This is a genomic window from Actinomadura sp. KC06 (genome assembly GCF_004348735.1).
Classification (GTDB): domain Bacteria; phylum Actinomycetota; class Actinomycetes; order Streptosporangiales; family Streptosporangiaceae; genus Spirillospora.
This window is the reverse complement of sequence record NZ_SMKT01000072.1, coordinates 1-42,202: the sequence shown is the minus strand read 5'-3', so window position 1 is coordinate 42,202 and position 42,202 is coordinate 1. Positions and strand designations below refer to the sequence as shown.

Below are 42,202 nucleotides of genomic sequence, written 5' to 3'. Positions count from 1 at the left end.
GGGGGAAGGAGGGCGGGACGCGCGGACACGACCAGGGAGCCGTTCCTGTCGGCGTAGACGGGAACGGCGAGGCGGAGCCACTGGTCGGCGGTGCGGGCGAGCAGCGTGACGGTCGCGTTGCTGGCGTCGCGGGCGTCCACTCCGGCGACCTGGACGGACTGAACCTGCATCTTGCCGGCGCCGTTCCAGCCGAATTGGGGGTCGGCGCCGTCGGGCAGGAACGTCCGCAATTGCGCCTCGCGGGCGGGGGCGGTCTTCTGGTCGTAGTTGAGATAGACGTTGGCGAACTGGAGGGCGAAGGCCCCGGCGGCGCTGCTGGGGAACCCGGTGCCCCTCGCGGGTTTGGGACCGGTGGCCGGGGCGGCCGGGTCGTCGTCGGCGGTGAAGCGCTCGAACGGGGCGCGGACGCCGTTGACGAGGATGACGAGGATGAGGGCCCAGAGCACGGCGCGTCCGGCCCACACCCACCAGCGTCCGCCGGATCCGCCCCAGCGGCCGCCGCGCGGGCCGTCGCCGCCGCGTCCGCGTCCGCCGCGCCGGCGGTCGGCCGGGTCGCCGGCGGGCAGGCCCCACGGGTCGGCGGACGAGGCGAGCGCCCGGCCGGGCGCCGCCGTCTCGTCGACGACGGTGGTGTCACGGCCGCGTCCCACGGCCGACCTGCGAGCCATCCTGCCTCCGCTCGCGCCTCGCCCCCGGTCGGCGCGGTCCTGTGTGCCTGGTCGTGTTGCCCGGTGGCCTTTCTGAACCCACCCGGGGCCCAGCGTAACCACGAGCGTCAATTGTTCCAGCGCATCGCAGCGAAGCACAGCCCCGGCACGCGGTTGTGGATAATGCAATCCACCTCAGCAGGAACGGGGAAGATTGCCAAACGGTGACGATCCCCTATCCAAGGCTCCGAACGGTGCGCAGGTCCAGGATCCGGACAAGCACCGCGAGTCGGGAGTTGCTTGGTTACCTGGTGACGTCCCCGACCGCAATTCGTTCCCAAAAGAACCCGGCAAAGTGTCTGTTTCGGGACGTCTATCGTCAAAACGCCCAGCTCATGCGACGCTCACACCGCACCGGCCTCATGGGCCTCAGGAGGAGTCGCAGGGCCCTGCTGTTGTCAAAATCACACAGGTCACGGCCCTGTTCAGATACGCACGGCGGCTGAACGCGCGACCGCCTCGCGCGCACCGGCTAGACGTTGAAGCGGAACTCCACGACGTCGCCGTCCTGCATGACGTAGTCCTTGCCCTCCATGCGGACCTTGCCCGCGGTGCGCGCGGCGGCCATGGACCCGGCGGCGGTGAGATCGTCGTACGAGACGATCTCCGCCTTGATGAAGCCGCGCTGGAAGTCGGTGTGGATGACGCCGGCCGCCTCCGGCGCGGTGGCGCCCTTGCGGATCGTCCAGGCCCGCGACTCCTTGGGGCCCGCCGTCAGGTACGTCTGCAGGCCGAGCGTGGCGAACCCGATCCGGACGAGCTGCGACAACCCCGACTCCTCCTGGCCCATGCCCTGCAGCAGTTCGAGCGCCTCGTCGTCCGGCAGCTCGATCAGCTCGGCCTCGATCTTGGCGTCCAGGAAGATCGCCTCGGCGGGGGCGACCAGGGAGCGCAGGCGCGCGCGCAGAGCCTCGTCGGTCAGCTCGCCCTCGTCGAGGTTGAAGACGTAGAGGAACGGCTTGGCGGTGAGCAGGTGCAGCTCGCGCAGCAGCGCCAGGTCGATGCCGGCGGCCGCGGCGCCCGCGAACAGCGTGACGCCGTCGTCCAGGAGCTTCTGCGCGGCGTTGACGGCGTCGACGACGGCGAGCTTCTCCTTGTCCTTCTTGGTGCGCGCCTCCTTGTCGAGGCGCGGCAGCGCCTTCTCGATCGTCTGGAGGTCGGCCAGGATCAGCTCGGTGTTGATCGTCTCGATGTCGCGGGACGGGGCGACGTCGCCGTCCACATGGGTGACGTCCGGGTCCTCGAACGCGCGGATGACCTGGCAGATCGCGTTGGTCTCCCGGATGTTGGCGAGGAACTTGTTGCCGAGCCCCTGCCCCTCGGACGCGCCCTTGACGATGCCGGCGATGTCCACGAACTCCATCGTCGCCGGGATGATCTTCTGCGAGCCGAAGATCTCCGCCAGCACGGCCAGGCGCGGGTCGGGCACGCCGACCACGCCGACGTTCGGCTCGATGGTCGCGAACGGGTAGTTGGCGGCCAGCGCGTCGTTCTTGGTCAGCGCGTTGAACAGGGTGGACTTGCCGACGTTGGGCAGCCCGGCGATTCCGATGGAGAGGCTCACGGCGGTCAAGTTTATGGGCGTCCGGCCACCCCTTGGGCTGCCCAGATGATCCGATGGGCCGCGGGTTGGTGAACAGTGGGCCAAATGTCCGGGGACGGCAGGAGTCACGGCGCGTCGTGGTCGTCGATCGCGGGCGCGCTGTCACGATGAGGTGATGGACCTCGCGCTGTTCGCCGGACTCCTCGTCGGCGCCGTGTTCGGCGTCGTCGCGGGGTACGCGCTCGCGACGGGCCGGCAGGGCGCGCTGATCGCGCGGGCGCGGGCGGCCGAGGAGAAGCTCGCCTACGCCGAGGAGCGGATGGCCGAGCACTTCGAGAGCCTGTCCGCGAAGGCGCTGGACGCGAGCAACCAGCGGTTCCTGGAGCTGGCGGACGCGCGGCTCAAGGCGGCGGGCGTCGAGGCGGCCGGTGAGCTGCAGCGGCGGCAGCAGGCCGTCGAGCACCTGGTCGCGCCGCTGAAGGAGACGCTCGCGAAGGTGGAGGAGCAGCTCCGCGAGGTCGAGACGGGCCGCCGCGAGTCGCACGCGATGCTGGCCAAGCAGGTCGACTTCGTCCGGCAGAGCTCCGACCAGCTGCGCCGCGAGACGCAGTCGCTCGTCCGGGCGCTGCAGCGGCCCGAGGCGCGCGGGCGGTGGGGCGAGCTCCAGCTCCGCCGCGTCGTGGAGCTGGCCGGGATGACGCACCACTGCGATTTCGACGAGCAGGCCACCGCCGTGACCGTCGACGGGACGGTTCGTCCCGACATGGTGGTGCGGCTGGTCGGCGGCAAGAGCATCGTGGTCGATTCCAAGGTCTCCCTGGCGGCGTACCTGCAGGCCGCCGAGAGCGGTGATGCGGTACGGCTGGACGCGCACGCCCGGCACCTGCGCGACCATGTCGACCGTCTGGCGGCGAAGTCGTACTGGCAGGCGTTCAGCCCGGCGCCGGAGTTCGTCGTCCTGTTCATTCCGGGCGAGGCGTTCCTGGCGCCCGCGCTCGACCGCGATCCCAGCCTGCTGGAGTACGCGATGCGGCGGCGCGTGCACATCGCCACGCCGACGACCCTCATCACCATGCTGCGGACGGCGTCCTACGCATGGCAGCAGGCCGCTCTCTCCAGGAATGCCCGCGCGGTCTTCGATCTCGGCAAGGAGCTGTACGAGCGCCTGGGGACGATGGGGCAGCACGTAGACGAACTGGGCCGCGCGCTGACCGGTGCCATCAAGTCCTACAACCGGACGATCGGAACGCTGGAAACGCGCGTGCTGGTCAGTGCGCGCAAGCTGAACGAGCTGGGCGTGGTCGACGACGACCTGGACGGCGCCCGTCCCGTCGAGGAGAGCCCGCGCGCGCTCTCCGCCGCGGAACTCACCGCACACGACGAACCGTTCGACGCCATGGAGCCCCCAGACGCTTGCGAGGACGCGGACATTAAGGACGACCACATGCCTGAAGAGGATTGGTCCCCGCCTGGATCGGCCGCGGAACCGATAGGTTTCGGCGGACGGGCCATCCCCGAGCAGACTGATCGGCGAAACACCCATGAGCGAAGCGGACCGGGGGGTACGGGAGGTCGTCCCACCCCCGGTGAGGGGTGGCGATGAGTTCATCGACGGTACGCGGCGCGCCGGGCGGCGCCTCGCCGGCCCTGGAGGGTCCAGTGGGACGTGAGCGCGGCGACTCCCCCGCACGGGCGCGCCCGGCGGCCTCGTCCGGCGGCCCGATCAGCCTCACCGGACGCGGCGGCATCGTCGTCATGTTCGCGGCCGGGGTGGTGTGCGGGCTTCTGTCGCGCTGGTTCGGCGTGCCGCTGCTCGCGGGCGGCGGCTTCGCGGTCGGCTGCGCCCTCGCCGCGTTCGCCACGCGTCCCGCCGATCTGCTCACGCTGGTCGTCAGCCCGCCGCTGGTGTTCTTCGCCGCGACGTTCACGGTCGTCTTCGCCACCGCGCTCGGCGACGGGTCGCTGCTGCGCGCCGTGACCGTCGGCGTCATCACCGCGCTCGCGTCCACCGCGCCGTGGCTGTTCTTCGGCACCGTGCTGGTGGTGGTCATCTGCCTGGCCCGCGGGCTCAGGACGAACGTCAGGGAGCTGCGCGACAAGCTCGCCGGGGTCAGGCTCTTCGAGAAGGAGGAGAACGAGAACCCCGTCCGGTGGGACGAGTCCCCCACCACGACCCAGGAACGCCGCCGCCTGCACCACGGCGAGGTGGACTAGAGCACCGGACCCGAACTCAGACGGGCGTGATGGGCAGGGGCTTGCGAAGGTCCTTCCGGAGTTCCTTCGGGAGCGAGAACCGCATGTGCTCCTCCACGGACTCGATCTCCTCCGCCTCGCCGAAGCCGCGCTCGTACAGCCAGGCCAGGACCTCCTGGACCAGCTCGTCCGGGACGGACGCGCCGCTGGTGACACCGACCGTGGCGACGCCGTCCAGCCAGGCCGGGTCGATGTGCTCGGCGTAGTCGACGAGATGGGCGTCGTCGGCGCCGTGCTCCTTGGCGACCTCGACCAGCCGGACGGAGTTGGACGAGTTCACCGAGCCGACCACGATGACGAGCTGGGCCTGCGCCGCCATCTCCTTCACCGCGACCTGCCGGTTCTGCGTGGCGTAGCAGATGTCGTCGGACGGCGGGTCCATCAGGTTGGGGAACCGCTCGCGCAGCTTCTCGACGGTGGCGACCGTCTCGTCCACCGACAGGGTCGTCTGCGACAGCCACGCGACCTTCTCCGGGTCGCGGACGGTGACGTTGGCGACGTCGTCGGGGCCGTCCACGAGATGGACGTGGTCGGGCGCCTCGCCGGTGGTGCCGATGACCTCCTCGTGGCCTTCGTGCCCGATCAGCAGGATGTCGTAGTCGTCGGCGGCGAACCGCACGGCCTCCTTGTGGACCTTGGTGACCAGCGGGCACGTGGCGTCGATGGTGCGCAGGCTCAGGCCCCTGGCCTCCTCGTGGACGGCGGGCGCGACGCCGTGCGCGGAGAACACCACGATGGAGCCCTCGGGGACCTCCTCGGTCTCGTCCACGAAGATCGCGCCCCGTTCCTCCAGCGTCTTGACGACGTGGACGTTGTGGACGATCTGCTTCCGGACGTAGATCGGGGCCCCGTACTTCTCCAGCGCGATCTCGACCGTCTCCACGGCGCGGTCGACGCCCGCGCAGTAACCACGCGGCTTGGCGAGCAGGACACGGCGCTTCGTGTTCGCGGTCATGCGTCTATCGTACGAGTGACGGCTTAGGGCCAGTACAGCGGCGGACGGGGTCCGCCGGGCGGGTGAACACCTCCCGGCGGCGGGACGAAGCCCTGGTGAAGCCCGCGTTGTGATCCACCGCACGCCGCTTTTGGACAGAAATCCATTAACCCGGGGTGACCACGATCGCACCCATGGGGCAGAGTGACATTCGACAAGCCAGTGCCGTACGACCCGATTCGGTGTTCACGTCGGCAGGGAAGAGGAAAGACGATGACGAGATCGCCGCGCCGCCTCAGACAGCAGGTGCAGGACACGGTGGGCGAACAGGTCCGCGACCTTCCGCTGCACGCCGTCCGGCTGGCCATGTTCGGCGTCGGGCGCGCGCTGCTGCTCGGCGACCGGGTGACCCGCGACTACAAGGAGATCACCGAGGGCGGCGGCGTGAAGCCGGTGCTCGGACGGCTGCGCGACGACGTCCAGACCACGGCCGGGAAGGTCGTCGGACGGGTGGCGGAGCGCGTCCGCGGCGAGGCGCCGGCCGGCGGCGAGGAGCGCGCGGACGAGCCCGTCCGCCGCACCCGCGTGGCCGAGCCTCCGGCCCGCCCGAAGCCCGCCGCCGCGGGGAACGCCGCGGGGAACGGTGCCGCCGCCAAGGCCGGCGAGGAGATCTCGATCGGCAAGCCGGGCGCAGGGACGCGGCACACGCCGAAGCACGCCCGCCCGGGGGCGCCGCCGAAGCCCGCGCGGCCCGGCGCGCTGGGCAGGCACCACAAGGCGGCGGAGAAGGAGGGGCCGGTCGCCGAGCCCGCGCCGGACCCGAAGCCGGCCGAGCCTAAGCCGGAGCCCGCGCCGCAGGCCAAGCCCGCGCCGAGCCCGAAGCCCGCCAAACCCGCACCGAGCCCGAAGGCCGCAAAGCCCGCCAAGGCGGCGAAGCCCGACACCGCCAAATCGGCGAAGCCCACCAAGAAGCCCGAGGACGAGGCGGCGTTCGAGCCGAAGCCGGAGACCAAGCCCGCCGCGCAGGCCGAGGCCCAGCGCATCGCGAAGGATCTGCCGGTCCCCGACTACGACAACGCCACGCTGCCTCAGCTCCGCGCGCGCTTGCGCGGCCTGACCGTCGACCAGGTGAAGCTGCTGCGCGAGTACGAGCGCAAGCACGCCGCCCGTGAGGACGTCATAGGCATGTACGAGCGCCGCATAGCCAAGCTCAACGGCACGGGCTGAGCACCAGCTAGGCACAGGCCGAGTCCACTGTTCGTCCGGGGCGGGTGGGGTGCACCGTAGGCTTCCGGCATGGCTATGGAGACCACGGCCGAATCCCCCGTCCCGGTGCGGACGGTCCTGCAGGCGGTGAGCGGCTGGATCGGCAGGCTCGGCCGGATCTGGGTCGAGGGTCAGATCACCGACCTCAACGCCCGCGGCGGGACGGTCTACATGACGCTCCGCGACCCCGTGGCGAACATGTCGGTGCGGGTGGTCGGGCCGCGCGCCGTGTTCGAGGCGGCGGGGCCCGCGGTGACGGACGGGGCGCGCGTCGTCGTCCACGCCAAGCCCGACTTCTGGATCAACCGCGGGACGTTCTCGCTCAGCGTCCTGGAGATCCGGCCGGTCGGCGTCGGCGAGCTGCTCGCCCGGCTGGAGCGGCTCAAGCGGGTGCTGGCCGCCGAGGGCCTGTTCCGGCCGGAGCGCAAGCGCCCGCTCCCGTTCCTGCCCGGCAAGATCGGGCTGATCTGCGGGCGCGACTCCGACGCCGAGCACGACGTCCTGCAGAACGCGCGGCGGCGGTGGCCGGCGGTGGCGTTCCGGGTGGAGAACACCGCGGTGCAGGGGCCGTACGCGGTCGGCGAGGTGATGGAGGCGCTGCGCGCGCTCGACGCCGATCCCGGCATCGATGTGATCATCATCGCGCGGGGCGGCGGCGCGATGGAGGACCTGCTGCCGTTCTCGGACGAGGCGCTCGTCCGCGCGGTCTCCGCGGCCCGCACGCCCGTGGTCAGCGCGATCGGGCACGAGCAGGACGCCCCGATCCTCGACCTGGTCGCGGACGTGCGCGCCTCGACCCCGACGGACGCGGCGAAGAAGGCCGTCCCGGACGTGCGGGAGCAGCTCCAGCTCGTCCGGCAGCTCCGCGACCGGGGGCGGCGCTGCCTGGCGGGCGGCGTGGAGCGGGAGCTGGCGTGGCTGCGGTCGATCAGGTCGCGGCCCGCGCTGGCCGACCCGGTGCGGGAGATCGAACGGCAGTCCGAGCAGGTCATGGCGCTGCGCGACCGGTCGCGGCGGTGCCTGTCCGGTGCGCTGGACCGGGCCGGGGACGAGCTGTCGCACACCCGTGCCCGGCTGCTGGCCCTCTCCCCCGCCGCGACGCTGGAGCGCGGGTACGCGATCGTCCAGCGGGAGGACGGGGCGGTGGTGCGGGAGTCGGCGGCGGTCAAGGACGGCGAGCGGCTTCAGGTCCGGCTGGCCGAAGGCCGCCTCGGCGTGACCGTTTCGGAGCGGGGAGAGTCCTAGGGTGGGGCAGATGGCGGACGAGAAGGGGACGGCCGAGAAGCCGTCGTACGAGCAGGCGCGCGACGAACTGGCGGACGTCGTCAAGCGGCTGGAGGCCGGCGGGCTGACGCTGGAGGAGTCGCTGGCCCTGTGGGAGCGGGGCGAGAAGCTCGCCGCGATCTGCGAGGAGTGGCTCGAAGGCGCCCGTGCCCGGCTGGCGGCCGCGCTGGACAGGCCCGAGAACGGCGAACCCGCCGCGCCCTTCTGAGATCGCCGCGCCCTTCTGAGGATCAGGGGCCGGTGGCGGGGGTCGCCGAGGGGGTCAGGCCGGCGCCGTTCTTGCTCTGCGGTTTGAGCGACGCGGCCAGGATCGTCAGCTCCTCGTAGGACGCCGTGCCGGTCACGACGAGGCTCACGCCGTCCGGGAGGGTCCGGGCGAGGGAGTTCGCCTTCTTGTCCTTGCGGTGGTACTTCGTCCAGACGACGCCGTTGATCTGCTGCGTCCCGACGACCTTGCTGCTGTTGGTCATGCGCGGGACGTACTCGGACGCCTTCTCGTTGCTCTGCTCCAGCGCCGCGTACTCGTCGTTGGGCGTCACGAACCCGAGATGCCAGGCGACGGGCTTCTTTCCGTCGGAGTCCATGCCGTGCAGCCGGGAGCTGGTCGGACGCCACCGCGCCGGCAGCCCTTCCGGCGAGTAGGAGGTGAACGGCGCCTCGTTGCGCATCGCCCACAGCTGCGAGCCGTAGTCGACGGTCGGCAGGAGCTCCTCGTTGCTGCGGGGCGTGATGGCGTAGATCGCCAGGACGACCAGCAGGCACGCGGCCATCGCCATCGTGAAGCCGCCGAGCCCCGTCGTCAGCCGCTTGTGGACGGCCGGGCTCACCTCGACCACGGGCCGCCCGCCCGGAGCCTTCTCGGCGGGGCTCTCGGCGGCGCTTCCGGAGGGGCTTTCGGCGGCGCTTCCGGCGCGGCTCTCGGATACGTCCTCTTCGGTCACCCCTCCAGGATCCCGCACGGTCAGCGCTGCCCCGTACCGGGGTTGGAGATGGTGCCGACGATGGCCATGATCTCGTCGGCGAGCCTGCGGGCGGCGTCCTCGTCGTCCATGAGGGAGATCTCCGACACCGCGCCCGCCATCGCGCCGGTCAGCACCACGACCAGGGCCTCGTCCACGCCCCCGTCGCCGGTGTGGAACAGCGCGGCGCTGCGGCGCGCCCACTTGCCGAGCCGCTGCCGCATGACGCGGTCGAAGCCGGGCGGGCCGTCGCCGGAGATGAACAGCCGGGAGACGTCGCGCTCCGCCAGGCAGCCGTCGAGGTAGGCGCGCGCCCCGGCGAGGAACTGGCGCATCGGGTCGGTCTCGCCCGCCTCGCGGACGGCGTTGATCGCCTTGCGGGTGCGTTCCTGCTGCCCGACCTGGAACTCCTCGAACAGCGTCAGGTACAGGTCGGCCTTGCCGCTGAAGTGGTGGTACAGGCTGCCGACGCTCGCGCCGGCCTTGGCGACGATGTCGGTCACCGCGGCCTGGGCGAAGCCCGACTCGCAGAAGACGTCCCGTGCGGCGGCCAGCAGGGCGCCGCGGGTCGCGGCCCCGCGGTCGGACGTGCGCGCGGGGGCGCCGGCGGTCCCCGTCTCGCCGTTCGGGGTCACCTCGCCGGACGGGACGTCGATGTGGCTGCTCATGTCGCCTGAGATTACGCCCTCTCCCAAGGGGAAACGATCCCTTGCCAGTGCGACCGCGGAATCCGGCACCCCGCCGGAGGCGCCGCGCCGGACGCGCCGCCGTGCCGGTACGCGCGCCGGTACGACCCGTGACCCCGGCTGGTCTGGTCCAATTTGTGGCCGGGCGTCCGGTCCACGGAGAATCCGGGTCAAACACCGACGCCGGGCCGACACCGACCGCCGGGTCGCCACCGACCGAAGGGCTGGGCCGCCATGTCCGATGAGACCGCCGTTTCCTCTCCGCTCACGACCGAGCCCGAGGCCCCGGACCGCAACCTGGCGATGGAACTGGTCCGGGTGACCGAGGCCGCCGCGATGGCCGCCGCCCGCTGGGTCGGCCGCGGCGACAAGAACGGCGCCGACGGGGCCGCCGTGAACGCCATGCGCCAGCTGATCAACACCGTGTCCATGCAGGGCGTCGTGGTGATCGGCGAGGGCGAGAAGGACAACGCGCCGATGCTGTTCAACGGCGAGGAGGTCGGGGACGGCTCCGGCGCCGAGTGCGACGTCGCGGTCGACCCTGTGGACGGGACGCGGCTGACCGCGCTCGGCATGAACAACGCGATCGCGGTGCTGTCGGTGGCGCCGCGCGGGTCGATGTTCGACCCGTCCGCCGTGTTCTACATGGAGAAGCTGGTGACCGGCCCGGAGGCGGCGGACGCCGTCGACATCGAGCGTCCGATCGCCGACAACATCCGCGCGGTCGCCCGCGCGAAGGGCTCGTCGCCGCAGGACGTGACCGTCTGCATCCTGGACCGTCCGCGGCACGAGGGCATCGTCAAGGAGGTCCGCGAGGCCGGGGCGCGGATCAAGTTCATCCTGGACGGCGACGTGGCCGGCGCGATCATGGCGTCCCGTCCGGGGACGGGCGTCGACGTGCTGCTCGGCATCGGCGGCACCCCGGAGGGCATCATCGCGGCGTGCGCGATCAAGGCGCTGGGCGGCGTGATCCAGGGGCGGCTGTGGCCGCAGGACGACGAGGAGCGGCAGCGGGCGGCGGACGCCGGGCACGAGCCGGGCAAGGTGCTGACGACCGACGACCTGGTGACCTCGGACGACGTGTTCTTCGCCGCGACCGGCATCACGGACGGCGAACTCGTCGACGGCGTCCGCTACAGCAAGGGCACGGCCGTGACGCATTCGCTGGTCATGCGCTCCCGCAGCGGGACGATCCGGACGATCGACAGCGAGCACCAGCTCAGCAAGCTCCGCGCCTACAGCGCCATCAACTTCGACACGGCGGTGTAGCGGGCCCGCGGGCGGATCGGGCTCAGCCGCCGCGGGTGAAGCGGTCGCGGACGCGTGCGCGCAGGGTGCGCTTCGGCGCCCGGACGCGGACCGAGCCGAAGATCATCGTGCCGCCGACCTCGATCGTGGGGCCGTCGGCGACGGGACGGGCGCGGAGGTCGCGGGTGCTGAGGATGGTGCGTCCGGTGACGTCCACGCGGACGCCGTCGGGGACGAGCAGCCGGATCCGGCCGCCGAGGACCATCGAGTCGACCACGATGTGGCGGCGCTGCAGGACGGCCTCGCGCAGGTCCAGCTCGACCGTGCCGAACAGGGCGAGCAGCGGGAGCTTCACGGGGACGACCCAGCGCCCGTCCCGGCGGGTGCGGCCGAAGAAGACCGTGACGGGACGGTCGTCCACGAGGATGGGCTGGGCCTCCTCGGGGCTGAGGTCGACAGTGAGGCCGGTGAGCTCGCCCAGCGTGCGGGCGGCGTAGGCGCGGGCGGTGCGGTCGGCGTGCTCGTCGGCGGTGAGCCGGCCGTCCGCGAAGGCCTCGCCGAGGACGGCGGCGACCCGTTCCCGGTCGGCGTCGGACGCGCGCAGGTCGCGGACGCGCGTAGCCTTCGCGTCGGCGGGGCGCGGCCGGGCATCTCGCTGGGGGACGTCCACACCATGAGGTTAGCCGCAGGCGGCCGATCCGCCCCACGGAAAACCAGTGGGGTTATGTCCGATTATTTCCCTAGTGTGAGAGGCATGACCGTGCAACGTGCGCAGCTCGCGGCTGCCCGGGAGAGCTCCGCCACGGCGGCGATCAGCCTTCGCGGCGTGGTGAAGCGCTTCGGCGACTTCACCGCCGTGGACGGGCTCGACCTGGAGGTCCCCGCGGGCATCTGCATGGGACTGCTGGGGCCGAACGGCGCCGGCAAGTCGACCACCATGAAGATGCTGACCGCGCAGGCGATCGCCACCGAGGGCAGCATCCGCGTGCTGGGCTTCAGCGTCCCGCGGGAGTCCAAGCGCGCGCGGGCCGCGATGGGCGTCGTCCCGCAGCAGGACAACCTCGACGAGGAGCTGACCGCCCGCGAGAACCTGGAGGTGTTCGCGCACCTGTACCGGGTGCCGCGCCGGGCGCGCAGGCAGGCGGTGGACGACGCGCTGGCGCTCGCGCACCTGACCGAGCGGCAGCTCACCAAGGTGGACGACCTGTCCGGCGGCATGCGGCGGCGGCTGCTGATCGCCCGCGGGCTGGTGCACCGGCCCGCGCTCGTCCTGCTGGACGAGCCGACCGTCGGCCTGGACCCGCAGGTGCGCGCGGAACTGTGGGGGCTGATCGACGGGCTGCGCGCCGGGGGCACGACCGTGCTGATGTCGACGCACTACATCGAGGAGGCCGAGCGGCTGGCGGACGAGTGCGCGCTGATGTCGCACGGCCGCGTCATCGCCCGCGGCTCCCCGTCGGACCTGGTGGCCGAGTACGCGGGCGACCGGGTCATCGAGCACTACGGGCCGCCCGACCGGCTGATGGAGGTGGAGCGGCTGGCGAAGGCGGCCGGGCTGCCCACGCGCCGCACCGGCCCTTCGGTGTCGGTGCTGAAGGCCGAGACGATCGCGCCGTCCCTGGAGGACGAGCTGGGCCCGGACGGCGTCCGCCGCGCCGCCAACCTCGAGGACGTGTTCGTGATCCTGACCGGGGAGCGTGTGGAATGAGCGAAGCGAGCCGGGGGGCGCGGGGGGTCGTTCCCCCCGCAGGGAGGCAGGAATGAGCGTGGAGGCCCGCGTGGAGCGGGCGCCGCGGTTGCGGCGGTTCGAGTTCGCGCCGGTGCGGGGCATCTGGCGGCACGAGCTGGCCCTGTACAAGCGGTACTGGAAGTCGCAGTCGTTCGCCTCGATGGTGGAGCCGACGTTCTTCCTGCTCGCCTTCGGCTACGGGTTCGGATCGATGGTCGCGGTGATCGGGAACTACCGGTACCTGGACTTCGTCGCGACGGGCGTCGTCGGCACGGCAGCGCTGTTCACGTCCGTGTTCCCGGGGATGTTCAACGGCTACATCAGGCGCGTGTTCCAGCACACCTACGACGGGATGCTCGCCGCGCCGGTGGACGTCCACGAGCTGGTGACGGCCGAGGCCCTGTGGATCGCGGCGAAGTCGTCGGTGTACTCGTGCACGCCGATCGTCGTGGGGATGTTCTTCGGCCTCGACCCCGCGTTCGGGATGCTGCTGGTGCCGTTCGTGACGTTCTTCACCGCGCTCGGCTTCGGCCTGTTCGGGATGTGGACGTCCTCGGTGGTCCCGTCGATCAACTCGTTCGACTACGTGATCACCGGTGTGGTGACGCCGCTGTTCCTGATCGCCGGGACGTTCTTCCCGATCGATTCGCTGCCGGGCTGGGCGCAGAACGTCTCGTACCTCAACCCGCTCTACCACTGCGTGGAGCTGGTCCGGGACGCGGTCTTCGGCCTGGACCCGCTGGCCGATCTGGGGCATCTGGGCGCCCTGATGGTGTTCGCGGCGCTGATGTGGCTCATCGCGGTCCGCGGGATGCGCAAGCGCCTCATCGACTGACCGTCCTCCAGCCCCCGCCCGCGAGGTACGCTGACGCGAATCTTCTTCACATTGCGTGCCGCAGAGAGGTGGGCCGCGTGGGTCAGGGCAGCGCCGGAATCACCGCGCGTGACCGCCGTGCTCGGTTCTCCGCCTACGCGGCGTTCGCCGTCCAGGGGCTCTGCTTCGCGTCCCTGGTGACGCAGGTCCCGCAGATGCAGAAGGCCCACCATCTCAGCGACGCCACCCTGTCGCTGGTGCTGCTGATGGTGCCGCTGATCGCCGGGGTGGGCAGCGTCGCGTCCGGCGCCCTGTTCCAGCGGCTCGGCAGCGGGCCGGTGCTGCGCGTCTCCCAGCCCGCGGTCGCCGTCACGATCGCCCTGATCGGCCTCACCGGGGACAATGACATCGCGCTGTACGTCGCCGTCGCGGCGTTCGGCCTGTTCGTCGGCGCGGTGGACGCCTCGATGAACGCCCAGGCCATCGCGGTCGAACGCCGCTACGGCGTCAGCCTGATCACCGGCTTCTACGCGGTGTGGAGCGTCGCCGGGATCCTCGGCGGGCTCTGGGCGTCCCTCACCAACAAGATCGACCTGTCGCTGTTCACGGGGTTCGCGATCGCCGCCGCCATCGGGATCGCCGTGTCGCTCGCCACCGGGCACCGGCTCTACGCCCGCGCCGAAGAAGGCGACGGGCCCACCCCCGAGGAGCTCAAGGCCGCCGGACGGAGCGTCCCGTGGCGGCCGATCCTCATCGTCGGCGCCGCGATGGCCGTCGCCTACCTCGCCGACTCCGCGATCTCCAGCTACGGCGCGAAGTACCTGGACGACGAGCTGTCCGGCAGCGACTGGATCGCGCCGCTCGGATACGTCGCGTACCAGATCGCCATGGTGGTCAGCCGTGCCGTCGCGGACCTCGCCGTCCGCCGCTCCGGGCCCGTGCGGGTCGTGCGGCTCGGCGGCGCCGTCGGGATCGTGGGCATGGCCGGCGTGGTCGCGGCGCCGAACGCGGCCGTCGCCATCGCCGCGTTCGCGGTCGCCGGGCTCGGCCTGGCGGTGATCGCCCCGGTCTCGTTCTCCGCGGCCGGACGCGTCGACCCGACCGGCCTCGGCGTGGCGGTGGCCCGCGTGAACATCTTCAACTACGTCGGGTTCGTCCTGGGAGCGGCCGTCGTCGGCGCCATCGCCCCGCTCAGCGATGACCACGGCCTGCGCCTGGCGTTCATCGTCCCCACGGCGCTCATCCTGGTCGTGTTCGTCACCGCGAAGGGGTTCGATCCCGTCCCGGTCAAAGGCGCCCGGCCGGACTCCCCCACGATGGAACGGCCCGTCGCCTGACGCGCGCGGCGGCCACGTCCCGCAACGTTCAAGCCCCCGCCCGTACGAGGACAGGGGCCTGGACGACGACGGTCAGGCGTCTTCGAGCGCGACGACGGCGCGTTCGCCTTCGGCCAGGGCCTGCTCCGGGGTCAGGTCCTGCAGCGCACGGCTCAGGGCCACCTCGGCGGCGTCGGCCGCGGCCCGGAGGGTCACGGCGTGCTCCTGCGCCCTTTCGAGGTCGCCCAGGCCGACACAGTCGAAGGCCACCTGCGCGTCGTGGCCCGCCATCTTCAGCTGCCGCGCGGCCTCTTCGAGACTCATGAACAACTCCTACCTCGGGGATGCTTGTTCTACCCTTCGGCAACGTCCATAACCGCTTGGCCCAGCAGTTGGGCGGCTTTGACCAGGCGGGGCTCGGTAAGGCCCGCGTAGCCGAGGACGAGGGCGGGTGTGGCGTGGCCCGCGCGTCCCGGCGACCACATGGGACGGGCGCCCGCGACGGCCACACCGGACCGCGCGGCGCGGGCCACGACCGCGTCCTCGTCGCTCCCCCGGGGAAGTTCCACGTAGAGGTGGATGCCCGCTGAGACGCCGCGAACCACGGCGCCGGGCATCCGGGAGTTCAGCGCCCCGGCCAGCGCGTCCCGCCGGGCCCGGTAGCGCCGCCGCATCGTGCGCAGGTGCCGGTCGTATCCGCCGCTCCTGATCAGCTCGGCGAGGGCGTACTGCTCCAGGACGGGCGCGCCGAGGTCGGTCGTGCCGCGGTGGTCGCGGAGCCGCTTGGCGAGTGCCGGGGACGCGACGGCCCAGCCGAGGCGGAGCGCCGGCGCGAGGGACTTGCTCACCGAGCCGAGCAGCACGACCCGGTCGGGGTCGACGCCCTGGAGGCAGCCGACGGGCTCGCGGTCGTAGCGGAACTCGGCGTCGTAGTCGTCCTCCAGGATCAGGCCGTCGACGTCCCGCGCCCAGGCGATCAGGTCGGCGCGCCGGGACGGGGACAGCACGACGCCGGTCGGGTACTGGTGCGCGGGCGTGACGAGGACGGCCCGCGCCCCGGTGCGGGCGAGCGCGGCGACGTCCAGCCCGTCGGCGTCGACGGGGACGCGGATCACCCGCAGGCCGGACGCGTCCAGCATCGGCAGCTGCCGGTCGCTGGTCGGGTCCTCGACGGCGAGCAGCGTGTGCCCGCTCGCCCGCAGCAGCCGCAGCAGCGCGGACAGGCCCTGCGCCACCCCGTTCATGATCACGACGCGGCGGGGGTCGGCGTGCGCGGCGCGGACCCGGCCGAGGTAGCCGGCCAGCTCGGCGCGCAGCGCCGGGACGCCGCCGGGATCGGGGTAGGTGAGCGCGTCGTGCGGCAGCGTGCGCAGCGCGGCGCGGGCCGCCGAGATCCAGCGCTCGCGCGGGAACGCCGACAGGTCCGGCTTGCCCGGCCACAGGTCGTAGGCGGGCGGGGGCGCGGGGTCCGGCCGCTGCTCCCGGGACGGGCCGGGCACGCCGTTCGACGAGGCCGGGGACGCCTCGTCGGGACGGGCCAGCGGCGCGATGCGGGTGCCGTCGCCGCGCCGGGCGACCAGGAACCCCTCGGCGGTCAGCTGCTCGTAGGCGGCGACGACGACGCCGCGGGAGACGTCCAGATCGCGCGCCAGGTCGCGGCTCGACGGCAGCCTCGTCCCGGCGGTGAGCCGGCCCGTGCGCACGGCGGTGCGGAAACCTGCGGCGATCTGCGCGGCGAGCCGGCCTGCTGACCGGTCGAGCGGGAGATGAAGGTCGGTCACATGACTCTCAGCGTCAAGAGGGAGTGCGAACGTCACGGACCGCGCAATGGTCCATGCTTTGACTCGGCCATTGGCTCTGTCCGATGGACCAAGCGGGATTCTAGCGTTCCATCCATGAACACTTCTCACAGGCGGGGCATGGCCGGGGCCGGATCGGCGATGTTCCTCGTCGGGACGCTGACCGCCGTGTCCGCGACGATCGCCGACTATCCGGTGTTCGGCGGCCAGGCCGCGCGGTACACGGTCGCCGCGCTGGTGCTGCTGGCCGTGGTCCGGTTCGCCGGCGGCCCTGCGCGGCGCCCGTCCCCGCGGGACTGGCTGCTGCTGGCGGCCCTGGCCGGGACGGGCCTGGTGGCGTTCAACGTCTGCATCGTCGCGGCCACCCAGGACACGAGCCCCGCCACGATCGGCACGGTGATCGCGACGGTGCCGATCGTGCTGGCGCTGATCGGCCCGCTGCTGGACGGACGCCGTCCCGCCCCGGCGCTCGTGCTGGCGGCGTGCGTGGTCGCCGCCGGGGCCGCGCTCGCCAACGGGCTGGGCGGCGGCAGCCTCCGCGGGCTGCTGCTGTCGCTCGGCGCGCTCGCCGGAGAGGTGTGCTTCTCGCTGCTGGCCGTCCCACTGCTGCCCCGGCTGGGCCCGCTGCGGGTCTCGGCCTACTCCGCCGCACTGGCCGCGCCGATGCTGCTGGCCGTCGGCCTCGCCGTGGACGGCACGGCGGTCCTCCGCACCCCCACGGCCGGTGAGCTGGCGGGCTTCACCTACCTGTCCGTGGTCGTCACCACGATCGCGTTCCTGCTCTGGTACAGCGCCATCGGACGGCTCGGCGCCGACCGGGCCGGGCTGTTCGCGGGCCTGATCCCGGTCAGCGCGGTGCTCACGACGGTGGCGCTCGGCATCGACCGTCCCGGCGCGGCCGACCTCACGGGCGCCGCGCTGGTCGCCGTGGGCGTCGTCCTCGGCCTGCGCGCCCGTGTCGCCCCCCGTGAACCGGCGCTTTCCGAGGAGCCCGTCGCCCCACGTGAACCGGCGCTTCCCCAGCCCGTAACCTGTGATTCCGTAGACACCGCCCCCATCGGAATCGCGCGAGGATCTGCCTGAGATGCCTGAGTTCTCCTTCACCGACCTGCTGCCGCTCGGCCCGGACGAGACCGACTACCGGCTCCTGACCTCCGGCGGGGTCTCCACGTTCGAGGCCAATGGACGGACGTTCCTCCAGGTCGAGCCGGAGGCTCTGCGGCTGCTCACCGAGACCGCGATGCGCGACATCTCGCACCTGCTGCGTCCCGCGCACCTGGCGCAGCTCCGCCGGATCCTGGACGACCCCGAGGCGTCCCCCAACGACCGGTTCGTGGCGCTGGACCTGCTGAAGAACGCGGGCATCTCGTCCGGCGGCGTCCTGCCCATGTGCCAGGACACCGGGACCGCGATCGTGATGGGCAAGCGCGGCCAGCACGTCCTGACGGACGGGAACGACGAGGAGCACATCTCGCGCGGCGTGTACGACGCGTACACGAAGCTGAACCTGCGCTACTCGCAGATGGCCCCGGTGACGATGTGGGACGAGAAGAACACCGGCAGCAACCTGCCCGCGCAGATCGAGCTGTACGCGTCCCCCGGCGAGGCGTACAAGTTCCTGTTCATGGCCAAGGGCGGCGGCAGCGCGAACAAGTCGTTCCTCTACCAGGAGACGAAGGCCGTCCTGAACCCGAAGCGGATGATGTCGTTCCTGGAGGAGAAGATCCGCTCGCTCGGCACGGCCGCGTGCCCGCCGTACCACCTGGCGATCGTGGTCGGCGGGACGTCCGCCGAGTACGCGCTGAAGACCGCCAAGTACGCGTCCGCCCACTACCTGGACGCGATGCCCACGGAGGGCTCGCCGCTCGGGCACGGGTTCCGCGATCTTGAGCTGGAGCTCCAGGTGTTCGAGCTGACGCAGAAGCTCGGCATCGGCGCGCAGTTCGGCGGCAAGTACTTCTGCCACGACGTCCGCGTGATCCGGCTGCCGCGGCACGGCGCGTCCTGCCCGGTGGCGATCGCGGTGTCGTGCAGCGCCGACCGGCAGGCGCTCGCGAAGATCACGGCGGAGGGCGTGTTCCTGGAGCGGCTGGAGACCGACCCGGCCCAGTACCTGCCCGAGACGACCGACGAGCACCTCGACGAGAACGTCGTCCAGATCGATCTGAACCGTCCGATGGCGGAGATCCGGGCCGAGCTGACCAAGTACCCGGTGAAGACGCGGCTGTCGCTGACCGGCCCGCTGGTCGTGGCGCGCGACATCGCCCACGCCAAGATCAAGGAGCGGCTGGACGCGGGCGAGCCCATGCCGCAGTACCTGCGCGACCACGCCGTCTACTACGCGGGCCCGGCCAAGACGCCGGAGGGCTACGCGTCCGGCTCGTTCGGTCCCACCACGGCCGGGCGCATGGACTCCTACGTCGAGCAGTTCCAGGCCGCCGGCGGCTCGCTCGTCATGCTGGCGAAGGGCAACCGCTCAAAGCAGGTCACCGACGCCTGCAAGGAGCACGGCGGCTTCTACCTCGGCTCGATCGGCGGCCCCGCCGCCCGCCTCGCCCAGGACTGCATCAAGAAGGTGGACGTCCTGGAGTACCCGGAACTCGGCATGGAGGCCGTCTGGAAGATCGAGGTCGAGGACTTCCCGGCGTTCATCGTCGTGGACGACAAGGGCGAGGACTTCTTCGCCGATACCACAGGCCCCGTCCTGACCATAGGCAGACGCTGACAAACGCTGGCGCCTGCCTGCCGGTTTCTTGGGGATTCTTGCCAGTAGGTCACATTGTTGGCCAAAAACCGGCCTGGTCCCGAGGTCTCCCCGATGACCGCCTGGCCACTCCGGTATCTTTTCCGCCATGTCACGGTCAGAGCGCCTCGTTCTAGCGGCGCGCTACCGGTTGGTCGCGGAAATAGGTCAGGGCGCCAACGGCACCGTGTGGAGAGGGCATGACGAACTCCTCGATCGCGCCGTGGCGATCAAGGAGCTCCGGCTCCCCGAGGACCTCACCGAGGACGACCGGGTGGTCTTCTACCGCCGCACCCTCCGGGAGGCGCGCGCGCCCGCGCAGCTGCGCACGCACTCCATCGTCGAGGTGTACGACGTGGTCATCGAGCAGGGCCGCCCCTGGATCGTGATGGAGATGATCGAGGCGCCCAGCCTCGAACAGCTCATCGAGCGCTCGGGCCCGCTGCCGCCCGAGCGGGTCGCGCACATCGGCCGCGCCCTGCTGGACGCGCTCAACACCGCGCACAAGGCCGGGATCGTCCACCGCGACCTCAAGCCCAGCAACGTGCTGCTGGACGGCGACCGCGTCGTCCTCACCGACTTCGGGCTCGCGTTCTCGTCCGGGTCGGCCAGCCTGACGAAGACGGGCCACTTCATGGGCTCGCCCGCCTACGTGGCGCCCGAGGTGGCCGCCGGCGAGAAGGCGACGCCCCGCTCCGACCTGTGGTCGCTCGGCGCGACGCTGTACGCCGCGCTGGAGGGCCGTCCGCCGTTCGAGCGCGAGAACGTGATGGCGACGCTGAGCGCGCTCGCCAACGAGTCCACCCCCGCCCCGCAGAACGCGGGCGGGCTCACCCCGGTGATCGTCGGGCTGCTGGAGAAGAACCCGACCCGCCGGCTCAGCCACGCCCGCGCGGTCGACCGGCTCGACCGCGCCGTCGCCGGGCCCCGGTCCGGACGCCGCGGCCACACGCCCCGTTACCGGCTGATGGTCGTGATCGGGCTCGTCGGCGCGACCGTCGCCTCCTGCGGGATCGGCGCCACCGCGCTCATCGTCGGGATGATGCGGGAGAGCCCTGGGGCGTCCCCGACGGGGGAGGCGTCCAGCCCGGCGGGCGGCGCGCAGGGCGTTCCGCCCGGCGTCGAGACCAGCACTCTGGTCGTCCGCGCCCGCAACGCCGTGTGCAAGGTCTTCGTGTCGGTCCCGGGCGGCGCCGTGCTCAGCGACGAGACCCTGCGGGAGGGCGAGGCCCGCCGGTATGACCAGCCGCGCCTCAACGCGGTGATCTACGACGCGTCCGCCTGCGACGTCTGGGTGAACGGCCTGCGCAAGCCCCTCGGCTCCCCCGGCGAGCGGAAGAACTACTCGCTCACCAAGGAGTGACGCGCCCCACCCCGGGGAATGCGGGAGCCACGTGCCCGGCTGCCATGAGTGGCGGCCACGGACGCGAAGGGGAGGCCTGGATGGGCGAGCAGGAGTTCCGCGTCGAGCACGACTCGATGGGCGAGGTCCGCGTGCCGCCGGCGGCGAAGTGGCGGGCGCAGACGCAGCGCGCGGTGGAGAACTTCCCGATCTCGGGACGGCCGCTGGAGGCGTCGCACATCGCCGCGCTCGGCCAGATCAAGGCCGCCGCGGCGACGGTGAACGCCGAGCTCGGGGTGCTGGACGACGACGTCGCCCGCGCGATCGCCGCCGCCGCCCGCGAGGTCGCCGACGGCAGGTGGGACGACCAGTTCCCCATCGACGTGTTCCAGACGGGGTCCGGGACGTCCTCGAACATGAACGCCAACGAGGTGGTGGCGACGCTGGCGCAGGAGCGGCTCGGTCGTCCCGTCCATCCGAACGACCATGTGAACGCGTCCCAGTCGTCGAACGACGTGTTCCCTTCGTCCATCCACATCGCGGCCACCGGCGCCGTCGTGAACGACCTGATCCCCGCGCTGCGCCATCTGGAGGCCGCCCTCGCGCGGAAGGCGGACGAGTTCCGGACCGTGGTCAAGTCGGGCCGCACCCACCTGATGGACGCGACGCCCGTGACGCTCGGCCAGGAGTTCGGCGGGTACGCGGCGCAGGTCGGGCACGGTGTGGAGCGGCTGGAGGCCGTCCTGCCGCGCCTGGCCGAGCTGCCGCTGGGCGGGACCGCGGTCGGCACCGGCATCAACACCCCGGACGGCTTCGGCGGCCGCGTCATCGCGGAGATCGCGCGGGCCACGGGCCTGCCGCTGACGGAGGCCCGCGACCACTTCGAGGCGCAGGGCGCGCGGGACGGCCTGGTCGAGGCGAGCGGCGCGCTCCGCACGGTCGCGGTGAGCCTCACCAAGATCGTCAACGATCTGCGCTGGATGGGCTCGGGCCCGCGCGCCGGGCTCGCCGAGATCCGGCTGCCCGACCTGCAGCCCGGCTCGTCGATCATGCCGGGGAAGGTGAACCCGGTGATCCCGGAGGCGGTCGCGCAGGTCGCCGCGCAGGTCATCGGGAACGACGCGGCGGTCGCGTTCGGCGGCGCGTCCGGCAGCTTCGAGCTCAACGTGATGCTGCCGATGCTGGCCCGCAACGTCCTGGAGTCGATCACCCTGCTCGCGAACGCGTCGCGGCTGCTCGCCGACCGCTGCGTGGACGGCATCGAGGCCGACGTCGAGAGAATGCGCGAGTACGCCGAGTCGTCGCCGTCGATCGTGACGCCGCTCAACCGGTACATCGGCTACGAGGAGGCGGCGAAGGTCGCCAAACAAGCACTGAGCGAACGCAGGACCATCCGCGAGGTCGTCCTGGAACGCGGCTACGTGGACGACGGGAAGCTGACCGTCGAGCAGCTCGACGCGGCGCTGGACGTGCTCGGAATGACGGGCTCGTCCAAGGGCGCGTCCCGGAGGTCCTCGTGACCGCCTGGGACGCGCTCGGGACGGGTCAGTACCAGCCGACCGACTGGGAGTGCGACCACGCGCCGCACGGGGTGTTGTAGCGGCCCTTGATGTAGCCGAGGCCCCACTTGATCTGCGTGGTGGCGTTGTTCTGCCAGTCGGGCCCGGCGCTGGCCATCTTGGAACCCGGATTGGCCTGCGGGATGCCGTACGCCTCGGACGAGGGGTTGTCCGCGTGCACGTTCCAGTGGCTTTCCTTGTTCCACAGCTTCACCAGGCAGCCGAACTGGCCGTCGCCGGTGAACCCGTACTTCGGCATCAGCCTCTTGGCGATCTCCTGCGCCTCGCCCGCCGGGACCGGGTCGCCGATCGGGCCGCCGCCGCCGTCCCCGCCCGGCTTCTTGGTCGGAACCGGCTTCCCCTTCGGGTGCAGGGACGGGGCCTCGCCCTGGTCCTGGCGCGTCGCGCGGGAGGCGCGGTCGAGGGCAAGCTTGCGCCGCTGCTCCTCCAGGACCTTCGGGTCGACCTTCGGCGCGGCGTCGGCGAGCTGCTTGGTGGGCTTGACGGTCGCGCCGTCGTCGCCGGAACCGCCGGTCAGCGCGAACGCGGCGACGGCGCCGCCGCCGATCACCACCGCCGCGCCGGCGGCGACGGCGACGATCCGCATGCCGTTGCGCCCGCCGGAACCTCCCCGCCCGGCGGAGGGGCGCTGCGCCCGGTGCCCGGACACGATCTCGTCGCGGGGCCCGTCTGCGGACGCGCCGATGCGGAACGGCTCGCCCGGAAGGGCCTGGAAGCCGAGCGTGTCACCGGCGGGAGCGCCACCGACCTGGGTGGCGCTCCCCGCGACCTTCACGTCGTCTTCGTGCGGCGCGGACGGCGGCCCCGCCTGCGTGGTGAACGGATCGTCCTGCGCGGGCGGCGCGAACGGATCGGCCTGCGCGAAGGGGCCGTCCTGCGCGGGCGGCCCGGGGGGCGTAGGCGGCGCCGCGAACGCGCCCGTGGCCTGGACGGGGATCTGGGGGGACGGGGGCTCCGGCGCCGGCATCGGCCGGCCCGGCGGGTGAGCCGCGCCCGTCCACGGCCCTTGGGGGTCGAAGTTCTGTCGTTCGTCTCGCCTAGGGGACCCTGGATGGTCTCCGTACAAGGCGGTCCTTCCGACGGTCGCACGCGCATGGACACGCGCCCGAGCTGCTTCACCCCTGGCCCGTCCGGCCGCCTGGAGGACTCGGCGACCCGGGCCCGGACCGGCGCCGTGCCCGCCGCGCGTGAGGGGACGCGCTCCGGCTCGGCACCGCTCGGGGGTGCTTACGGGGAGACACAATGCCTGAGGCCGAGGGAGGCTTCGCAACCGAAACGAGACGAAAGCTGCGGCTGGGACGATTGTCAACTCGCCGGGCGAACCACCGAAACCGCCACGGGACCAGGGGATCTCAGGCCTCGGGGACCAACCTGTGACCTTCATCACAAGCCCACGGTCCGGGGTTTACCGATCACGTTCCGTAGACAAGATCCCGGACGTTCTGAGACGACGAACCCCGGCGGGCCGCTCACACGGTACCGCCGGGGTTCGTATTGCGGCGCGTCAGCCGCCGACGTCGCCGAGGAGGTCGGTGACCAGAGCGGCGATCGGCGACCGCTCCGACCGCGTCAGCGTCACATGCGCGAACAGCGGGTGCCCCTTGAGCTTCTCCACCACGGCGGCGACGCCGTCGTGCCGCCCGACCCGCAGGTTGTCGCGCTGCGCCACGTCGTGCGTCAGGACGACCCGCGACCCCGCGCCGATCCGCGACAGCACGGTCAGCAGGACGCCGCGCTCCAGCGACTGCGCCTCGTCCACGATCACGAACGCGTCGTGCAGCGACCGGCCCCGGATGTGGGTGAGCGGCAGGACCTCCAACATGTCACGGTCCACGACCTCGTCGATGACGTCCGGGGTCGTCACCGCCGACAGGGTGTCGTAAACGGCCTGCGCCCACGGCGACATCTTCTCGTTCTCCGAGCCTGGCAGGTAGCCGAGCTCCTGGCCGCCGACCGCGTACAGCGGGCGGAACACCACGACCTTGCGGTGCTGCCGGCGCTCCATCACCGCCTCCAGGCCCGCGCACAGGGCGAGGGCCGACTTGCCGGTGCCGGCCCGGCCGCCGAGCGAGACGATGCCGACGTCCTCGTCCATCAGCAGGTCCAGCGCGATCCGCTGCTCCGCGGACCGGCCGCGCAGCCCGAACACCTCCCGGTCGCCGCGCACCAGCTTCACGGACTTGTCCGGCAGCGTCCGGCCGAGGGCCGAGCCGCGCTCCGACAGCAGCCGCAGCCCCGTGTGGCACGGCAGATCCCGCGCCTCCTCCACGTCCGCGGCGCCCGACTCGTACAGGTCCTCCACGACCCCGGCGGGCACCTCCAGCTCCCGCATGCCCGTCCAGCCGGACTCCACGACGGCCAGCTCCGCCCGGTACTCCTCGGCGGCGAGGCCGACCGCGGACGCCTTCACCCGCATCGGCAGGTCCTTGGAGACCAGGACGACGTCGCGTCCCTCGCGCGCCAGCCACGCCGCGACCGACAGGATGCGGGTGTCGTTGTCGCCGAGCCGGAACCCGTCCGGCAGCACGCTCGGGTCGGCGTGGTTCAGCTCGACCCGGATCGTTCCGCCCTGGTCGCCGAGCGGGCCGTCCACGGACACCGGCTCGTCCAGCCGGCCGTGCCGCAGGCGCAGGTCGTCCAGCATGCGCAGGGCCTGCCGGGCGAAGTATCCGAGCTCGGGGTGGTGGCGCTTGGCCTCGAGCTCGGAGATCACGACGATGGGGAGTACGACCTCGTGCTCGGCGAACCGGGTCAGCGCCCCCGGGTCGGCGAGCAGGACGCTGGTGTCGAGGACGTACGTGCGCCGGTCCGGAACGGACGTCCCGGAGGTGTCCCCAGACGGGCTGGGACGGCGCGCGGAGGTTGTGGCCACTCGATCTCCCTGGTGATGGGGGACGTACCAGTGAACACGTTTCGTCCGGCCTGTCCGCGCGGGCGTGGCCCGCCCGGACCTCCCGTGGACGAAAGGCGTCCATTGGCGCGCCGGTCCGCCGAGCGGGCGGTGGAGGCCGGATGACGGCCGTCAGGTACCGTAGCGCCGGTGCCGCGCGGCGTACGAGCGCATGGCCCGGAGGAAGTCGACCTTGCGGAAGTCCGGCCAGTGGACCTCGCAGAAGTGGAACTCCGAGTGGGCGCTCTGCCAGAGCATGAAGCCGGAGAGACGCTGCTCCCCCGAGGTGCGGATGACCAGGTCCGGATCCGGCTGGCCGCGCGTGTAGAGATGCTCCGCGATGTGCTCCACGTCGAGGATCTCGGCGAGTTCCTCGATGCTGGTGCCCCGGCTCGCCTGCTCGATGAGCAGTGAGCGCACCGCATCAGCGATCTCACGCCTACCCCCATACCCAACCGCGACGTTCACAATCAGGCCGGGTGCGTCCGATGTGGCCTCACCCGCGTCTTTCAGGACACGGGCGGTTTTATCGGGCAGCAGGTCGAGGGCGCCGACGGGCTTGACGTGCCAGCCGTCGGAGGCGAGCTTCCGGACGGTGTTCTCGATGATCTCCAGCAGCGGGTCCAGCTCGGCGGCCGGGCGGTTCAGGTTGTCGGTGGACAGCAGCCACAGCGTGACGTGCTCCACCCCCGCCTCCGCGCTCCACTGCAGCAGCTCGGAGATCTTCTGGGCGCCGCGCTGGTGCCCGGAGTTGACGTCCGCCAGGCCCATCGACCTGGCCCAGCGGCGGTTCCCGTCCAGGATCACGCCGACGTGGCGCGGCGTGACGTCCTTGGGCAGCGACGCCTCGACCCGGTGCTCGTACATCCGGTAGACGACATCGCGGACGGCCGCGTACGGGCCGCTGCGCCGAATGGCGGAGGTCAGCCGTCCACCGGCCGTCCGCATGCCGGTGCGCGGCTTTTCCGTACGCCGAACCCCCATGTGGGCTTCCCTTCGAGCGGCCGTCCCTGGCGGGAGAACGCTCAATTATGGCCCGACGGCGCTACTTATCTCACCGTTCCCGTCATGTCAGGCTAATGCGCGGGACGCTCCGGACTTACCATTTGGCCTGCTCCGGCCCGGTCGGCTTCCCTCAGCAACTCAGCGAGGAACCGGGCGAGGTCGGCGGAGGTGAGGACGGCGCGGACGCCGCGCCCGCTCGCGCCCCATGCCTCGATGACGGCCCGGCGCGCGACCCGCCACCGTCCGGACGCGGACTGCTGCCGTCCGACCCACATCGAGGACGTCCGCAGCGCGCAGCGCAGCTCGCCGGTGCTCACCACGTCGCCGCGGTCGCGGTAGCGGAACGCGAACAGCTCGGGTTCGCGGGCCGCGCCGCCGGCGGGCGGCTCCGGGAACCGGTCGTCGGGGTCGGGCCAGCGGACGGCCTGCGGGGACCCGTCGGCCCTGGCCTCGGCCACCCGGACGGCGAGATCGGCCAGGAAGTACCCGCACCGCTCCCCCACCGCGCCGAACGAGTCGCCGTCGCGCCACAGCTCCAGCGTGACCTCGAACGGGTTGCCGCCGCGGTCGAGCGAGGCGACGGGCACCACGGCGAGGTCGGAGCCGTCCAGGCAGCGCAGCCCGTGCACCACCCGACCACCACCCCTCCTCGCCGTCCGCGGCCGTCCGCGCGGACGGCCGCATGAAGGCACAGTAGAGCAGGCCGGCACCATGATCACACCCAGTGATCATTGAGATCCGGTAATGAAGCCGGGGTCAGGCCCGGGGCCCGGCGGCGCGGGCGCGTTCGACGTGCTGCAGCGCCGAGCGCAGCTCGGACAGCCATTCGTCGGTGTTCTTGCCGACGAGCCGCACGCACCAGGCGAGCGCGTCGCTGCGGCTGCGGGCGACGCCGGCCTCGACGAGGGTGTCCAGGACGCGGCGCTCGGGCTGCCGGAGCCGGGTCATGACGGGCACCGACAGGGTGGTGAACATCTCCCGCTCGCCGCCGCACTCGACGCCCCAGGAGACCTTGTGGCCGAAGCGCCGTTCGGCCTCGCGGGCGATGGCGATGCGCCGGTCGCGGGTCTCCTCGCGGAACCGCTGGATGTGGCCGGCGATCGCGCCGGCCCGCTCCGCCTCGGACGTCTCCGCCGCCTCGGCGGCGGGCGGTTCGGGGAGGCGGCCGACGACGCTGACCTCCTCGCGGTCGAGGACGACCTCCGGCGGCCCCTCGAACCAGCCGTCGGGGAGCCGTCCGGAGAACCAGCCGCGGAGCTGCTCCGCCGCTTCACTCGTACTCATGTAATCAAAATTACAACCCTGCGGGCGCAGACGCCAGCCCCGAGGGTCATCGATATCGCATAAGGAGGTCGGGGCGTTCGATCAAGCGGCGAGCGGAACCTGGAGCCGCTCGGCCGCGGCTGCCCGCTCTGACCGGCGGGCGGGCCGCCGGTTCAGCGGCCCAGGCCGTTGGCGATCTTGGGGCTCACCCGGACGGCGCCGCGCATGTTGCGGGTGTAGACGTCCTGCACCTGGACCACGGTGCCGCGCCTCGGGGCGGCCAGCATCTTGCCCTTCCCGAGGTAGAGCGCGATGTGGGAGATGTAGCCGGGCGCGGTCGGGTCGTTGGCCCAGATGAGCATGTCGCCCGGCTCGGCCTTGCTGTACGGGACGACCCATCCGACGCGCGCCTGGTCGGCGGCGACGCGCGGGAGCCTGATGCCCGCCTTGGCGAAGGCGTACTGCATGAGGCCCGAGCAGTCGTAGCCGCCCTCCTGCTCGGACTCGCCGCCCCACACGTACGGCCAGCCGAGCCGGGTGTAGGCGGCCTTGATCACCGTCCGGACCTGCCGGGCGTTCATGACCTGGCCGTTGGCGGTGGGCACGTCCCCGGCCACCGGGTAGTCGATCTCCGGGTTGACCTCGACGGCCTTGGTGTTCTTCGGCAGGACCTTGCGGAGCTTCTTGATGAACGTCTTCGGCTCGGTCTTCGGGACGCTGATCAGCATCGCGTTGCCGGTGGGCATGCCGAGAGCCTGCGCGGTGGTGCGCGAGACGACCGCGTCGACGTCGCCGATGCCCATCGTCGCGTACGCGCCCACGCGCAGCGGCGACTGGGTCCGCCTGCCGCCGACGGGGACCTGGCTGCCGAGCTTCACGCCGCCGTCGTTGCCCATCGTGAAGGAGATCGCGACGTCGCCGGCCGCCACGTTGCGCCACAGCGCGTCCGACCTGGCGGTCGGCTTCGGCGTGTAGTTGCGGAACGTGGACGGGTCGACGCCCATCAGCCCGACCCGCTTGCCCGCGACCATGCCCTGCACGGCGTCCACGACCTCGACGCCCTTCACGCTCTTGGCGCCGCGCACCTTCGCGACCAGGTCGGCCGGGAGGGTGGACGGCGCGGCGACGAGGATGTGCGGGGTGAGCCGCCTGCCCTGGGGCGCGACGGCGGCGGGCGAGATGCGGGTGCTGTCGGACGCGGCCACGAACTGGGCGCGCTGCTCGCCGCCACGGGCCGTCGCGGGGCCGTCGTCACCGCGCGCCACCAGGACGGCGACGTTGGCGCCGAGTGTCGTCAGCACTGAAACGCCGATGATCGTCGGAAGGGCCCGGCGGTTCGGCTTTCCCACTGCCACACTCCTCGAAAGGTCGCCCTGTCTGACGGTCGCACGTGCTCCGGGACCGACTATGGCGCAGCCGCCCGGCCACCGTCCAGATACCCGGCGGGCCGGCGGCCACCCTCGTCCGGACGGCCCCGTTGGGTCAGCCTCAGTCCTGCTACCCAGTGGTAACACCAAGCGGATACGAGATCAAGGTCACGCTGCCACAAAATGGACCTGTCGTCCAATGTCCCTTGTCAGCCCATTTGTCCGAGCAATTCTCGCGTCAGCTCGGCCGGGGACGTCACCGGCCGCCGGCAGACGAACCCGCGGCACACGTACGCCGACGGGACGCCGTCCACCATCCCGCGCCCCTCCAGCAGCGGGACGCCCTCCGCGTCCGGCGGGCCCACGCTCACCACCGCGCCCGGCGCGACCGCCATCAGCGCCGTCCGATGCAGCGCGCGGGTGCGCTCGTCCTCCGGATCGCCGATCACCGCGATCTCCACCGGGCCCGCCGCCCGCGCCTCCGCCACGGCCAGGCCCCAGCCGGCGAACCGCGCGTGCTTGTCGGCGAGCGTGCCCGCCGGGGCGAGCGCCGCCTCCGCGGACTGCCGGTGCCAGTCCGACGCGGTGAGCGCGGCGAACGACAGCAGCGCGCCCGCCGCGGCGAACTGCCCCGACGGGGCCGCGTTGTCGGTCGGGTCCTGCGGGCGCCGGAAGAGCCGCTCCGCGTCGTCGGCGGTGTCGTAGAACCCGCCGGACCCGTCCCCGAACCGTTCCAGGACGGTGTTCAGCAGCTCGCCGGCGAGCCGCACATGCCGCGGGTCTCCGGTGACGCCGTGCAGAGCGAGCAGTCCCTCGGCGACGTCCGCGTAGTCCTCCAGGACGCCGACGTTCGCGCCCGCCACCCCGGCCCGCGACGTCCGCGCCAGGCGTCCCTCACGCAGATGCACGTCGACCAGCAGCCGCGCCACTTCCTCGGCCTCCCGGACGAGGTCCGGACGGTCGAACAGCGCCCCGCATTCGGCCAGCGCAGCGATCGCGAGCCCGTTCCAAGCCGCCACGACCTTGTCGTCCCTTGCGGGCGGGATCCTGTGTGCGCGCGCCGACAGCAGTGCCGTCCGGACGCGCTCGTACCGTTCGACGTCATCCGGGTCGTTGAGAAGCTGCAGTACAGACGTCCCGTGCTCGAACGTCCCGGTCACCTCGAAAAGGCTCTCCGCGAATGCGCCGTCTTCGTCCCCCAGCACCTCGCGCAGTTGCGCGGGCGTCCAGACGTAGTACTTGCCTTCGACGCCTTCGCTGTCGGCGTCGAGCGCGGAGGCGAGGCCGCCTTCGTCCGTCCGCAGGTCGCGGAGCATCCAGTCGCACGTCTCCAGGGCCACCCGCCGCGCGAAGGGCGTCCCGGTGAGCCGCCACCAGTGGGCGTAGACGCGCGCCAGCAGCGCGTTGTCGTAGAGCATCTTCTCGAAGTGCGGGACGACCCAGCGATCGTCCACCGAGTACCGGGCGAACCCGCCGCCGAGCTGGTCGTACATCCCGCCCCGCGCCATCGCCTCCAGGGTGTGCGCGGCCATGCCGAGCGCCTCGTCGTCCCCCGTCCGCGCGTGATGCCGCAGCAGGAACTCCAGCGCCATCGACGGCGGGAACTTCGGCGCGCCCCCGAACCCGCCGCGCGCCGCGTCGTACGACGCGGCCAGCACCTTCACCGCGTGCGCGAGCATCTCCTCGCCCGGGGCGTCCGTGCCCGCGAGCCCCGACCCGCGCGAGGTGAGCGCGTCGACGACCTGCCGCCCCTGGCCCACCACCTCGTCGCGCTGCTCCGTCCACGCCTTGTGGACGGCCTGCAGCAGCGCCCGGAACTGCGCCCGCGGGAAATACGTCCCGCAGTAGAACGGATGCCCGTCCGGGGTCATGAACACCGTCATCGGCCACCCGCCCTGGCCCGTCATGGCCTGGGTCGCCTCCATGTAGACGGCGTCGATGTCCGGCCGCTCCTCCCGGTCCACCTTGATGTTCACGAACAGTTCGTTCATGATCCGCGCGGTCTCGTCGTCCTCGAACGACTCGTGCGCCATCACATGGCACCAATGGCAGGCCGCGTATCCGACGGAGAGAAGGACGGGGACGTCGCGCCGCCGTGCCTCGGCGAACGCCTCGTCGCCCCACTCCCACCAGTCGGCCGGGTTGCCCGCGTGCTGCAGCAGGTACGGGCTTGTCGCGTCCTTGAGCCGGTTCATGCCACCGATCCTGCCCGATACGGACGCGCCCTCACGCCCTCAGCCCGACCGGCGCGCAAGCTCAGCGAGCGCGGGTTCTATCGCGCGGTGGAAGGTCGGGTAGGCGTAGATCATTTCGCGGAGGACGGCCGTGGGGGTCTCGGTGTGGACGGCGACGGACAGGAAGCCGAGGATCTCGCCTCCGGACGGGCCCGCGGCCGTGGCGCCGACGAGGGTGCCCCATTCGGTGTTCTCGACGAGCTTGATGAAGCCGTCGTTGCCGACCTTGTGGATCCAGCCCCGCGACGACTCCGGGATCTGCGACATGCCGGTGCGGACGGGAAGGTTCTGGTCGCGCGCCTGGGCCTCGGTGAGCCCGACCAAGGCGATCTCAGGATCGGTGAACGTGACGCGAGGCACAGCGCGATAGGCGGCGGGCGAGCCCTCCTCACCGAGAATGTCCCGGACGGCGATGGCCGCCTGGTACATGGACACGTGCGTGAACGCGCCCATGCCCGTGATGTCACCGATCGCCCATACGCCGTCGGCGGCGCGGAGGTGACCGTCCACGGGAACGCTGCGCGCGTTCTCGTCCAGGCCGACGTGCTCAAGGCCGAGACCCTTCAGGTTGGGACGGCGGCCGGCCGCGACGAGCAGGCGGTCGGCGGTGAGGGCCTCGTCGCCTAGATGCATGGTGAATTCGCCGTTCTCGTACGTGACGGCGGTGACGTTCACGCCCGTGCGGACGCCGATGCCCTCGCGTTCGAAGACGTCGCGGATCAGGGCGCTGGACTCCGGTTCCTCGTTGAGGAGGAGGCGGTCGGCGGCCTCGACGACCGTGACGCGGCCGTCGAAGCGGGAGAAGACCTGCGCCATCTCGGCGCCCACGACGCCGCCGCCGAGCACGATGAGCGACTCGGGGACCTCGGTCGCCTGGACGGCCTCGCGGTTCGTCCAGTACGGGGTGCCGGCGAGCCCGTCGATGGGCGGGGCCGTGGGCGATGTGCCCGTGTTGAGGACGATCCCGCGGCGCGCGCGGAACACCCGGTCGTTCACCGTCACCTCGTGGGGGCCGGTGATGCGGCCCTCGCCCCGGACGAGCGTCGCGCCCTTGCCGGTGAGGCGGTCGGCGGCGGTCTTGTCGTCCCACGAGTCGGTGGCCTCGTCGCGGATCCGGGCCGCGACCGGCGCCCAGTCGGGACGGACGTCCGCGTCGCCCGCCATCCCCGGAACGCGGCCGCCGTCCGCGAGGAGCCCGGCGGCCCGCACCATCATCTTGGTGGGCACGCAGGCGTAGTACGGGCATTCGCCGCCGACCAGCCGCGACTCCACCGCGACCACGGACAGGCCCGCCTCGGCGAGCCTCCCCGCCGCGTCCTCGCCGCCGGGTCCGAGACCGATCACCACGACATCGACTTCGTCAGCCATGCCTGGACTCCTGCCCACGATCAGCTTCGGTTAGGCGGGCCTCTTCGCTTCGCCGGGCCGGTGCGCGGCGGGGCATCGGGATCCGGTCCAGGTCGTGGACGAGGGTGATGTCGCCGCTGAACTGGGCGGACGCCTCGTCCAGGAAACGGCGCCCGTCCTCGGCGCGGTACCTCTCGGAGAAATGCGTCAGAACGAGTTGCCGGGCGCCCGCGTCCGCCGCCGCCTTGGCCGCCTGCCGCGCAGTGAGGTGGCCGTACTCGGCGGCCAGCGCGGCGTCCTGGTGGAGGAACGTGGACTCGATGACGAGCAGGTCGACCCCGTCGGCCAGTTCCCGGACGCCGTCGCAGAGCCGGGTGTCCATGACGAACGCGACCTTCTGCCCGGGACGGCGGGTGCTGCAGTCGTCGAGCGTGACCGTCCGGCCGTCCGGGACGGTGACGCGGCCGTCCTCCTGGAGCCGCCGGACCAGCGGGCCGCGCACTCCCCTCGCGGCGAGTTCGCCGGGCAGCATCGTCACGCCGTCCGGCTCCTCCAGCCGGTACCCGTACGCCTCCACCGGATGGGACAGGCGCCGCGCGACCAGCCTGAACGGAGCGTCGCCGGTATCGAGCTCCATCTCCTCGCCCGAGACCGGGTGTTCGCGGATGACGTCGGTGTCGCGGAAGACGGCCGCGTGCCGCAGCCGCTCCCAGTACCGCGCGCCGCTCGCCGGGAACGCCGCGTCCACCGGGTGGTCGACGCCGTCGCGGGCGATGCGCTGGACCACGCCGGGGACGCCGAGGCAGTGGTCGCCGTGGAAGTGGGTCACGCAGATCCAGGTCACGTCGTGCGCGGAGACCCCGGCGCGCGTCATCTGCCGCTGCGTGCCCTCGCCCGGGTCGAACAGCAGGCCGTGGCCGTCCCAGCGCAGCAGGTACCCGTTGTGGTTGCGGGCCTTGGTGGGCACCGCGCTGGCCGAGCCCAGGACGATCAGATCGCGCACCGACATGCCCCCATGGTGCCGCCCGAGCCCCCGGGTAAGCGCTTGGTTATGCTGTGCGCGTCGTCGACCGAGGTGGGTGCCCCGTGGCCGCAGGGAAGCGCGAGAAGATCCGGATGACGCCGGACGAGGTGGCGTCCTATCTCGCCGCCAACTTCAAGGTCCAGGTCGCCACGGTCGGCAGGTACGGCGCGCCGCACCTCGTCACGATGTTCTACGCGCTGCTCGACGGCAAGATCGCGTTCACCACGTACCGGGCGTCGCAGAAGGTGCTGAACCTGCGCCGCGACCCGACCATGACGTGCCTGGTCGAGGACGGCGTGGAGTACGGCGAGCTGCGCGGCGTCGCCCTCTACGGCCGCGGCGCCGTCATCGAGGACCCGGAGCCGCGGTCGAAGGTCGGCATGGTGGTCGGCTCCCGCATGGCGGGGCTTCCCGTGCCCGAGATCGGCGAGCCGATCGACCCGGTCGTCGCCGAGGGCATCGAGCAGGCGATCGCCAAGCGCGTCCTCATCGTCATGGAACCCGACCGCATCGTCAGCTGGGACCACGGCAAGCTGTAGGCGCGGGCAAGCCATAGCGCGTGTCAGCCCTGAACGCGGGTCAGTCCAGGGTCGCGCGGCGGGCGGCGAGCGGGGCGGCCTTCGGGCTGGAAATCGACTCGTACAGTTCGACGGCGCGGTCCAGGGCTGCGCCCTCGGCGGCGCGGTCGCCGCGCTGGCGGGACGCGTCGGCGATGTGGACGAACATGACCGCCTCCTGGTCGGCGGCGTCCTGCTTCCGCATGATCTCCAGGGCCTGCCCGAAGAAGTTGGTCGCCGCGACCGGGCGGCGAGCGCGCAGGTACGCCTCGCCGAGACTCGCCAGCGCGCGGGCCCGGTTGTAGTCGTCCGGTTCGGGGAGGGCCGCGAACTCGTCCGGGAGGGGGCCGAGCAGGTCGATGGCGCGGTCGAGGTCGCCCGTCATGGTGAGCGCGCGGGCGAGGTTGTGGCGGGCCATCAGGATCGCGTGCGGGTCGCCGTCGTCTTCGGCGCCGCGCAGGCCGTCCTGCAGCGTCTCGACGGCCTCCGCCCAGCGCTCCCGCTCCAGCAGCGCCAGCCCCTCGGCCTCCGGCACCCCTTCGCCGCCCGCCGCGTCCCGCCCGCCGGTGGCCGTGGCGGCGAGGTAGTGGTCGAGGACGCGGCGGAGCGCGGCGTCCCGTCCGGCCGCGGTCTCCTCGCGTTCCGCCAGCTCGCGGGCGTGGCCGCGCAGCGGTCCCGGCAGGCTGAACCGGGCCTGTTCGGACGGGTCGCCGGACGCGGCGGCGAGCCCCCGCTGCACGAGCGTCTCCAGCAGCTCGCGGGCCTCGGCTTCGGGGACGTCCGCCAGCGCCGCGGCCGCCGCGAGCCCGATGTCGTCGCCGGGATGCAGGCCCAGCAGCCTGAACAGCCGGGCCGCCGCCGGGCCGAGGCCCTGGTAGGCGTCCTCGAAGTTCGCGCGCACGTCGTGGGTCCTCCCCGGACGCGCCCGGATCCAACCGGCCGTCAACCTGCCTTCAGCGGCCCGCCGCTCCCGTTTCAGGACTCGTCGTCGTCCGCCGACGGCGTCCCGGCCTTCTCGATCTTCGCCGCGTCGCCGGTGGTCGCAGGGATCGCGGCGGTCGCGGCCTTTTCGGCCTCGGCGCGCTCCCACTCCTGCTGCTTCAGGTCCGCTTCCCGCGGCGCCTGGATCTTCTTCAGCTGCTTGTTCATCGAGCGGAGGAGGAACACCGTCGCGACGGCCAGGGCGACGAAGACCGCGAGGCCCAGGACGCCGGGACTGACGGTGTCGTCGTTCAGCGGGACGTCGGCGAGCACGGGCACTACAGACACACCCTCTCCCGGACGCCGGCGAACAGGTCGTCCTCCGGCAGTTCAGTGTCGACCAGGGACCTGGCCAAATGGTAGTCCTCGGTGGGCCATGCCTCGCGCTGCACGTCCAGCGGGACGACGAACCAGAACCCGTTGGGGTCGATCTGGGTGGCGTGGGCGAGCAGGGCGCGGTCCCTGGTCTCGAAGTGGTCGGCGCAGGGGACGCGCGTCGTCACGTCCCAGCTCGCGCGCTTCTCCTTCTTCTCCTCGAAGCCCTCCAGCCATTCGGCGTACGGCGACTCCAGGCCGGCGTCCTCCATGGCGGTGTGCAGGGCGAGGATCCGCTCCTTGCTGAACGTCATGTGGTAGTAGAGCTTCAGCGGCTGCCACGGCTCGCCGGTGCCCGGGTAGCGCTCCGGGTCGCCCGCCGCCTCGAACGCCTCCACCGACACCTCGTGGCACTTCACGTGGTCGGGATGCGGGTAGCCGCCCTTCTCGTCGTAGGTCAGCATCACGTGCGGGCGGAAGTCGCGGACGGCGCGCACCAGCGGCTCGGACGCCGACTCCAGCGGCTCCAGCGCGAAGCAGCCGTCCGGCAGCGGGGGCGGCGGGTCGCCCTCGGGGAAGCCGGAGTCGACGAAGCCGAGCCAGCTCTGCCGGACGCCGAGGATCTCCCGGGCCCGCGCCATCTCCGCCTCACGGACCTTGCCGATGTCGGCCTTGACCTCGGGACGGTCCATCGCCGGGTTCAGGATGTCGCCGCGCTCGCCGCCCGTGCAGGTGACGACGAGGACCTCGACGCCCTCGGCGACGTACTTCGCCATCGTGGCCGCGCCCTTGCTGGACTCGTCGTCGGGGTGGGCGTGCACCGCCATGAGCCGCAGCGGCTCATCGCCCCCGCCCGTCCGCGCGCGCGCCGCCTCCTCTATGACCGCCGCCTCGTCACTGACCGCCGTACCGCCGCCGACGGCCGGCGCATCGTCGTTGACCGCCGTATCGATGACCTCGGACACGTAGGGATCTCCTGTTCGGACCGTGATGAGCGGACCCCGGTTCGAGGCACGCGCGATGACAGACGAGAATTGTCCCTGACAACGTCCGCCCACCGCACGGAGATTCCCCGCCATGACGACGAGCCTGTCGAAACCAGCGGCGTCCGACGACTCCGGGCGGGGCCCCGCCGCGACCCCGCGCGGACGCGCCGGGCTGGTCGTGATCGGCGTCGTGACCGCGCTGGCCGCGGGAGGCTTCGGGATCATCGCGGCCTACGCGGGCCAGACGCCGGGCATCGTCGCGCAGACCGTCACCTATGACATCGCCGACACCGGCGTCGAGATCAACTATTCGGTGGCGAAGGGCAAGGACGACGAGGTCCGATGCACCGTCGACGCCTTCGACGAGAACTTCACGGTGCTCGGCGCGCAGGAGGTCACCGTGCCCGCCGGAAAGTCCAGCGTGGACGGGACGGCGACGCTCCAGACCCCCCGCCGGGCCACCGGGGCGAGGATCCACGGCTGCCGCGCCGTCTGAAGGGCCCGTCCGGCGAGACGGCCCCGGCCGGGCGCCCCTACGCCCGGTGAAGGACGAAACACAACTGACGGATTGCAGACGTCGTGTTCAGGGAACCTTTACTCGAACACACCGGATAGGCTAGAGGTTTCACCTGGCCGCACTTCATGTCGATGTGACACCCGCTCCACGGCGGGCGGGCGAGATCGCAACATGTGGATGAGGAGTACCCGTGACCGAGACCCGCGCTGACAACGTCACCTGGCTGACCCAGGAGGCGTACGACCGGCTCAAGAACGAACTTGAGCACCTGTCGGGCCCGGGCCGCATCGAGATCGCGCAGAAGATCGAGGCGGCGCGGGAGGAAGGCGACCTGCGCGAGAACGGCGGCTACCACGCGGCCAAGGAGGAACAGGGCAAGATCGAGGGCCGGATCCTCCAGCTCCAGGGCATCCTGGAGAACGCCCGCGTCGGGGAGGCGCCCCGCACCGAGGGCGTCGTCGGTCCGGGCATGACCGTCACGGTCTCCTTCGAGGGCGACGACGAGGAGGTCACGTTCCTGCTCGCGTCCCGCGAGGAGGTCGGCGCCCCCATCGACGTGTACTCCCCCAAGTCGCCGCTCGGCGCGGCCATCAACGGCAAGAAGGTCGGCGACAAGGCCACCTACACCCTGCCGAACGGCCGCGGCATGACCGTCGAGATCATCGACGCGACCCCCTACGGCGCCGGCTGACCCTGCGCGCCTTCACGGGCGCGCGCCTTCACGAGCTCCCACGCGATAGGTGACGGCCGAGGCCGGGCGATCTCCATCCGAGTCGCCCGGCCTCACCACGTCTCACGGTGGACCCGAGCCCGCGTGGCGGGAGGGGTCTCCGGCTCGTGCCGGGCGTTGCGTGGAGGCGCTCTGCTGGGTGGACGTTGCCCGCTGGGTGGACACAGCCCGCTGGGTGGACGCCGCGCGGACCAGCGGGAGCGTCCGGTACGGCACCTGCGTGGCCAGCGAGATCACCGACGACGCACGTTCCACGCCCGCCACGTCCACGATCACGTCGATGACGCGCTGCAGGTCGGTGTTGCTGCGCGCCACGACCCGGCACAGCATGTCGCCGGGGCCGGTGATCGTGTGCGCCTCGATCACCTCCGGCACCTGCGCGAGCCGCGCCCCCACCGGGTCGTGCCCGCCCGCCTGCCTGAGTTGCAGCGTCACGAAGGCCGTGACGCCGTAGCCGAGCGCCGCCGCGTCGATCTCCGGGCCGTACCCGGCGATGACGCCGTCCCGGGCGAGCCGGTCGAGCCGCGCCTGGACGGTCCCGCGCGCCACCTTGAGCCGCCTGGACGCCTCCAGCACGCCGATGCGGGGCTGGGCGGTGAACAGCTCGATCAGGCGTCCGTCCAGCTCGTCGATCGCCACGCGCCCCTCCGGCTCCTCGCTCCCGCTCATGGTCAGGATGTACAGACCGTCCGGCGGTCACCGCACCTGACTGTACAGATTGACCAGCGATTCAATCCACTCTTGCGCACCTTGTAGGCGCATGTCGAGATTGGGTGGTATGGATGAGTTTCCGGTCAAGGGCATGGACGCCGTCGTCTTCGCCGTCGGCAACGCCAAGCAGGCGGCGCACTACTACTCGACCGCGTTCGGCATGCGCAGGGTCGCCTACCGCGGCCCGGAGAACGGCAGCCCCGACGAGGCCGTGCACGTGCTGGAGTCGGGCAGCGCCCGGTTCGTGTTCCGCGGCCCGGTGAAGGCCGACACCGAGATCGGCCGGCACGTCGCCGCGCACGGCGACGGCGTGGTCGACCTCGCGATCGAGGTCCCCGACGTCCACGCCGCCTACCGGCACGCGGTCGCGAAGGGCGCCACGGGGCTGGAGGAGCCGCACGTCCTGGAGGACGACCACGGCAAGGTGACGATCGCGGCGATCGCCACGTACGGCGAGACGCGGCACTCGCTGGTCGACCGGTCCAACTACTCCGGCCCGTACCTGCCGGGGTTCGTGTCCGCCGACCCCATCGTCGCGCCGCCGGAGAAGAGGTTCTTCCAGGCGATCGACCACTGCGTCGGCAATGTCGAGCGCATGGACGAGTGGGCCGAGTACTACCACCGGGTCATGGGCTTCACCGACATGGCGGAGTTCGTCGGCGACGACATCGCGACCGAGTACTCGGCGCTGATGTCCAAGGTCGTCGCGGACGGCACCCGCAAGGTGAAGTTCCCGCTGAACGAGCCGGCGGAGAGCAAGCGCAAGTCGCAGATCGACGAGTACCTGGAGTTCTACGGCGGGCCTGGCGTCCAGCACATCGCGCTCGCCACCAACGACATCCTCGCGACCCTCGACCAGATGCGGGCCGCGGGCGTCGAGTTCCTGGAGAGCCCCGACTCCTACTACGAGGACCCCGAGCTGCGCGAGCGCATCGGCGAGGTGCGGGTCCCGATCGAGGAGCTGCAGAAGCGCCGGATCCTGGTCGACCGGGACGAGGACGGCTACCTGCTGCAGATCTTCACCAAGCCCGTCCAGGACCGGCCGACGGTGTTCTTCGAGCTGATCGAGCGGCACGGCTCGCTCGGCTTCGGCAAGGGCAACTTCAAGGCGCTGTTCGAGGCGATCGAGCGGGAGCAGGAGCTCCGCGGGAACCTCTGAGACCATCCACAGCTCGGGGGGTGACCGGCCCTGGACGCGCCCGCGTCCAGGGTCGGTAGCCATCAGAAGGCCCCTCATACCAGAACACCGTGTTCACCGGGGCACTGTGTTTAACGGCACACTGTGGGCCATGAGCGAACCGCCTGAGAACCCCCGGCCCGCGGGCGGCGACAGGGAGCCCCCTGAACCGCAGGTCGACGCCGCGCCCGAAACCGACGCCCCCGCGGCGGACACCCCCACCGCCGCCGCCTCTTCCCCCGCGTCCCCGGAGACTCCTCCAGAGGGCACGCCCGAGCGTCCGCCGCCGTATCAGGGCACGTACGGCGCCCAGCCCGGCCAGGCGCCTCCCCCGCCGCCGGCCGGTCATGCCCCGCCGGCCGGTCAAGGCCTGCCCGCCTACCCGCAGCAGCCCGGCTACGGAGCGCCCCAACCCGGCTACGGCCCACCTCAGCCGGGGTACGGCCCTCCCGGGCAGCCGCATCCCGGATACGGCGGGCCGCAGGACATGCTTGCGGGACGCGGCGCGCGGCTCGGCGCGGGAATCCTGGACGGCCTGCTCCTCAGCGTCCTGGCGGTGCCCGCCGTCCTGTCCTCCATCCGCTGGGACAAGATGGAGGAGTCCATCGAGTCCGGCGAGCCGATCGCCGACCCGCTGGACCTCTACAACATCCCGAGGCTGCTGGTCGGCTACGTCATCGTGTTCCTGGTGGGCTTCGCGTACTACACGATCATGCACGCGAAATGGGGCCAGACGCTGGGCAAGAAGGCGGTCGGCATCCGGCTGGTGAAGGCGTCCGACTATTCGGCGGTGTCCTGGGGGCAGGCCATCGGCAGGCAGGCGTTCGTCTACGCCATCACGCTCACCACGGCGACGCTCAACCTCCTCAACCCCGCGGCGGGCATCCTCGGGCTCGCCGGCCTGCTCGACACGGCGTGGATCCTGTGGGACGAGCGCCGGCAGGCCCTCCACGACAAGGTGGCGAAGACGGTGGTGGTGAAGGCGGCGCCGTGGATGCCGAACCCGTACGCCCGCAAGTGAGCGCCGCCGTCCGGACGGCCCTTTGATCATTTACTGATCATCCGTGGGCAAACATTGCGCTGACCCCGGACGCGGCGAGGTTTGGACGGCTGCGGCACGGCCACCCTGACGGCATGACGCAACCGCCGAACGACCCCGCGTCCGGGGGAGAGCCGGACGACCGGCAGCACGGCCAGCAGCGACCCGAACGCCCTGGACCGTACGGCGGCCCGCCCTACGGACAGGAGCCCCAGGGCGGCGAGCAACAGCCGTACGGTCAGCAACCGCCCTACGGACAGCAGCAACCGCCCTATGGTCAGCAGCAGCCGTACGGCGGACAGCAGCAGCCCTACGGTCAGCAACCCCCGTACGGGCAAGAGCCGTACGGACAGCAGCCGTACGGCCAGGATCCCTACGGGCAGCAGCCGTATGGGCAGCAACAGCCCTATGGGCAGCAGGGGTACGGGGCCGCGCCCGCGTACGGCGGCGGCATGGGCGGCTACGCCGATCCGTCCGAGGGGCTGGCGAGCCGCTGGGCACGGCTGGGCGCCGCCATCGTCGACCTCATCCTCGTCGGGATCGTGTCGGGCCTGATCTCGATCCCGTTCATGGACTGGGACCGCGTGTTCGACCCGGAACCCGGCGACTCGTTCTACAGCGGCGGGCAGACGGCGGCGAACGGGATCGGCATCGTCCTCGGGTTCCTCTACTACTGGCTGATGCACGCCAAGTGGGGGCAGACGCTCGGCAAGATGCTGCTGCGGATCCGCGTCGTCCGGGAGCACGACCGGCAGGCGATCACCACCGGCCAGGCCGCGGGCCGGTCGGCGTTCTACAGCGTGCTGGGCGGCGTCTGCGGGTGCATCGGGCTGATCGACGTCCTGTGGATCCTCTGGGATCCGCGCAAGCAGGCCCTGCACTGCAAGGTGGCGCGCACCGTCGTCGAGAAGGCCGCGCCGCACCTTCCCAACCCCTACGCCCACCGCTGAACCCCTAGACGCACGGCTGACCGGATGACCGAGTTGCCGGTTAGGGCCCGGCACGGGCAGGCTGGGCAGCGTGCATATGGCCGGAAACTCCCCCAGCCCTCGCCGCACCGGCGCGCGAGCCCTGTCCCGGAACGCGGGACGGTCCCGTGACGCGCGGCTGTTCCGCGGCGGCGCGGGGCTGGCCGCGCTCGCCGTCGCGGGGTCGCTGACCGCGTCCTGCCAGCTCTCCCCCTTCGACGACGGCGGGAAGGAGGGCTCCGGCCCGCCGCCGGCCCCGGCCGCGACCGGTCCGGTGGGGCCGACGACGGCGGGCGACCGGTACGTGCCGGGCGACGGCAACGGCGGCTACGACGTCCAGCACTACGCGCTGAAGCTGAAGATCACGCCGAACGGCCCGGCGCAGCTGGACGGCACGGCGACGATCACCGCGGTCGCGACCGAGCGGCTCGCCCGGTTCAACCTCGACCTGACCGGGCTTGAGGTGTCGTCGATCACGGTGGACGGCGCCCCGGCGCGGCAGCAGCGCGGCGGCAGCGAGCTGGAGGTCACGCCGGCGAAGGCGCTGGAGAAGGGCGCGAAGTTCACGACCGTCGTCGCGTACTCGGGGACGCCGGAGCCGGTGTCGGACCCGGTGCTCGGCACCTACGGCTGGATCCGCACGCCGGACGGGGTGTTCGTGGCGTGCCAGCCGAGCGGCGCGCACACCTGGTTCCCGAGCAACGACCATCCGAGCGACAAGGCCACGTTCGACTTCGAGCTGACGGTGCCGCCGGGCCTCACCGCGATCGCCAACGGCGAGCCGGAGACGCCGCCGACCGGCTCCGGCGGCGACCCAGGCCTGCCGGGCGGGCCGCCGAGCCTGCCCGGCGCGCCGCCCGGCCTGCCGAGCGGCCCGCCCACCGAGCC

General features: G+C 72.0%; 40 protein-coding genes and 1 pseudogene. 20 read left to right on the top strand and 21 right to left on the bottom strand.

Translation table 11 applies throughout. The features are described 5' to 3' along the window. Both E1287_RS22960 and ychF read right to left on the bottom strand, forming a co-directional pair. On the bottom strand, positions 1-668 hold a 668-nt coding region (locus tag E1287_RS22960; protein ID WP_131967105.1), incomplete at its 3' end, for a conjugal transfer protein. A gap of 511 nt (positions 669-1,179) precedes the next feature. Then, the gene (ychF, locus tag E1287_RS22955; RefSeq protein ID WP_131967104.1) at positions 1,180-2,271 is read right to left on the bottom strand and encodes a redox-regulated ATPase YchF; all 1,092 of its coding nucleotides are present in this window, start codon (positions 2,269-2,271) and stop codon (positions 1,180-1,182) included. Positions 2,272-2,425: 154 nt separating this feature from the next. Here ychF and rmuC point away from each other — a divergent pair, with 154 nt between their 5' ends. Both rmuC and E1287_RS22945 read left to right on the top strand, forming a co-directional pair. After that, positions 2,426-3,853 (top strand): DNA recombination protein RmuC, encoded by a 1,428-nt coding sequence (rmuC, locus tag E1287_RS22950; protein WP_131967103.1) that lies wholly within the window; start codon positions 2,426-2,428, stop codon positions 3,851-3,853. Further along, the gene (locus tag E1287_RS22945; protein ID WP_243719340.1) at positions 3,850-4,464 is read left to right on the top strand and encodes a DUF6542 domain-containing protein; all 615 of its coding nucleotides are present in this window, start codon (positions 3,850-3,852) and stop codon (positions 4,462-4,464) included. The genes rmuC and E1287_RS22945 overlap by 4 nt, the downstream gene beginning before the upstream one ends. A gap of 16 nt (positions 4,465-4,480) precedes the next feature. On the opposite strand, the gene E1287_RS22940 is transcribed toward E1287_RS22945, so the two are convergent. After that, complete coding sequence (locus E1287_RS22940; protein ID WP_131967102.1) at positions 4,481-5,458, bottom strand: 4-hydroxy-3-methylbut-2-enyl diphosphate reductase; 978 nt, start codon at positions 5,456-5,458, stop codon at positions 4,481-4,483. Between the two features lie 252 nt (positions 5,459-5,710). Here E1287_RS22940 and E1287_RS22935 point away from each other — a divergent pair, with 252 nt between their 5' ends. The 3 genes from E1287_RS22935 to E1287_RS22925 all read left to right on the top strand — a co-directional run bounded on the left by E1287_RS22935 (position 5,711) and on the right by E1287_RS22925 (position 8,195). Further along, positions 5,711-6,664, top strand: a complete 954-nt coding sequence (locus E1287_RS22935; protein ID WP_131967101.1) for a hypothetical protein — start codon at positions 5,711-5,713, stop codon at positions 6,662-6,664. 69 nt (positions 6,665-6,733) lie between these two features. Further along, positions 6,734-7,948, top strand: coding sequence for an exodeoxyribonuclease VII large subunit (gene xseA / locus E1287_RS22930; RefSeq protein ID WP_131967100.1), 1,215 nt, complete (start codon positions 6,734-6,736; stop codon positions 7,946-7,948). 10 nt (positions 7,949-7,958) lie between these two features. Next, entirely contained in the window at positions 7,959-8,195 is a 237-nt protein-coding gene (locus E1287_RS22925) for an exodeoxyribonuclease VII small subunit (protein WP_131967099.1), read from the top strand. A 22-nt stretch (positions 8,196-8,217) separates the two neighbouring features. Here E1287_RS22925 and E1287_RS22920 read toward each other — a convergent pair whose 3' ends face one another. Together E1287_RS22920 and E1287_RS22915 are read right to left on the bottom strand one after the other, a co-directional pair. Further along, positions 8,218-8,928 (bottom strand): DUF4245 domain-containing protein, encoded by a 711-nt coding sequence (locus E1287_RS22920; RefSeq protein ID WP_243719339.1) that lies wholly within the window; start codon positions 8,926-8,928, stop codon positions 8,218-8,220. Positions 8,929-8,948: 20 nt separating this feature from the next. Next, complete coding sequence (locus E1287_RS22915; protein WP_131967097.1) at positions 8,949-9,614, bottom strand: TetR/AcrR family transcriptional regulator; 666 nt, start codon at positions 9,612-9,614, stop codon at positions 8,949-8,951. Positions 9,615-9,866: 252 nt separating this feature from the next. On the opposite strand from E1287_RS22915, the gene glpX reads away from it, so the two are divergent. Beyond that, entirely contained in the window at positions 9,867-10,901 is a 1,035-nt protein-coding gene (gene glpX / locus E1287_RS22910) for a class II fructose-bisphosphatase (RefSeq protein ID WP_131967096.1), read from the top strand. 22 nt (positions 10,902-10,923) lie between these two features. Here glpX and E1287_RS22905 read toward each other — a convergent pair whose 3' ends face one another. Continuing rightward, positions 10,924-11,550 carry a DUF1707 domain-containing protein gene (locus tag E1287_RS22905; protein ID WP_131967095.1) on the bottom strand — a complete coding sequence of 209 codons (627 nt, stop codon included), beginning with the start codon at positions 11,548-11,550 and terminating at the stop codon, positions 10,924-10,926. A gap of 84 nt (positions 11,551-11,634) precedes the next feature. Here E1287_RS22905 and E1287_RS22900 point away from each other — a divergent pair, with 84 nt between their 5' ends. From E1287_RS22900 to E1287_RS22890, 3 genes are all read left to right on the top strand, one after another. Continuing rightward, positions 11,635-12,588: an ABC transporter ATP-binding protein gene (locus E1287_RS22900; RefSeq protein WP_207934396.1), complete on the top strand. Its 954-nt coding sequence runs from the start codon at positions 11,635-11,637 to the stop codon at positions 12,586-12,588. A gap of 52 nt (positions 12,589-12,640) precedes the next feature. Beyond that, positions 12,641-13,444: an ABC transporter permease gene (locus E1287_RS22895; protein ID WP_131967094.1), complete on the top strand. Its 804-nt coding sequence runs from the start codon at positions 12,641-12,643 to the stop codon at positions 13,442-13,444. 77 nt (positions 13,445-13,521) lie between these two features. Continuing rightward, on the top strand, positions 13,522-14,760 hold the full coding sequence (locus E1287_RS22890) for an MFS transporter (protein WP_243719337.1): 1,239 nt from the start codon (positions 13,522-13,524) through the stop codon (positions 14,758-14,760). Between the two features lie 72 nt (positions 14,761-14,832). Here E1287_RS22890 and E1287_RS22885 read toward each other — a convergent pair whose 3' ends face one another. Together E1287_RS22885 and E1287_RS22880 are read right to left on the bottom strand one after the other, a co-directional pair. Then, complete coding sequence (locus E1287_RS22885; RefSeq protein WP_131967093.1) at positions 14,833-15,063, bottom strand: hypothetical protein; 231 nt, start codon at positions 15,061-15,063, stop codon at positions 14,833-14,835. Between the two features lie 29 nt (positions 15,064-15,092). Then, entirely contained in the window at positions 15,093-16,520 is a 1,428-nt protein-coding gene (locus tag E1287_RS22880; protein ID WP_131967092.1) for a PLP-dependent aminotransferase family protein, read from the bottom strand. Positions 16,521-16,634: 114 nt separating this feature from the next. Between E1287_RS22880 and E1287_RS22875 the strand changes: the two genes are divergently transcribed. The 4 genes from E1287_RS22875 (at position 16,635) to E1287_RS22860 (ending at position 22,143) form a co-directional block, all read left to right on the top strand. Continuing rightward, positions 16,635-17,621, top strand: coding sequence for a DMT family transporter (locus E1287_RS22875; RefSeq protein ID WP_131967091.1), 987 nt, complete (start codon positions 16,635-16,637; stop codon positions 17,619-17,621). A gap of 1 nt (position 17,622) precedes the next feature. Then, positions 17,623-19,263 (top strand): fumarate hydratase, encoded by a 1,641-nt coding sequence (locus E1287_RS22870; protein ID WP_131967090.1) that lies wholly within the window; start codon positions 17,623-17,625, stop codon positions 19,261-19,263. A gap of 127 nt (positions 19,264-19,390) precedes the next feature. Next, entirely contained in the window at positions 19,391-20,644 is a 1,254-nt protein-coding gene (locus E1287_RS44845) for a serine/threonine-protein kinase (RefSeq protein ID WP_207934395.1), read from the top strand. Between the two features lie 80 nt (positions 20,645-20,724). After that, positions 20,725-22,143, top strand: a complete 1,419-nt coding sequence (locus E1287_RS22860) for a class II fumarate hydratase (protein WP_131967089.1) — start codon at positions 20,725-20,727, stop codon at positions 22,141-22,143. A gap of 25 nt (positions 22,144-22,168) precedes the next feature. Here the strand turns inward: E1287_RS22860 and E1287_RS45790 are convergent, their stop codons facing one another. From E1287_RS45790 to E1287_RS22815, 9 genes are all read right to left on the bottom strand, one after another. Further along, a complete protein-coding gene (locus E1287_RS45790) occupies positions 22,169-23,170 on the bottom strand; it encodes a lytic transglycosylase domain-containing protein (protein ID WP_243719335.1) in 1,002 nt (333 codons plus the stop codon). A gap of 537 nt (positions 23,171-23,707) precedes the next feature. Beyond that, positions 23,708-25,075 (bottom strand): PhoH family protein, encoded by a 1,368-nt coding sequence (locus E1287_RS22850; protein ID WP_131967088.1) that lies wholly within the window; start codon positions 25,073-25,075, stop codon positions 23,708-23,710. 150 nt (positions 25,076-25,225) lie between these two features. Beyond that, positions 25,226-26,041: an isoprenyl transferase gene (locus E1287_RS22845; protein ID WP_131967108.1), complete on the bottom strand. Its 816-nt coding sequence runs from the start codon at positions 26,039-26,041 to the stop codon at positions 25,226-25,228. A gap of 128 nt (positions 26,042-26,169) precedes the next feature. Further along, a complete protein-coding gene (locus E1287_RS22840) occupies positions 26,170-26,730 on the bottom strand; it encodes a hypothetical protein (RefSeq protein WP_243719334.1) in 561 nt (186 codons plus the stop codon). A gap of 124 nt (positions 26,731-26,854) precedes the next feature. Then, entirely contained in the window at positions 26,855-27,382 is a 528-nt protein-coding gene (locus E1287_RS22835) for a hypothetical protein (protein ID WP_131967087.1), read from the bottom strand. A gap of 152 nt (positions 27,383-27,534) precedes the next feature. Further along, the gene (locus E1287_RS22830) at positions 27,535-28,710 is read right to left on the bottom strand and encodes a C40 family peptidase (RefSeq protein WP_131967086.1); all 1,176 of its coding nucleotides are present in this window, start codon (positions 28,708-28,710) and stop codon (positions 27,535-27,537) included. 227 nt (positions 28,711-28,937) lie between these two features. Next, positions 28,938-30,923: a thioredoxin domain-containing protein gene (locus E1287_RS22825; protein WP_131967085.1), complete on the bottom strand. Its 1,986-nt coding sequence runs from the start codon at positions 30,921-30,923 to the stop codon at positions 28,938-28,940. 39 nt (positions 30,924-30,962) lie between these two features. Next, on the bottom strand, positions 30,963-32,330 hold the full coding sequence (locus E1287_RS22820) for an NAD(P)/FAD-dependent oxidoreductase (RefSeq protein WP_131967084.1): 1,368 nt from the start codon (positions 32,328-32,330) through the stop codon (positions 30,963-30,965). Then, complete coding sequence (locus E1287_RS22815) at positions 32,323-33,318, bottom strand: ribonuclease Z (protein WP_131967083.1); 996 nt, start codon at positions 33,316-33,318, stop codon at positions 32,323-32,325. The genes E1287_RS22820 and E1287_RS22815 overlap by 8 nt, the downstream gene beginning before the upstream one ends. 77 nt (positions 33,319-33,395) lie before the next feature. Here E1287_RS22815 and E1287_RS22810 point away from each other — a divergent pair, with 77 nt between their 5' ends. Continuing rightward, positions 33,396-33,872, top strand: coding sequence for a pyridoxamine 5'-phosphate oxidase family protein (locus E1287_RS22810; RefSeq protein ID WP_131967082.1), 477 nt, complete (start codon positions 33,396-33,398; stop codon positions 33,870-33,872). Positions 33,873-33,912: 40 nt separating this feature from the next. Here the strand turns inward: E1287_RS22810 and E1287_RS22805 are convergent, their stop codons facing one another. The 3 genes from E1287_RS22805 to mca form a co-directional block, all read right to left on the bottom strand. Further along, a complete protein-coding gene (locus E1287_RS22805) occupies positions 33,913-34,791 on the bottom strand; it encodes a tetratricopeptide repeat protein (protein WP_131967081.1) in 879 nt (292 codons plus the stop codon). Positions 34,792-34,865: 74 nt separating this feature from the next. Continuing rightward, positions 34,866-35,159: a hypothetical protein gene (locus E1287_RS22800; RefSeq protein ID WP_207934394.1), complete on the bottom strand. Its 294-nt coding sequence runs from the start codon at positions 35,157-35,159 to the stop codon at positions 34,866-34,868. Further along, complete coding sequence (mca, locus tag E1287_RS22795) at positions 35,150-36,013, bottom strand: mycothiol conjugate amidase Mca (protein WP_131967106.1); 864 nt, start codon at positions 36,011-36,013, stop codon at positions 35,150-35,152. The genes E1287_RS22800 and mca overlap by 10 nt, the downstream gene beginning before the upstream one ends. A gap of 250 nt (positions 36,014-36,263) precedes the next feature. Here mca and E1287_RS22790 point away from each other — a divergent pair, with 250 nt between their 5' ends. Both E1287_RS22790 and greA read left to right on the top strand, forming a co-directional pair. Further along, positions 36,264-36,668 carry a DUF4307 domain-containing protein gene (locus E1287_RS22790; protein ID WP_131967080.1) on the top strand — a complete coding sequence of 135 codons (405 nt, stop codon included), beginning with the start codon at positions 36,264-36,266 and terminating at the stop codon, positions 36,666-36,668. Positions 36,669-36,879: 211 nt separating this feature from the next. Next, positions 36,880-37,380: a transcription elongation factor GreA gene (greA, locus tag E1287_RS22785; protein WP_131967079.1), complete on the top strand. Its 501-nt coding sequence runs from the start codon at positions 36,880-36,882 to the stop codon at positions 37,378-37,380. Positions 37,381-37,482: 102 nt separating this feature from the next. On the opposite strand, the gene E1287_RS22780 is transcribed toward greA, so the two are convergent. Then, positions 37,483-38,088, bottom strand: coding sequence for an Lrp/AsnC family transcriptional regulator (locus E1287_RS22780; RefSeq protein ID WP_131967078.1), 606 nt, complete (start codon positions 38,086-38,088; stop codon positions 37,483-37,485). A 109-nt stretch (positions 38,089-38,197) separates the two neighbouring features. On the opposite strand from E1287_RS22780, the gene hppD reads away from it, so the two are divergent. The 4 genes and pseudogenes from hppD to E1287_RS22760 form a co-directional block, all read left to right on the top strand. Continuing rightward, positions 38,198-39,289: a 4-hydroxyphenylpyruvate dioxygenase gene (hppD, locus tag E1287_RS22775; RefSeq protein ID WP_207934393.1), complete on the top strand. Its 1,092-nt coding sequence runs from the start codon at positions 38,198-38,200 to the stop codon at positions 39,287-39,289. Positions 39,290-39,419: 130 nt separating this feature from the next. After that, positions 39,420-40,328 (top strand): RDD family protein, encoded by a 909-nt coding sequence (locus E1287_RS46395; protein WP_131967076.1) that lies wholly within the window; start codon positions 39,420-39,422, stop codon positions 40,326-40,328. A 113-nt stretch (positions 40,329-40,441) separates the two neighbouring features. Further along, the gene (locus E1287_RS22765) at positions 40,442-41,296 is read left to right on the top strand and encodes an RDD family protein (protein ID WP_131967075.1); all 855 of its coding nucleotides are present in this window, start codon (positions 40,442-40,444) and stop codon (positions 41,294-41,296) included. 76 nt (positions 41,297-41,372) lie between these two features. Further along, positions 41,373-42,202, top strand: a pseudogene (locus E1287_RS22760) (M1 family metallopeptidase); the annotation flags it as partial.

What these genes read in the sequence shown, in the direction of transcription:
- E1287_RS22900 (WP_207934396.1), top strand. Translation starts at nt 11,635, where the DNA reads ATGACCGTGCAACGTGCGCAGCTCGCGGCTGCCCGGGAGAGCTCCGCC.
- E1287_RS22945 (WP_243719340.1), top strand. Translation starts at nt 3,850, where the DNA reads ATGAGTTCATCGACGGTACGCGGCGCGCCGGGCGGCGCCTCGCCGGCC.
- E1287_RS46395 (WP_131967076.1), top strand. Translation starts at nt 39,420, where the DNA reads ATGAGCGAACCGCCTGAGAACCCCCGGCCCGCGGGCGGCGACAGGGAG.
- E1287_RS22765 (WP_131967075.1), top strand. Translation starts at nt 40,442, where the DNA reads ATGACGCAACCGCCGAACGACCCCGCGTCCGGGGGAGAGCCGGACGAC.
- E1287_RS22870 (WP_131967090.1), top strand. Translation starts at nt 17,623, where the DNA reads ATGCCTGAGTTCTCCTTCACCGACCTGCTGCCGCTCGGCCCGGACGAG.
- E1287_RS22885 (WP_131967093.1), bottom strand. Translation starts at nt 15,063, where the DNA reads ATGAGTCTCGAAGAGGCCGCGCGGCAGCTGAAGATGGCGGGCCACGAC.
- E1287_RS22860 (WP_131967089.1), top strand. Translation starts at nt 20,725, where the DNA reads ATGGGCGAGCAGGAGTTCCGCGTCGAGCACGACTCGATGGGCGAGGTC.
- E1287_RS22935 (WP_131967101.1), top strand. Translation starts at nt 5,711, where the DNA reads ATGACGAGATCGCCGCGCCGCCTCAGACAGCAGGTGCAGGACACGGTG.
- hppD (WP_207934393.1), top strand. Translation starts at nt 38,198, where the DNA reads ATGGATGAGTTTCCGGTCAAGGGCATGGACGCCGTCGTCTTCGCCGTC.
- E1287_RS45790 (WP_243719335.1), bottom strand. Translation starts at nt 23,170, where the DNA reads ATGCCGGCGCCGGAGCCCCCGTCCCCCCAGATCCCCGTCCAGGCCACG.
- E1287_RS22820 (WP_131967084.1), bottom strand. Translation starts at nt 32,330, where the DNA reads ATGGCTGACGAAGTCGATGTCGTGGTGATCGGTCTCGGACCCGGCGGC.
- E1287_RS22825 (WP_131967085.1), bottom strand. Translation starts at nt 30,923, where the DNA reads ATGAACCGGCTCAAGGACGCGACAAGCCCGTACCTGCTGCAGCACGCG.
- E1287_RS22875 (WP_131967091.1), top strand. Translation starts at nt 16,635, where the DNA reads ATGAACACTTCTCACAGGCGGGGCATGGCCGGGGCCGGATCGGCGATG.
- E1287_RS22940 (WP_131967102.1), bottom strand. Translation starts at nt 5,458, where the DNA reads ATGACCGCGAACACGAAGCGCCGTGTCCTGCTCGCCAAGCCGCGTGGT.
- E1287_RS22790 (WP_131967080.1), top strand. Translation starts at nt 36,264, where the DNA reads ATGACGACGAGCCTGTCGAAACCAGCGGCGTCCGACGACTCCGGGCGG.
- E1287_RS22845 (WP_131967108.1), bottom strand. Translation starts at nt 26,041, where the DNA reads ATGCGGACGGCCGGTGGACGGCTGACCTCCGCCATTCGGCGCAGCGGC.
- E1287_RS22895 (WP_131967094.1), top strand. Translation starts at nt 12,641, where the DNA reads ATGAGCGTGGAGGCCCGCGTGGAGCGGGCGCCGCGGTTGCGGCGGTTC.
- glpX (WP_131967096.1), top strand. Translation starts at nt 9,867, where the DNA reads ATGTCCGATGAGACCGCCGTTTCCTCTCCGCTCACGACCGAGCCCGAG.
- mca (WP_131967106.1), bottom strand. Translation starts at nt 36,013, where the DNA reads ATGGCGGTGCACGCCCACCCCGACGACGAGTCCAGCAAGGGCGCGGCC.
- xseA (WP_131967100.1), top strand. Translation starts at nt 6,734, where the DNA reads ATGGCTATGGAGACCACGGCCGAATCCCCCGTCCCGGTGCGGACGGTC.
- E1287_RS22780 (WP_131967078.1), bottom strand. Translation starts at nt 38,088, where the DNA reads ATGAGCGGGAGCGAGGAGCCGGAGGGGCGCGTGGCGATCGACGAGCTG.
- E1287_RS22915 (WP_131967097.1), bottom strand. Translation starts at nt 9,614, where the DNA reads ATGAGCAGCCACATCGACGTCCCGTCCGGCGAGGTGACCCCGAACGGC.
- E1287_RS22815 (WP_131967083.1), bottom strand. Translation starts at nt 33,318, where the DNA reads ATGTCGGTGCGCGATCTGATCGTCCTGGGCTCGGCCAGCGCGGTGCCC.
- E1287_RS22925 (WP_131967099.1), top strand. Translation starts at nt 7,959, where the DNA reads ATGGCGGACGAGAAGGGGACGGCCGAGAAGCCGTCGTACGAGCAGGCG.
- E1287_RS44845 (WP_207934395.1), top strand. Translation starts at nt 19,391, where the DNA reads ATGTCACGGTCAGAGCGCCTCGTTCTAGCGGCGCGCTACCGGTTGGTC.
- E1287_RS22835 (WP_131967087.1), bottom strand. Translation starts at nt 27,382, where the DNA reads ATGAGTACGAGTGAAGCGGCGGAGCAGCTCCGCGGCTGGTTCTCCGGA.
- rmuC (WP_131967103.1), top strand. Translation starts at nt 2,426, where the DNA reads ATGGACCTCGCGCTGTTCGCCGGACTCCTCGTCGGCGCCGTGTTCGGC.